We start from the raw sequence: 52,946 nt of genomic DNA, 5'->3' as shown, positions 1-52,946 counted from the left end.
ATAATTTTTGCACGTTGATGCGGGATGGAGCAGTCTGGTAGCTCGTCGGGCTCATAACCCGAAGGTCGTTGGTTCAAATCCAGCTCCCGCTACCAAGTTTCTAAAAAGAGGCTCACAATAAGGTGGGCCTTTTTGCACAGTGGGCATTGCTTTTCTGTGTAACATAGGGGCGATTTACGCCCTTTTTTATTGGTTGTTTAGCTATCGTGTAGTTGTTCGACATCAATTGGTCAAATAGTCGTGCTTCACTATACGGTTAAGATTGATTGGCTCGTATAAGAGCGACGAGAGTAAATGAAATTATCAAATAAATCTCAAGCATTGCATGATCTAATCGCCCCAGCTGTGGCTGCGTGTGGTGTAGATCTGTGGGGGATTGAATTCCTGCCACAAGGTAAACGTTCTCTATTGCGCATTTATATTGATAAGGCGATAGATGAGAATGCTGAACCTGTCTTAAATGAAGATGGTGAAGTTGAACTCGGGCGTGGTATTGGCGTTCAAGATTGTGTTCTTGTGACACAACAGGTGGGTGCAATGCTTGATGTTCATGATCCAATTTCAGGTGAATATGCTTTAGAAGTGTCTTCGCCGGGTTGGGATCGTCCATTTTTCCAATTGAATCAACTGCCTGCCTACATTGGGCATCAAGTGGCTTTACGATTAATTGCTGCTGTCGAGAACCGTCGTAAATTCCAAGCCAAGCTGGTTTCTGTAGACTTAGAGAACGAACTAATTCAGGTCGAAGTTGAAGGTAATCATGTGCTTGAAATTGATAGTAATAATATTGATAAAGCAAATTTAATCTATCAAGACTAATATTAACTTAATTTTATAAGAAATCGGTAGGTGACTTATGGGCCGCGAAATTCTTACCGTTGCAGAAACGGTTAGTAATGAAAAAGGTGTTAGTCGTGAAGCGATCTTCCAAGCGTTAGAGCAAGCACTGGTTGCGGCAACGAAGAAAAAGTTTTACGAAGGTACCCGTTCAGAAGAAGCTCAACTTCGTGTTGAGATTGATCGTAAAACAGGTGATTACCGTACGTTCCGTCAGTGGACTGTGGTTGCGGATGAAGATCATGAAATGCCGGCATGTCAAGATGCAATTTCTGATGTAGATCCATCACAATGGTCAATTGGTGATGTGCGTGAGTTGGAAGTCGAGTCGATCGAATTCGGCCGTATCGCTGCACAAATCGCAAAACAAGTGATCGTACAAAAGATCCGTGAAGCAGAGCGCGCACTTGTTGCCGATGCTTATGAATCTAAAGTGGGTGAGTTGATTTACGGTGAAGTGAAAAAGCAAACTAAAGATGGCTTTATCATTGATCTAGGCGACAACGCTGAAGCGTATTTAGCACGTGAAGAAACCATTCATAAAGAAATTTTACGCCCTAAACAGCGTATCAATGCAATCTTGTATAATGTCAACCGTGAAGGTCGTGGTGCACAATTATTATTGTCACGTGCCCGTCCTGAGATGTTAATTGCATTGATGAAAAAAGAAATTCCAGAAATTTCTGAAGAAATCATCGAAATTAAAGCAGCTGCTCGTCAACCGGGTGTTCGTGCTAAAATTGCAGTGAAAACCAATGACCATCGTATTGACCCTGTGGGTGCATGTATTGGTATGCGTGGTACACGTATCCAAGCAGTACAGCAAGAGTTGAACGGTGAGCGTATTGATGTCGTGGTGTGGTCTGATGATCCAGCACAATATATTGCAAGCGCATTAGAGCCAGCTGATGTATCAGGTATTGTGTTAGATGAAGATGCACGCAGTGCAGATATCATTTTCGCAACCAATGATCAATTAGCACGTGCGATTGGTTCGCAAGGGCAAAATGTTCGTTTAGCATCGGAATTGACGGGTTATAAACTCGACATGATGTTAGAAGAAGAGTATCGTGCTCGTCAGCAAAATGAAGCGCAACAGTATTTAGACATGTTTATTACACGTCTTGATATTGAAGAAGACTTGGCAATGGCTTTAGTCGAAATGGGCTTCACTTCGTTAGAAGAGATTGCGTATGTACCTGCTGAAACATTTGACGAAATCGAGCTTGAAGCAGATTTAGTTGAATTGCTTCAAAGTCGTGCGAAAGAAGCTGCTTTAACAGATGCATTGAAACAGCAAGAAAATATTCAAGAGCCAAGTGCAGAACTTCTCGGTATGGAAGGTATGACGACTGAGATTGCGTATGCATTGGCGGCGCGTGGTGTGGTTACTGTTGATGATTTGGCGGACCAAGCAACTGATGATATCTCTGATATCGAAGGTTTAGGTCATGACAAAGCGGGTCAGTTAATTATGAAAGCACGTGAATCATGGTTTAACTAGGAGATAATAGATGACGGACAAGTCGATTCAAGAGTTAGCGCTCAGCGTAGAACGTCCTGTAGAGAAACTCCTAGAGCAGGTTCGCGAAGCAGGTCTACCACAGCGTAAAGCAGATGACATTATTACCACTGAACAGCAAGATACTTTAGTCAATCACTTGAAAAAAGTACATGGTCAGGAAAGTGGTAACACAGGAAAGATTGCGTTGAAACGTAAAACAACGAGTACTGCTAAAGTAACAAGTACTTCAGGTAAAGCGAAAAGCATTAATGTTGAAGTTCGCAAGAAACAAGTTTTTGCTAAGCCAAATCCAGAGTTACTTGCAGCAGAAGCAAAAGCGCGTGTAGAAGCTGATGCAAAAGTCCGTGCTGAACAAAAAGTACGTGATGAAGCAGATCAAAAAGCTCGTCACAGTGCAGAACAAAAAGCCAATGCAACTTTAGAGGCGATGCGTGCTGCGCATACTTCTGATAGTTCAGGTCAAGCACCTGCAAAAGCAGCAGTTGTGGTGAAAAAACGTAATAGCGACAAGGTCATTAAAGCCCCAGTTATTCGTCCAACAGAAACACCAGAACAAAAGCGTGCACGTGAAGAGCAAACTGCTCAGTTGAAAGCGACTGAAGAAGCAGTACGTCGTAAGGCGGCTGAAGAGGCGCAGCAACGTACGCTTGAACAAATGCGTAAAATGGCATCAAAATATTCAAGTGATGATGCGACGACAACCATTCGCGTGATTGATGATTCCCCTTTAGCCGCTGGTCTTGTTGGCCAAGCGTATGAAGATTCCTTTAACAAGGAAGACCGTGAAATCAAACGTGGTGGTGCAACAGCAAACCCACGTGCTGGTAAAAAAGGCGGTCGTGGTGGTGATGCGCAAGCAGAACAAAGCTTCAGCAAAAGCCATCATAAGCGCGGTTTAAAAACCAGCCAAGCGAATAAACATGGTTTTGAAAAACCAGTTAAAAAGCAAATTTATGATGTTGAGATCGGTGAAAAAATCATCGTTGCTGATCTAGCACAAAAAATGGCAGTTAAAGTTCGTGAAGTCATCAAGACCCTCATGAAAATGGGTGAGCTTGTAACTCAGAACCAAGCCATTGATCAAGATACTGCTGTTCTTGTGGTTGAAGAATTGGGCCATAACCCTGTTTTAGTTTCAGATACGCAAGCAGAAGATAACTTATTGGTTGCTGCTGAAGAAGCACGTGGTGAGCAAACCACTCGTCCACCAGTTGTCACGATCATGGGTCATGTTGACCATGGTAAAACGTCATTACTGGATCGTATCCGTCGCTCTAAAGTGGCTGCGGGTGAAGCGGGTGGTATTACTCAGCATATCGGTGCTTACCACGTTGAAACTGAGAAAGGGATTATTACGTTCCTAGATACACCGGGACACGCAGCGTTTACTTCTATGCGTGCACGTGGTGCGAAAGCGACTGATATCGTGGTCCTAGTTGTTGCAGCTGATGATGGTGTCATGCCACAAACTGCAGAAGCAATTGACCATGCACGTGCTGCGGGTACGCCGATCATTGTTGCCATCAACAAGATGGACAAAGAGTCAGCTGACGTAGACCGTGTATTAAACGAATTGACCACCAAAGGGATCGTACCTGAAGAGTGGGGCGGTGATGTGCCAATTGCCAAAGTATCAGCACATTCTGGTGCAGGTATTGACGGTTTACTTGATTTGATCTTGATCCAAGCTGAGTTGATGGAGCTTAAAGCTTCAGCAGAAGGCGCGGCGCAAGGTGTGGTCATTGAAGCACGTGTTGACAAAGGTCGCGGTGCAGTGACCTCGATTCTGGTACAAAACGGTACCTTGAACATTGGTGACTTGGTTCTTGCTGGTTCATCTTATGGTCGTGTTCGTGCGATGTCGGATGAAAATGGTCAACGTATTACTTCTGCTGGTCCATCAATTCCAGTTGAAATCTTAGGTTTACCAGAAGCACCAATGGCGGGTGACGAAGTTCTTGTAGTGAACGATGAGAAGAAAGCGCGTGAAGTTGCTGATGCTCGTGCAGATCGCGAACGTCAAAAACGTCTTGAGCGTGCAAGCTCGATGCGTCTTGAAAACATCATGGCATCAATGGGCAAGAAAGATGTTCCTACAGTGAACGTGGTACTCAAAACTGACGTACGCGGTACTTTAGAAGCATTGCATGTTGCACTTGATGAACTTGCGACTGACGAAGTTAAAGTCCGTGTTATCGGTTCTGGTGTCGGTGCGATCACTGAGTCAGATGTGACTTTGGCTGAATCGTCAGAAGCGGTGTTGCTAGGCTTTAACGTACGTGCTGACAATAGTGCGCGTCAAAAAGCGGACCAAGATGGTATCGATATTCGTTACTACAGCATTATTTATCAATTGATTGATGATGTTAAAGCGGCAATGAGCGGTAAGCTTGCACCTGAACACCGTGAGACCATCTTGGGTGTTGCTGAAGTGCGTGAAGTGTTCCACTCAAGCAAGTTTGGTGCGGCAGCGGGCTGTATGGTTCTTGAAGGTGTATTACACCGTAACAAGCCAATTCGCGTATTACGTGATGACGTGGTTGTGTTCCAAGGCGAGCTTGAATCTCTTCGTCGCTATAAAGAAGTGGTTGAAGAAGTTCGTGCCGGCATGGAATGTGGTCTTGCAGTCAAAGGCTATAAAGACATCAAAGCACAAGATAAGATCGAAGTGTATGATGTTCAATTGATTAAACGGAGTCTTTAATGGCGGGTAGCCAACGCTTAAAGCGCATGGCGGATTCAGTACAACGTGAGTTGTCTGAGCTTATCCGTCAGGAGCTTAAAGATCCACGTCTGGGTGGTCTGGTGACCATTTCAGCCGTGAAAGTCAGTGCAGATATGGGTTATGCCGAAGTTTATGTCACGGTAATGGGGCGTGAACTCGGTGATGATCAAAGTGAAGTTGCGAATAAAGAAACTTTAGATGTATTGAATAAAGCATCTGGTTTCTTGCGCCATGAATTGAGTCGTCGCATTAAAACTCGCGTGACGCCTCGTTTACGCTTCCACTATGACAAAACCAATGCCTACGGTAATTATATGTTTGGTCTGATTGCTGAAGCTGTGAAGGATTTACCTGAACAAGAGCAAGACGAACAAAAGTAAGTACACATAAAAAAGCCACCTTCGGGTGGCTTTTTTATTGCTGGCTCTAAATTAATCTTTTTTCAACGGATTGCGACGGTAACGTTGCCAAGGTAGTGGACGATTTAAAGCTTCTGGTACATCACCACTGGTTGAGCGTAAGCGTAAGTGGATGGCTGCTTGTGCCATCAAATTTGCCGATACTGGTGCAGTGATAAAGGCAAATAAGGTAATCAGTAACTCAGCAAAACCAAAACGACCATGCATCGCTGCGAAAATCATCGCTGCGATCAGGAAGCTACCGAGGCCCAAGGTACTGGATTTGGTTGGTGCATGCAGGCGCATAAATAAGTCAGGTAGACGGATCATGCCAATCGAACCGATCAGCATAAAGAACGCACCAAACACCACAAAAAATGAAACCACAATCTCAAGAATCAGTTGCATGGCATTGCTCCTTAATCAATTACATGACCTGTAGTGAAGTAACGAGCAAGTGCGGCAGTAGAAACAAAGCCGAGCATTGCAACCAAGAGCGCACCTTCGAATAGATTGGTGCTGACCCAATAAATACCTAAGACCACGATCAGACAGGTGGCATTTAAGAATAGAGTATCGAGTGCCAAGAGTCGATCAATCACTGAAGGGCCTGCAATCAGGCGAATCAAGCACAGAAACATAGAGATGGTAATGGCAATTAAACCGATACCCAATGCATAAGGCAAAATGGTCATTTATTTGCTCCTTCTGTAATCTTGACATCAAAGATTTCGATTAAAGGCCTTTCATAGCGTTTTTTAATGTCTTGAATATCCAGTTCGGTGTTATCTGAACTGAGTGCATGCACCAGAATATCCCCACGTTCCTGATCGATTCCGGCTGAAACTGTACCAGGCGTAGTGGTGATAATCATCGCGAGTAAAGTATTCACTTGCTCGTGCTCAGTTTCCAGCGGAACCCGATACCATTTAGGGTGTAATTGATCCATTGGACCAAGCACCATTTTGGCAACACGGAAGTTGGAAATCACAATATCCCACAGCACTACAAAGACCAGTTTAATCGCAGGAAGCCAATGAATATGCGGCGTTCTGGCAATAAATGGACTGACCAGCCGTGCAATCGCAACAGCTAGAATCAATGCCATTAAAATATCGGTCAGATCCAGACTATGCGCCAGCATCAACCAGCTCAAGAAAATCAGCACCGACACAAATGGATGTGGAAACCAACGCTCAAGCAAAGAAAATTTTTGCATCAGTGATCCTCCATTGGCTTTAACTGTGTGCTATTCGGAATGGTCGGCGCTTCTAGGACTTGCTCCGCAATTTGACGCTGCTTATATTCAGAAATATGTTCGCCTTGTAGGGTTGGCTTTGAAATAATGTCTGGAATCAGCAAGGCATTCGGATCTTCAACCTCACCGCCATATTTGGTTTCAGGTAAATAGCTTGGATCATAAGGCTGTACGCTGATTGGGCGACCTTGTGCATCATGTTTCAGTATAGTCTGGTTATACAGCGCGTGATTCTGAATTTGCTGTGCTGTTGCAAGCGTATAGTTCTGAATCGGCGCTGCACAAACCACATAAAGCATTAATGCGCCAAGTAAAATATAGATCGCAGTATCATTCCGCTTCGGTGCAAGCTCAGGTAGGGCTTGATACTCAGCATAAGCCGCTTCTTTCTGATCTTCTTCAGGTGGTGTTGCACGCCAGAACAGAATAAAGCCAACGCGTGTCATGGCGATAATGCTGAGCAAGCTCACAATCAGGATTACTGCGATGATCCAGCCTTGATACGGTGTCTCAGCAGTGGCTTGTAAGATGAAAACTTTACCTAGGAAGCCGCTGAATGGTGGTAAACCTGCCATCATCAAGGCGATGGTAAAGTAAGTAAAAGCAGCCGCTTTTTCCTGTTTGATTCGTGGTGCAACTTTTAAATGATCTTTAAAAGCGCCACGTTGCGAGGTCATCCAACCACAGAATAAGTAGAAAGCTGCTGCGATCAAGGTACTGTGAACTAAATAATACAGTGCTGCGGCCCATGCCTGTGTATTGAACATGGCAATTGAAATCAGCAATGTACCAATCGATGACAACACCATGAAGCCAACAAAACGGCGTAAGCGTTCAGCGCCAATTGCACCAATCACACCGTAAAGGGAAGTCACCAAGCCAATGATCAACAAGCAATTCTTGAAAATGCTCTGTGCCATAGCATCATCAAAGACTGTACCATTGACACGTAAAATGGCATAAATCCCCACTTTGGTCATAATGGTAAAAATCGCAGCGACAGGTGTGCTTGCAACTGCATAGGTTTTCGGCAACCAGAAGCCGACAGGCAACATCGCAGCTTTAATACCAAACACCACAAACAGCAGTAGTCCACCTGCAACAGCAAGCTTGTGCTGATCGCCATCTAGACTTGATACCAGACGGCCAACATCAGCCATATTCAAGCTGCCGACGCTGCCATAAATCATGCCTAGACCAATCAGGAACAGGGCAGAGGCTAGCAAGTTAATGGTGACGTAATGCACCCCAAGTTGGAAACGTGGACGACCTTGACCGTGCAATAACAGCACATAAGAAGCCATCAGTAGGATTTCGAAGAAGACGAATAAGTTGAATAAGTCGCCTGTCAGGAATGCACCGGTGATTCCCATGAGCAGGAAATGCACCATGGTATGGAAATAGCGCCCACGGGTATCCCAGTTCTCACTGGCATACCAAATCACGGGTACTGCAAGCATATAGGTCAGGACCAACATAAAAGCGGATAAGCGATCAAGGACTAAGACAATCCCAAATGGCGCTGACCATTCACTGAGCTGATAAACCGTAATTTGGCCTGTGCTGGCAATACTCAGATAACTGATTGCCGTGATTAAGCCTAAAACTGCCGAAGCAATACTAATTCCGCGACGCCAAGGTTGACGCCAATCTTGCTTTAAAGAACCTGAACCTGGATTGCCCAATAACACCAGAATAAAACTGGTGAATGCTGGAATTAAGATACTGATAATTGGAGCGTGAGCGTGCCAGAAACTGTAAAAATCAAACATTATGGCTCATCCTCACGTGGGTCATAAGTCAAGGTGGGTTCTTCTTTCGAGTCGACATGATCTGTACCAGATTCATAACGACTACGTAAGGCAAGTTGCACGATAAAGGCTGTGGTGGCAAAGCCAATCACAATCGCCGTTAATACCAATGCTTGAGGGAGTGGATCGGTCACTTTGGTGGCCTGAGTCAACACCGCAGGTGCATTGATTTGCAGGCGGCCCATGGCAAACAGGAACAAGTTCACCGCATAGCCAATCATGGCTAAACCAAGGACCACTGGAAATGTTCTGGCACGCAGAATCAAATAAATGCCTGTTGCGGTGAGTAAGCCAATCCCTGAAGCGAGTAAAAATTCAATACTAATCATTTTGTTTATCTCCACCTGGGATTGGACCAGCCATACTAGAGTGACGAGAGTCTCCGAGTACGGAGATCAACAACATGGCAGCACCTACAACGGTAATGTAGACCCCTGTATCAAATGCGACTGCAGAGGCAAGATGCATTTTTCCAAGCAATGGTGCTTCGACATAAATATGGGCACTGGTGAGGAAGGGGCGAGCCCAGAACCATGCGATAATACCGGTGAGACCTGCAATGGTTAAACCTGTTCCAATCCATAATTCATAGAGACGACCTGATTTGGCTTTGATCATCTGTTCGGTTTGGTCTTGACCCAATACGATGTATTGAATAATCAGTGCCATTGAGGTAATCAGACCTGCAATAAAGCCGCCGCCCGGAAGATTGTGCCCACGCATGAAGATGTAGACACTGACCACCAAGGCCAGTGGCAAAATCCATGACGCCGTGATACGGAACATCAATGGTGAAGGATTAAAGCGATAGGTTAAACCTTGGGTCATGGTAGTCCCATGTGCACGCATACCATCCATCAGACAGAGCGCACCAATGGCAGCAATGCCGAGTACGGTAATTTCACCGAAGGTATCGAAACCACGGAAGTCAACCAAGATCACATTGACCACGTTTGAGCCACCACCCAACGGAATCGCCTGTTGTAAAAAGAACCATGAGATTGAATTGTGATCGCGGGTTAACAGCAACCAAGCAATCCAACCAATACCTAAACCACCTGCGATGGCAAGGCTGGCATCTCGCCAACGACGTGAACGGCTCGATTCATATGGGGTGAGCTGTGGCAGTAAAGACAAACTCATCAGTAATAAAACAGTGGTGACCACATCAACCGTAATCTGGGTCAATGCCAAGTCGGGTGCAGAGAGGGTCACAAAAACCATGGTGACCACCAAACCAACAGCACCGCTGATCAGGACGGCTTTGATACGCTCATGATGGAACCATAGCATCATCCAGCAACCTGAGAACAGGGTCAGCCAGAGTACAATCGCCACCCAAGGCGCATGGGTGAGCTCACGTGTGCCAGTGGTTAAGCCTTGGTTGAACAGTGGTAAGCCGACCATGATGATGCTAAACAACACAATCCAGAGGATATAGCTTTGCAAAGAACCGTTTTCGGTCTTCTGTTTAATCTTACGGCTGGTGAGTAATAAATTTTTCAAGAATAGATCAAACAGAATCTTGCCTTGGAATTTTCCAAGATAAGGATCTAAGTCGATTTTACGAATGCGCCCCTCTTTTGCCAATACAAAATACAAAATCGATCCGCCAATCAGTGCAATCAAACTCATGATCAGAGGGGCATTGATGCCATGCCAAATCGCGAGATAAACGCCTTCAAATTCAGGCTGTGCCAAACTTGCACGAGTGACGCTGTTGACCATTGTTCCTGCCAGTAGAGCAGGGAGGATACCGACCAAGATACATAAGGTTGCCAAAATAATGGCAGGTAAGCGCATACCGAAATGTGGTTCGTGCGCATCTTTATTCGGTACATGTTTACCAACTGGGCCGTCGAAGAACACCCCATGAACGAGGCGAATCGAATAGCTGACTGCGAAAATACCGGCTAGCGTTGCGACGATGGCTGAAATCACCATCACGGGACCCGATAAGTTAGCCAATAGCTCGGTAAAGAACATTTCTTTGGAGATAAAGCCATTGGTCAATGGTACACCCGCCATTGAGGCAGCGGTGATCATGGTGAGGGTGCCCGTAAATGGAAGCAGTTGCCAAATACCACTGAGTTTGCGTAAATCACGTGTACCCGTTTCGTGGTCAATAATCCCTGCAATCATGAACAATGCCGCTTTAAAGGTGGCATGGTTGATGATGTGGAAAATTGCGGCAGCCACCGCCAATGGCGAGCCAATACCGAGTAAACATACGATTAAACCTAAATGACTAATGGTTGAATAGGCCAAAAGTCCTTTTAGGTCTTCTTTGAAAATTGCAAAACCTGCGGCCATACATAAAGTGAACAGGCCGACAAAAGTCACGATATTGTGATACAGCGCAGCACCAATAAAAATAGGAGCTAAACGCGCCAACAAGAAAATCCCAGCTTTGACCATGGTTGCAGAATGTAGATAGGCCGACACAGGGGTTGGCGCTGCCATCGCATTCGGTAACCAAAAATGGAAGGGGAACTGGGCGCTTTTGGTGAATGCACCTAACAGGATCAGCAATAAGGCTGGAACAAAAAGCGCATGTTGCTGAATGGAATCTTTCATCAATACCAATTCATCAATCTGGTAGGTGCCGGTGATTTGTCCGATCAGCACAAAGCCACCGAGCATGGCCAAACCGCCCATGCCTGTGATGGTCAGAGCCATACGGGCGCCACGTTGCGCTGCCTCGTATTGACTCCAATAACCAACCAGCAGGAATGAGGAGATACTGGTCAGCTCCCAGAACACCAATAAGATAATCAGATTATTTGAGAGAGAAATCCCCAGCATGGCTGCCATAAACAGCATCAATAACTGGTAAAGTTTACTGAGAGAATTTTTAGGGCTGAGATAGTAATAGGCATAAATATAAATCAGGGTGCCGATACCGCTAATCAGCAGACCAAACAATAAACCTAATGCATCTAGGCGAAAACTCAGATTAATTCCAAGCTGTGGAAGCCAGTCCCAGCTTTGTTGCAGGGTATTGCCCTGAAGAACCGTTTCTGCCTGAGTTAAAAGTAAAATAAAACAACTAAGGCTGATGCCAATCGCCCCAAGTGCCGTCACGCCACGCGAAATACGCTGTAATTGTGAGACAAGGGTGGTGCCGAGTATGAGCGGTAATAAGATAATAATCGGTAGCACACTGGTATCCATGTCGATGATTTAGGTCGAAGACCTAAGGGGTGAATTTTCTTTCAAGACTTACAGGCACTCAAAGAGAATACCAAAAACTTTAAATCTTGAAGCCCAATCAAGTTAACGGAGGCAGCAAGTTGTATTGCACAACTTGAAAATAAAAAATGCGATTTATTTTACTATAAAATAGCAGCAAAAATCTGATGTTATTACATGAAACAAACAACATCATTTGATTGAAAACATTTCAATTTCTGCTTTTTGATACAGCTTTATAACGGTGTTTCTTGCGGCGTATCATCTATCTTGAGCAGGTCGAGTAAATTGTTCTTTTCTTGCTCGTTTAAGTCCTGAATTTGTTGGAACAAATCATCGACTTTGCTGGTCAATGGTTCGGCTTGCAGCAAGGTTTGGGCCTGAACGGAATGCACTGTTTCGGTCTGGGTAAGGCCATGATATAAATTTGAAAGCTGTTGTTGCGATGCTTCCAGATTAAGTTGATACACCCCTGTTGGGTCCAGTTTTAAACATTGGTAATGTAAGGCATGTTCCAGCAGGGCATCTCGATTGCCTGAGACGATGATTTGCAGGCGAGGAAAAGCCTCATGGAGACGCTCCAAAATTTCCGTACAATTATTTTGATCAAGTTGATGGTCAATTTGATCGATCAGCAAAATCCCTTCACCCTCTAAACAAGGATTAAAACAATGCTGATTCAGCAAGCAAAGACGACGACTCATGTCTCCAACTAATGCAATCCAGGTTTTAAGTGAAGCAGACAGCTGTTGAAAAGGAATCAACCGATCGTGATAACGCACCATCAATTGTAGTTTTGGTACGTACTGAATATAAATATCAGTTAATTCAGGAAAAACGGTATGCAAGCTGTTTTTCAAGGCATAAAGATTGGGTGCAGAGAGTTGCTTTGGATGATTAATCAGTTCTTGTTGTAATTCCTGTAATATTTCAGATTGATTTTGTTGATTAAAATCGTTGCCCATTAGGCGTCTAACGATATGCGCGGAATGTGCATTTTCAACATCGCTGATTTCGCGCAGCCATTCAAAAAAACGGGTAAAGGTGGTGTAGGGAACGGCAGTCAAATCATAGGCCGAGATTTCTTGTAGTGTTCCTGGGGTATTTTTGCTTTGTAAATTGATGTCTTGCACGAAGCGTTCAGCAGGATAGTAGGCGATCAAAGGCAAACCGAATAAAGGGTCTTGTAGCCCTGTTTTTTGATAGAGCGTGACCATTTGGTCAAGCTGTTGGGTCTCGACTTGGCTAATCCCAACCCCTTGACTATTAAAAGTTTTGTAGAGTTTCCATGCACAGCTTTGAGTGTCGATTTGTTGTGATGAACTACTCTCGGTAAGAGTCCCTGTGAGTTCGTTGCTCATACGAACTTGAATTTGAATCTTGGCCTGCAGGCGATTCAGCATAATATCTTGGTCGGCAATCACCACACCTGCGGTACGAATATCTTTGTAGCGTGCAGAAAACCAGGTCAGACTCTGGTAGATATTTTTTAAAATGGTGCTTTTGCCTGTGGCTTGGTCGCCAAGGATCAAGGTGATGGGGCGTTGTTCGGGATCAAATTTGAGATTTAAATCCCGAAACATGCCAATGTGTTTGAATTGAACCGATTCAAGTTGCATGAGCTGACCTCAATCAAGAGCGCTTTAACCTGCGGACTGACGAAGACTTGAGGGAGCGCACCGTTTTAATTGTTGTATTAAGTCGTATAAATGGTGAATATTTAAACTTACTTTAGCACGCGTGCAGGCCACGTAAAGTAATCTTAGCTCTTCATCTGTAATTTTATGTTCAAGCCCATTTATTTTAAATTGGTAATCGTCTTCGATATGCACGCGATTCCATTCCAGACCTTTGGCTTTATGCGCGGTTGAAATCACATAGTCTGCTTGTTCAATCGGGGTGATTTTTGCCAGTGCCTTTTTCAGAGGATCGGTACCATGATCATCGACCAGTTTGACCAAGGGTTTGATGTCACTACCATCATTGGTCTCACAATATTCATGGACATCATGCCAAGAATTAAACCAAGCCAGTTCTGGCACATCAGTAATACGTTTGCCTTGCTTGAGTAAACTCGCTGCATCAACAAAGCGGCTGAGTTTTTGGTGATCGGCTTGCAGGCTGACTTTATCGCCATTCACCAAACCTGACAACAGTAATTCCATCGCACGAGCATTGGTCCGACACAGAATCGCATCACGCATCTTGGTATGCGGTTTATTCACCACGCTGGATTTCTGGTTTGGATTACCAAGTAGGGGCACGGTTTCATTTAATGCGCCAAGCAAGCTGTTGGCGACATCTGCAATGGCATCGCCAAAACGGAAAGAGGTGGTTAAACGACTTTCAGGCAATGGCATTTGTTGCATGGCATTGATTGCTCCACGCCATGCGTAAATTTGTTGGTGTGCATCACCAACATAAATGACTTGGGTGCTTTTTTGACGCAGTAAAATACCAAGCATCAATGGATCGGCATCTTGCGCCTCATCAAACAGCACATAGTCGGCAGGGATATTCGGTTCAGATAAAGCCCATAGTTTGAGGTAAATATCATGACCGATACCTGCTTGGTGATTCGGATCAATCGATTCCAGCCAACGTCGTTCCACCGCAGGGTAGAGATGCTGTTGCAAGGCGTCGATATCGTCCAGATGTAACCAGCTCGGCGCTTGAATATGGCGAGGTGCAGGGTATTGTGAACTGGTTGAACAGAAGTAGCTGACCGCATTGGCAACCAGACTGGCCAAACGGCTCGGCATCAATACATATTTTTCATAACGCCCGCCCATGAGACGACGGAGTGTAATCGGTTCTAGTCGATATTCTTTAGCAATAAAGCTGGGGCTAAGACGCGGTAAGCGTAATTTATCGGTCACGCCACGCGGTGCACTACGAAAAGCGAGTGAATGAAAGGTACGGCAATTCACATTGCCATGAAACTTGTTCTGAGCTTCAGCAGCAATCGCTTTGTTAAATGCCAAATACATACCGCGCCGTTCAGGCATGGCATCACTGATCATCTGCAAAGTAGTAGTTTTACCTGTGCCAGCATAAGCAATCACTTTAAAGGATTGACCGAGACGAGCATTGTCTATGGCAATGGCTTGCTCATAGGTGGCTTTGGGTTTCTCTATATTTGACACAGGCTCTGCTTACGCTTCTTGACTACGGTTGGCTTTTTCAATTAAACCCGATAAACCTTGACGACGAGCGAGCTCATCCAGTACCACTTGTGGGTCTAGATCAAAATAACCCAACATCACAATACTGTGGAACCATAGATCAGCCACTTCATATATTAGGTCGTGTTTATTTTCCAGTGAAGCAAGCACGGCATAGTCTTTCGCAGCGATGATAGTTTCTACACTTTCTTCGCCGACTTTTTCTAAAATTTTATTGAGGCCTTTTTTATATAGGCTGGCAATATAAGAGCTATCCGCTTCTGCTGTTTTACGCTGTTGCATTAAACGGCCTAAATAGCTCAGCACATCCACTTGCTCAGTTTGGCCATGATCGTGTGCTTCAACTTTTGCCGATGCACCATAAATAGCGGTTGGATCTTTGAGTTGAGCATCAACAATTTCCCAACCTTGTGGAGTGAGTTTTCGGTAGAAGCAAGACTCACGACCCGTATGGCAGGCAATGCCGCCATGTTGTTCAATCTGTAGAATAATCACATCGGCATCACAATCGAGACGAATTTCGTGCACGGTTTGAAAGTGCCCTGATTCTTCGCCTTTGTGCCAGAGTTTTTGACGTGAACGCGAGTAATATACGGCCTGATTTTTTTCAGCAGTCAGTTGTAAAGCCTCACGATTCATCCACGCAACCATTAACACTCGACCAGTTTGATGATGTTGTGCAATGGCAGGAACAAGACCATTGGAATCAAATTTAACTTCATCTAACCAGTTTGACATGAGTGAAAATCCATTGAGTGGAAAGCCGTTAGTGTAGCGTTTGTGACATGGGTTGGCTATGCTTGTGGGGTAAAAAGTCAGGGATAGCGCATTAAAGGTAGTTTGAAATTTCAATCAGGTTCTGATCAGGGTCCCGTAAATAGACCGATACAATCTTCCCCATCGCACCCGTTCTTTCAATTGGACCTTCAACGATGTCAATGTTTTGTGCCTGAAGATGGGCAATGACTTCATCTAATGGGGTTTCCGCAATAAAGCACAGATCTGCTGAACCGGCAGTTGGGCGAAGTGCTTTGGGTTCAAATTCTTTACCCACTTGATGCAGATTGATTTTTTGATGACCAAATTGCAGCGCTTTACGGTTTTCAGCAAAAGTGATCACTTCAAAGTCCAGGGCTGATTGATAAAACTGACAAGTGATTTCAATATCGGCGACAGTTAACACCAAATGGTCTAAATGACGAATTTTCATATTGAGCCGCTCTTATTCATATTCAGGTAGAGATTGTGTTTTAGTATTGAAGGCCTGATCTTTCTCAGCATATTGCGCCACATGTTGATAATCAAGTTGCTGAAACAGTCCTGTTTTTAAGCCTGAAATCGTGATTGCCATTTCTTTCCGAAAATAGGGGATTTGATACATCCATGGGAAGATCAGGTCACGTAGACTACCCGCCCACCAATGGTCTGATTGATACAGTGGCGTGAGTAGACGACTTAAAAACTGATAGAACTGGGTCGAAGAACGACGCTGTTGATGATAGTGCTGCCACAGGGCTGACCAATCAATTTGCTGATTTTGTTTTGCTGCGTGTAGTGACTGTGAAAAGGCCCAAGCATCCAGCAAAGCCATATTGGCGCCTTGACCGAGTTGTGGACTCATGGCATGGGCCGCATCACCGATCACCCCGATTCTCCCTTGTCCGAATTGAGACATCACCACATCCCGATATTGCGCAGACAACCATTGTGGTTGATGTTGTTGATTCGACAACAGTTGTTTGAGCCATTCTGCCACATCAGGCCAGCGATCAGCCACTTGCTTTAACCATTGTTGTGTTGCTGACTCATTTTTTAAGAATGATTGTAGTTGCGAGCTTGGTAAACTCCAGAACACACTCGACAGTCGTTGCTGAGGTGCTGTCGGTATAGCACCCGTAGGCAACACGCCCATCATGATTTTGGAACGATCATAAAACTGATGCAAAATTTCAGGGTCGAGTGTTGGACATTCAGTCACGATACTCCATGCCGCACCCCATGGATAAGCCTGATCAACTTTCACCCACGCTTTGGGGCGGAGTTGACTGCGCGCGCCATTGGCAATCAAAACGGCATCGAAACTTGCATCAAACTTGTGTTGTTGGTCAGTACCAAAGAGGCGAATTTCATGGCTGGTTTCTTGAATTTGCTCAATGCTGTGCCCCATTTTCCAAGTCACATGACTGGCATATTCAGCCAGTTTGTGAGTCAACACATGACATAAGGTGGCTCGATGAATACCGAGACCATAGAGATTGCTGCCTGCTTGATGATAGTGACTATTCACCAAGAGTCTTTTATTGGGAAGTTGGCCTTCCAATCCTGTGACTTTGGCACCCAACTTTAAAGCATGCTCAAGCACACCGAGATGCTCAAACACGGCCAAGCCCGCAGGCTGTAATAATAAACCAGCACCGACGGGGGAAAGTTGATCCGCTTGTTCAAAAATAGTGACACGATTGCCTGTACGTGCAAGCAGGATTGCGGTTGCCAATCCTGCTGTGCCAGCACCAACAATGGCGAAATGAGGTGTTTTCATTATTTGTTCTTTTAAGGTGGTTATAAGATCAGTCAGTCATGATCTTAACTGATCTCAGTGATTTTTTTAAATAAAATCTAGCGCGCTATAAGGCCTATGATCATCTTACTGGCATGGAGTGAATCTCAGATCGGATTATTTTAACTGATCTTTGCCTGTGGTCATCTTGATCAGAGTCCGATCTTTTTTAACATAGTGATGATAAAGTGCCGCACCTGCATGCCCTAAAATCAGCATCCAAATCAGCCATTTTCCAAGAACTTGCTTATGAATAAAATCAATTGGTTTCTCGAACTGTTCAAAACTTAGACCCATACCTTGTGCCACCCAGCTTTGGAACAGAGCGGTATGTTCAAATTTCGGAATCTCAAACAAGAACAAAAACTCAGTATTGACGCCTGTGCCTAAATAGCCTGTGAGCGGGGCAATGATCATGATGGCATATAGGGCAAAATGTCCTGTATGCGCGGCAAAGTTTGCCAAGGGGCTGGCAGATTCTAAATGGGGTTGTGGATTGGTCAAACGCCAGATAATGCGCAGACTAATAATCACGGCAATGCTGATACCGACGGAAAGATGGAGCTGTAAGGCAGTCCAGTTCTCAGGCGTTCCTTTCTCGGTAAACCATTGGCGATAATAAACACTGCAATAGGCGAGTAGAAAAAGTAAGGCGGTTGTCCAATGTAGCCATTTTGCAATGGAGCCATAGTTATAGATGCTATTTTTTAACCTCACGCTTCTCTTCCTTTAAAATTTGTGCTGATGCACCTCAATATCGAGCAGATCATCGTCTATCTATGCAAGGATGAAAAGTCTTTGTGGAAGGATGGCCTTTTATGGATGTAAGTATTGCCTAAAATGTATGTTTGGCTTAGGTTGCAGAAGGTGTTAAGGGTTAAAGTTAAAGAACTTCAACTGCATAAAAGCAAAGGCCGTATCGATGGATACGGCCTTTGCATGCATAGATGCTTATTTGGCGATGCGCCACAATGCAATCAAACTACTTAGCACAATCAGAATGACTGAGATAAACCATGGCGTGATAATGGCGATGGTCAACAAAATTAACATGCTGCTACCAAACATCCAACTACGACGTTGCTGCTGTTGCATTTGCAAACGCATTTGTTGAATTTCACGCAGTTGCTTATCGTGCCAAGCCGATTGATTTTTTAAACCATTTAAGCTGTCAATCAACAGGCTTGGAATATCTTGAGCACCCAGTAATAGGTCCGGAATTTGCTGGCCCAGTTCTTTCATATTTTTGACTGGATTCATATTGGCTTTGACCCATTCGGTGAGAATCGGTTTTGCCAGTTTCCAGATGTCCAATTGCGGATAAAGATCCGTGCCAAGGCCTTCCACGTGCACCAGTGTTTTGAGTAACAACATGAGTTGCGGTGGAATTTCCAAATGGAAACGGCGGGCAATATCCATCACTTGAATCAAAATGCCTGCGAAATCAAGTTGGTCCATCGGTTTAGAAACCATTGGGCCAACAGTACGGCGCATTTCGCGTGATAATGCATCTTGATCTGTGCCAGGTGGAATCCAGCCTGCTTGATGCACAATCTGAATCAGTTGCATAAAGTTGCTGTTCATTACCGCAAGCAGCATACGTGCAACTGTCATTTGGTCATGCTTAGACAATTCACCCATGATAGCGCAGTCCAAGGCAATAAAGCGTGGATTGCTTGGATTAATGGTCTCGACAAAGACATTGCCGGGATGCATGTCAGCATGGAAGAAGTTGTCACGGAACACTTGGGTGAAGAAGATGGTTAAACCTTTTTCTGCCAGATCCGCACGATCCATGCCTAAACGATCAAAAGTGGCCGTATCTGAAATCGGGACCCCAGTGATGCGCTCAGCCACCATCACATCTTTACTGTCCATATAGACTTCTGGCACATACATCATGCTTGAACCGGTAAAGTAGTGACGCATACGACGGGTATTGTCAGCTTCCAGACTCAGATCAAGTTCATTTAAAATGATTTGGCGATAGTCCTGAATAATTTCCGTCAGGTGTAACGCACGCGCTGCTTCTAAACGATTTTCCAGCCAATCCCCCAACCATGCCAAAATTTCAAAATCTTGCAAAATTTGACTGCGAATATCGGGACGTGTGACTTTTACCACCACTTCACGGCCATCATGCAAAGCGGCGGTATGCACTTGGGCAATTGAAGCCGCTGCTAATGGTTGCTCATCAAAACGTGAGAATAAGGTCGCAACATCCGCTTTGAGTGATTCCTGAATGCGCTGTTTTGCTAGCTGAGTGTCATAGGGTTTGACGCGATCTTGCAATAACACCAGTTGTGATAATACTTCTGGCGGAATCAAATCACGACGTGTAGATAACAATTGGCCGAGCTTAATTGCTAAGGGACCCATATCCTCTAAGGCTTCTTTCAGCTTAAGCGGATTCTTTTTTTCACGACTCGACCAAGCCGCAGGATGCAGTTTAATCAGGTTTAATGCATGGCGTGCTTTTACTGGTAATTCTTCCGCAGGGAACAAGGTGTCAAGGCGATAGTGTGCTGCAATACGCCAGAGTTCGAGTAACCGTGTAACATGCGGAATCATATAAAGTCTTACCTAGTCTTGTGTGGATTGTGCTGATGGGGCGAGTTGAGTCTGTAATTGTTGAAGCTTGGCTTCCAAACGGTCAATTTCTTGGTTGAGTTGACGTGTCTCTCGATTGAGATCATCCATTTGCCAACGTGGGGCAAATAAACCACTATCTTCTTTTAAGGCATCTTCAACAAAAAATAAATGGCTTTGTAGTGAACGTTTCAAATGCTTGGGTGCAAGTTGAATTTTACCCAGCTCATGTGCCAGCTGCGGGCCAATCCAAGGCGATAAATGCGCTGCAAGATCAGGTTCAGCCTGCTGCATAATTCTTTGAATATCTTGCAATAAGTGATAGTCACCTTGCAGAGGGATATTACCAATCTGATCCATATCACTGAGCAGTAATTTAATTAGCTCAACACCATTTTCAACATGGAGTGTTGCAGTTGCATCCGTGATTTTATCTTGAGGATCAAACGGGCGTTGTTCAAAAATAGAAGAAATTTGACTCTGTCCCGTCACGGTCGGTTCTAGGCGAACTCTATTTTCATCAAAAAACACATCAACTGAGAGTTGTGGGCTGTCGATCACAACACGTAATAATTGACCCTGTAATTGATTGAGCTGAATGCGAGTAATCGCATCCAAATCAATCACATGATGAATGATACGTTCGACTGCACCGAGTGCTAAAATCGACCACATATCTTAAACCTTAAAGTTTGAATCCACGGTGAACTGCCACAATACCACCAGTTAAGTTGTGGTAATCACAGCTTTGGAAGCCAGCATTTTCCATCATACCTTTGAGGGTACGTTGGTCTGGATGCATACGAATCGATTCAGCGAGATATTTATAGCTTTCAGAATCATTGGCAACCAATTTACCCATGATTGGCAATGCCGTGAATGAATAAAGATCATATAGTTTTGAGAATGGCTCAAATACCGGCTTAGAAAACTCAAGAATCAATAAGCGGCCGCCTGGCTTAAGCACACGATACATCGCTTGAAGTGCCGCATCTTTATCCGTCACATTACGTAAACCAAAACTGATGGAGACCAAGTCAAAGCTGTTATCTGCAAATGGTTCGAGAGTTTCGGCATTGGCAAGGATGAAATCTACATTGGTACAGCCTGCATCGATCAGACGATCACGACCGACATTTAACATGGATTCGTTAATATCGGATAGAACCACATGGCCTTGAGGACCAACCTCATGGCTAAATACTTTAGCAAGGTCACCTGTACCACCTGCGATATCTAGCACATGTTGACCACGACGAACGCCTGACATATTGATTGCAAAACGTTTCCAAAGACGATGAATACCAAATGACATCAAGTCATTCATGATGTCGTATTTGCTGGCAACCGAGTGGAAAACCTCTGCAACTTTCTGTGCTTTGTCATCACTGTTGACGGTTTGATAGCCGAAGTGAGTGGTTTCACCAACATTACCAGTATTGGCACCGCGAGGAAGATTGTATTTTGGAATCGCACCTGTTGGAGCAGAAGCGTGGCCCTGTTGTAATGATTGTTGTTGACCTTGAGGTGCGCCTTGCGGGAGCGGTGAGCTAAGGAATGGGCTGACTTTGTCTGAACTTGGGTTTTGCTCAACGTCTGGGGTAGGCTGTTGGTTTTCGTTAGACATAGTTTTCTCCTAAACTTTCGCTTTAGCGGCAAGAATCAGCAAGCATGATGACAGATTTTGTATTTTTTTACAGGCTTTCGCATGCAATTGTTATGAATAATATACAGAAAGTCACTTTCTCAAAAGTATTTTTAATCGACCTAATGATTGGAAAAAACAGTTTTTCCTGAACCACTTAAAATGCAGCTCAGGAATCAGGATGTGTTTTAGCCACGAAATGGACTTGGGTGTCCTGCATGCACTCGATCGATAATTTCACGCTCTTTTTCGGTAAAGGTTTGAATAAAGGTAGCCGCAGATTTCATCGGTTTCATCGCAGCAAAACCTTCTTGGATAAACTCATACATGCCGTCAAAGTGGTATTTATGTGCCAAACCTTTACACATTTTGAAAGTCGCGTACATCATGGTGGAACGCATATATTTATCGAGTGTTAGCCCTAATTCATCTAACAGACGTAATTGTTCATAACGTGCATCCCCTTGATCAAGCTTAACCAAGGTTTGGCGCATGATTTCGTCTGTGAGTGGTGTATCTGCAGGGTAATCTGCAAGTAATTGTTTAGCAACTTGTTCATCTAATTGTGTGGCAAGAACTGCAAGGCTGACTGACTTGGTGCCTGTCTTGATGCCATTCTCGGGCACAAAGTTTTCTACTTTATGTGCAAATTTAAGTAATCGCTCAATCTGTTGTGCCAGAGCATCAAAGTCAGGTCCACCGTAAAGACGTTTGAGAAAATATTGGGCCATCAATTGATTTTCAGGGCGAGCAAAGAAATCTTGATGAGTTTGTGCAATACGCTCTTTCATCCATGTTTGAACGTCATGCAGGCGTTGTTCAAGCACAGCATCATCATGATAATTAAAAGCTTTGTATTGGAGTAATAAATCATCAAAGGCAGCAAGTTTTGACATAAATAAACTTAATTAGAATAAAACCATAAAATAATAGGCTGCATCATAACGGAGAACCATGACAGCATAAACTCTAAATGTTTAACAATTGGTCACTATAACAGTACACCTAAATGAATCTACAGAAACTGTACAAGGGTTTTTCTGGGATCAACTGAGTTTTGGCTATACTCATTTTTAATATTAATAATGAGCCGCTTAGAGCAACAGATGAGTAAACAACAGCCAGTATTTGAATTACGCAATGAAGACGAACTTTCTTTAGAATTGATTGAAGCACAATACGCCTTAAAAAATAGCCGTGATAAGAAAAATGCCAAAAGTGTATTGGTTTTAGTGAGTGGGATTGAACTGGCTGGTAAAGGAGAGGCGGTCAAACAATTAAGGGAGTGGTTAGATCCCCGCTATTTAAGAGTTAAGGCCGATGCTCCGCAACTGCTCTCCAATAATCAGGCTTTCTGGCAGTCTTATACCCGTTTTATTCCTTCGGAAGGGCAAATTGTGGTGATGTTTGGCAACTGGTATAGCGATTTGTTAACCACCGCGATGCATGTGTCCAAACCTTTGGATGAAAACCTGTTTGATGCATATGTTGAGCAGATGCGTGCATTCGAACATGATCTGCAAAATAATCATGTTCATATTGTCAAAGTCTGGTTTGATTTATCATGGAAATCGCTGCAAAAACGTTTGGATCAGATTGATGCCTCTGAACAACGTTGGCATAAGTTACATGGTTTAGATTGGCGTAATAAAAAGCAGTATGACACCTTACAAGCTTTGAGCCAGCGTTTCACTGATGATTGGTTTGTGATTGATGGTGAAGATGAAAAACATCGTGATCAATGTTTTGCGCAGTATTTATTGCAAACCTTACAAGAGCTGCCAGAGCATCAAACCAAAGTCACACAAAAATGGCAGCAAGCTGCGATACCAAAAGCGTTACTTGAACCTGAACAAGCCAGTTTAGAAAAACAAGACTATAAGGATGAGTTAAGTAAGCTCACCAAAAAAGTGGCCGATAAGTTACGTTATGATGAACGTAAGGTGGTGATTGCCTTTGAGGGGATGGATGCAGCAGGCAAAGGCGGGGCAATCAAACGGATTGTCAAAAAACTTGACCCGAGAGAATATGAAATTCATACCATTGCAGCACCTGAGCGTTATGAATTACGCCGCCCCTATTTGTGGCGCTTCTGGAGCAAATTCAATGATGGTGGCAAGATCACTATTTTTGATCGAACTTGGTATGGTCGGGTGCTGGTTGAGCGGATCGAGGGTTTTGCTTCAACGGTCGAATGGCAACGGGCGTATAGTGAAATCAATCGTTTTGAAGAAAACTTAGTCGATAGCCAAACCGTGATTGTGAAAATCTGGTTGGCAATTAGCAAGGACGAACAGGCTTTACGTTTTAAGGCAAGGGAACAAACGCCACATAAACGTTTTAAAATTACTGAGGAAGATTGGCGTAACCGCGATAAATGGGATGACTATCTTAAGGCGGCAGCAGACATGTTTGAACGGACCGATACCGACTATGCACCGTGGTATGTGATTGCAACGGATGATAAATATTCAGCAAGAATTGAAGTCTTAAAAGCGATTTTAAAACAATTGAAGGCGGATTAATCCGCCTGCACTTTTTGGTCACATGTATTAATTGTTATTTGCCAGTTGTGCGCTATAGCTACGGCGTTGGCGGAAAACAATTAAGGTGGCAATTAAGCTGGTGATCGCGGCAAACATCAGCCAGAAGGCTGGCATGCTTTTATTGCCTGATGTTTGTACCAGAAAAGTGGCAATCATTGGGGTTAGTCCGCCAAAAATAGAGGTGGCGAAACTGTATGCAACCGAGAACCCCGCAATTCGCACTGAACTGGGCATCATTTCGGCGAGCGAAACCACCAGAGCACCATTATAGAAGCTATACAGTAAAGAGAACCACAATAACACCAGCAACATATGGGACAGACTAATGGTATGTGTCAACCAGGTGAGCAGTGGATAAGCACTGATAAAAATCAGTAAAGTTGTGGTGATCAATAACGGTTTACGTCCAAATTTATCCGAGAGATGCCCACCGATAGGTAACAGGATAAAGTTGCTCAGTCCGACCATAATGGTGGCAATTAAGCTTTCAGTACGGGTTAAATTCAGAACTTCTTTACCATAGGTTGGGGTATAAACGGTAATGAAATAAAACATGGTGGTGGTGGTCGCCACCATGCACACACCTGCCAATACAATTTTCCAGTTTGCCGCTAAAGTAGTCAGAATCTGTCGTGTCGTTGGGTGTTCTTTGCGTGAGGCAAAGGCTTCTGTTTCAGCCAATGATTTGCGCAACCAGAAAATAAAGGGAATGATGGCACAGCCGACAAAAAATGGAATTCGCCATGCCCAAGCATCAACCTGAGCCTTGGTAAACACCACACTGACGATATAACCCAAAACGGCTGCAAAAATGACAGCAACTTGCTGACTGGCTGATTGCCAACTGGTAATAAAACCTCGGTTATGCGGTTCTGCAATTTCGGCTAAATAAACCGAAACACCACCCAACTCAACCCCTGCGGAAAAGCCTTGGGCCAAACGACCCACGAAAATCAGTACGGTTGCGGCAAATCCAATACTGGCATAACTCGGGGTGAAGGCAATAATTAAAGAACCGAATGCCATGATGCTCAAGGTCACCATCAGACCACGGCGGCGACCGATGCGATCAACATAAGGACCAAGCACCAAGGCACCGATTGGCCGCATCAGAAAACTGACTGCAAATACGAGGAAGGTTTTCATCAGTGCGGCATAGCTGCTGTCGGAATGGAAAAAAGTTTCACCTATGGCTTGTGCATAGAGTCCGAACAGGAAGAAGTCGTATTGTTCAAGGAAGTTCCCGCTGGTCACGTTGAAAATTGCACGGACCCGAGAAGGAGATTGGCTAGTTTGCACAACGACGCTCCATCATCTATTTATCATCGAGATGTGGAGATTAAAAATACAATCTTGACTGAAGCTTAAAAAATTAAGTGAATATTAACGTATTTGTGTGGTTTTTTTATTGATCTGTTACATCACTGTAAACATCAGCATCTTACAGTGATGTGCAGAGGTGGTCTAAATTGCATCAAGCCACAATGGTACTGCGACTTTTTTGCTGAATACGTCTGGCAAGGTTATAGCAATCTTGGACATGTGCTTCGGTAATTTTACGCATCATGAAGTATCCCAGACTAGCGGCAACAAGTTGCCCACCTAGGGGGATAAACTTGGTCACTTGCTTGGTGGCAATTTTAGTGAAAAAGCCATTAAAAGAAGCCTTCATTGCGGTACGTGCCACCACAAAACCCGAGAACTCAAAGCCGCGTTTGCGTAACTCATCCCAATGAATTTTTTTAGTTTCAGGATCATAGACACTGATATGTTCAGGGGCGAGACCAAAGCGCGTATTAATATAGGGAATCACTTGTGTCAGCATACCCAAGTCCACCACAACATCAAAAAATGGAATCGGTACAATCGCTGCACCCGCTGACCAATATGCACGCTTCTTGGCCAGTTCCAGACACTCTTCACGAATCTGTTCCAAGTTTAGACTTGGATCAATGGAATCAGGAATTTTTTCAATTTTCATAAAGTTATACCTAAAGTCTATCCCTTGATAGTACATTCAATCGTATTGAATGGTGAATTTCAAAACAAATTTTTTTATTGGATTGTGTATTTAACGTGACTTCGTGATATGAAGTTGAATGTTGTATAGTGAGCATTATGAACGTTTTCGTGCAACAAAATGATCATTTTTTGATGAGGTTATATTAATACATGGGTATTCATGTTATTCAAAGTCAACGCCTTGATGTGCTATTACAAGGTGTGATGGCATCAATTACCCAACCGAGTACGACACCCTTTCAGGTGTTTAAAACCCAGCATTTTATTGTCCCAAGTCCTGCGCAAGAACAATGGTTGACCCAAAAAATTGCCGAACAACAAGGCATGACTGCCAACTATCAATTTCATCAGCGGATTCGTGGTTTTCAGTGGTATGCCTACCAGCAAGTATTAGAGAATAAAGAACAGGTTCGGAAAGCCAATATTCCACGTTTGATTTTAAAGTGGCGTATTCATCAAGCCTTACAGCCTTTTATTCAATCCGAACAGAATAGTCTTGTACAAGAGCACCCTTTATATTCGATTGTACAACGGATTTATGCTAGTGCTGATCAGTTGCAGCAAGGCACTGAAAAACAACTTAAAAAACAAAGTATGTTGTATTGGGTGGCGGAGCAGGTTTCACAACTATTTAATAACTACATGATTTATCGTGGACATTGTCAACGTGGCTGCCAAAGCAATTGTACCTGTAGCAGTAATTGGCTCTCGACGTGGGGACAGAATAAAGCTTTAAATATCGAACAACTGATTGCGCATACGGATCAACCAACTTCAGCCTTTAGCTTACAACAAACCGAACAGTTGGAAGCGTGGCAGCGGTGGCTGTGGCAAAACTACTTTCATGATGATTTTGTTGAAATACAAAGCATTGATGCTGATTTCTGGCAACTTCTAGACAATCAACAGACACGATCCCGAGCTTTGGCACAATTGCCGAATCAGGTGATTGTATTTACGATTTTAGATTTACCACCGAGCCAACTGCAATTTTTACGTCGTTTGGGGCAGTATCTGGATGTGGTGATTCTGCACTATAACCCATCGCAGGAATATTGGGCCGACAGTGTCGATCCACTCTGGAAAAAGCGTTATGACCTCGGCGTGAAAGAGCGCTATATCGCCAAACATCCCCATGCCAGTGATGCAGATATTGCTGCATTCTTTGACAGTTTTAGTTTAGGTTTTAATGCTTTAAATCGTGAATCTCGACATCCCTTGCTCACCCGTTTAGGTAAGCAAGCGCGTGACCACTTTTCGCTGTTGTCGCAACTGGCGACAGGAGAAGAGGGTAAATGGGTGGATGCTTTTGAGGATTATTTCCCTGAAACCCTACTGGGTAAAATTCAGTCGGATATTTTCTATTTGGCAGAACCTCAGCCTCAGCAATATGAACTTGCACCTGAGGATGAATCGATTCAGATCCATGTTTGCCACTCCAGTGTGCGACAACTCGAAGTCTTAAAAGAGCAGTTGCTGCATTGGCTGTCTCAAACAGATACGACACCGCGTCGCCCAAGTGATGTGCTGGTTTTGACCCCGAATCTAGCCGAGCTTGAGCCCTTGATCCGCAGTGTCTTTCCTGCGTTGGCCCATGAGCACGAGGTGTTCTTACCTGTAAAAATTGCAGGGGTGGCGCAGCTAGATGCCTTAAATGCATGGCGTGCTGTACTTGGACGCTTACAATTGACACAGGGTCGTTTTACGCAGGATGACTTTGCTGATTGGCTCAATCTTTCCGCGACGCAACAACGTTATGGGCTGGATTATACGCAGGCACAACGGATTCTGAGTTTACTCGATGATGCTGGCTTTAAGCGTGGTTTGGATGCTGAACATTTAAAACAAACGCTCAGTGATGACGATCAAGACTATCGTTATAGTTTTAAATTTGCTCTCGATCGTTTGGCGCTTGGGATTGCCGTGCCTGCTCATGTGATGGTACAGGATATGCTCAGTTATGCCTGGGTACAGCCAAGTGATTTTGAACTGATTGGGATTCTGATTCAGATCTATCGTGATATAGCGCTTCGACGTGATTGGCTGCTGGCACATGAACAAGGCCAACGTTTGCCGGTCGAGTTTTGGTTACAGCGTATTAAACAGGATGTGCAAGAGTTTGAGCAAGCCGATGTTGTGGCTTTAAAAGCAATTCGTGAAATTATTCAGAAACAAGAGCGGATGCTGACCTTGGCCAGCTACTACGAAGATGCTGAAACACAGTTGCGCCAAATTTCTTTGCCATTGCCTTATATCATCGAAGAAATTCAACGTGCTTTAGAAAGTCAGTCCGCACAAGTTGAACCGACTGGACAAATTACCTTTAGTCAGATTGGACAGATTCGCCCGATTCCTTATCGGCTGATTGTGTTGCTAAACCTGGATACAGGTAAATTTCCAAATCGGGACAGTCATATTCCGTTTGATTTGATGGATGCACTGCGTCAGCAATTGGGTGATCGCTCTCGTTTGGAGGATGATCAGGGGGCATTTTTGGATGCCATCTTATTGGCACAAGAACAGGTTTGGCTGTTTTATAATGGTTTTGATCTCAATGATGGCGAAGTCAGAGAGCCATCCAGTGTGTTGCAGGGCTTCCGTGATCATTTGGCTTTGATTGTAAAACCGACGAGCAGCGAAGATGGCCCTCCTTTATCCGAAGCGGATTTAGCCGGATTGGATGCTTTGCAAGTCCCGGCACAGCTTTATTCGCTGTATCATTTACATCGTCTACAGCCGTTCGATCCACTCGGCTTTGTTTCGGATCGACCTGTGCGCTTCCAAGACCAATGGTTTAAGGTCGCGTCACAGATTCAGCAAGTCAAAGGAGAGCGGCAGGCGTGGGCCAATACTGTCTATCCTGTTGAACAAAATGAAATGATCATTTTGGAGAGTCAGCAATGGATTCAAGATATCAGTTTCCCTGCGCGGCTGTATTTAAAGACCCTAGGTGTGGAAAATTTAACTGCACAAACATTGCTTGATCAATCTGAACCATTATTACTCGATGGTCTCGGTAAATATGCCATTCGGCATTTTTTACAGCAGCAGGATGACCAGCTCTCTCCAAGTCTTTTGCAAGATCAGTTGCCCGTTGGCAAAGTTCAGCACAGTGCCTGGCAGCAAAGTCACTTAGAGCAGCAACGCTTGTTGGAGCGCTTGCAGCAATATGCCCCAGTGCCGACTGAAACCACGCAACGGGTTTGGCGAGTATCAAAACAATTACAAATCGCCTGTGTGACTCCGAAACAATTGACTCAAGATTGGGTCAGTTTGGAGGCGTCAAGTGCACGTGCCAAGCGCTTTGCCAAAGTCTGGCTGGAATATCTGCTTTGGTTGGCGCTAATCAAGAGTGACGCTGCTACAGAGAAGCGTCGAATTGTCGTGTTTAGCGATCAGACGGTGATTTGTGAAGGCCTAAGTTCACAACAGGCACAGCATTATTTAAAGGCATGGTTACAGCTTTGGCACGATGCACAGCAGCAACCTGTGGTCTTGCCTGCTGCCTTAGTGTTAAAGCCTTTAGAAAAGGGCAAGCAATATGAATGGATTGAGCTGGATTCAACTCAGGTGTTAACTGAAGAGAGTCAAAAACTAGTATTGAAAGACTGGAATGATACGGGTGATTTCTCGGGTTTTGATATGACCCAGAATGAAGCTTGTAAATTGCACCGCGACTGGCAGTTCATTTTGCAAGAGCAGGATGCAACCGCTTTATTGCAGTATGCCTGTGATCATTATTCCTTTGCTTTATATCAACCGATTTTTGAATTTTTACGGGTGGAGTAAGACATGAGCTCAAAATATCCCGTGTCTTATCAGCCGATTGGTGATATTCAATTTGAAGGGCTGCATTTAATCGAAGCCTCCGCAGGGACAGGGAAAACCTATACGCTATCCAGTTTGATGGTGCGAATTTTCTTAGAGAAATATCTGCCTAATCAGGTCATTGCTACCACCTTTACCCGTGCTGCAGCTGCAGAACTGAAAACGCGTATCCGTTTGCGTCTGGTCGAAATCCTTGATTTTTTAGAGCCTTTCCGTGATGTATTGGAACAAGATATTCAGGCCAAGGCATTACAAGAGTCTGATCCCTTAAAACAACAGGTCTTACAAAACTTTGCGCCACGAATTGCCTATGCCTGTGAACGGTTAAAATTGGTCATCGATCAATTGGATGAATTGTTTGTTGGAACACTGGATAGTTTTAGCCAAAAGCTATTGCGTGAGTTTGCCTTTGAAAGTGGCAAAATCGAACGCGCAGAAATCACAGAGGATGCCAAAAGCTATACCCGTCAATTAATTCATGATGTGTTGCGGGAATGGATTCAGACCCAACCACAGCAAGTAATCAATGCCTTGTATAGTGTGGGGGGGCTGAAAAGTGTCGATCATTTTGTCGGGATGGTGGAAAGCTCGCTGAATTTTAGCTCGGCACAATTTAAACTGCCTGCCATGCCTGAGATTGAGTTGGCTCAGTTGCAGCAGTGGCAACAGCAAGCACAGCAGATTGACCTGAGCAGCTTGGCTGAATACTTTCAGTTAGAGGGCGCCTATTATGCACATATCAATGGTGCTTCTTTCCGTAACAATGCCTTTCATAAACTGTTTACAGAATCCTTGCCGCCCTTATTAACTGCACTCAATAGTCCTGAGAATATACAGATCTTTGATGCCTATTTTGCCGATGCACGTGATGCGGTATTTAAGTTTTTAGACAAACTCGAAGCACAAAAAATTTTTAAGAAATGTCCTGCGGAAATTGCCGAGAGCTTCTATCAACATCCATGCGTGTTGCAACTGCAAAAGCTGTTTCACGCTGTACAGCAGACTCAGCAAGAATTTGAGCAGTTACAGGTCTATTTAAAAGCCTATTTATGTGTTGAAGTCAAAAAGCGTTTGCCTCAAGTGTTGCAGCAAAAAGGGGAGACCACCTTTGCTCAGCAAATCAAGACTTTGTCTGAAGCTTTAAAAGGCGAGCAAGGACAATCTTTTGCGGTATTTGTACAGTCACGCTATCCATTGATTCTGGTGGATGAGTTTCAGGATACCAACCAAGATCAAGATGATATGTTGGCCAGTATCTGGCGCCATCCGCAACGTTATCAAAAAGGCTGCATGATTATGGTGGGTGACCGTAAGCAGGCGATTTATGGTTTCCGTGGTGGAGATATGCTGACCTTCCTGAATGCTTATCAGGATATTATGGCCAAACAGGGGCGTGAGTATAAGTTGGTGCATAACCACCGTTCGGTGAAAGAGCTGGTGGAAGTGGTGGATCTGCTATTTCAGCGTCAGATCGATTTTGGTGAGCAGGTCAGTTATGACCCGATTCAAGCGGGTTCACGTCCGCATCCCGCCTTGGTTGAAAATGCCCAATTTAATCCGCAGCCTTTACGTTGGGTACAACTACAAGAAGGCAATGAACAGGCCACACAAGTGGCGTGGCAGATTCAGCACTTACTCAACCAAGCCTATTTAAAGCAATTGTACTTAGAGGGTGATATCCCGACTGCGATTGATGAAGATGATATTGCCATTCTTTCGCGTAGCCATCGCCAACTGGATGAAGTGCAATATGTATTGGAACGTATGGGGATTCGGGTCAACCGACCATCGAAACGCAGTGTGTTTGATTCCAGCATTGCACAGGATGTGGGGGCCCTGCTCACGGCGTTGCTTCATCCTTATGATGAAGCCAAGCTCAAACGGGCTTTGCTCAGTCGTTTATTTGGCTTTGATTTGGCTCGACTATTGGCCTTAGAACAAAGTGCAGAAGGCTTGAGTGATTATATTCAGCAGTTTGATGACATACGTGAAATGTGGCTGAATCAGGGCTTTTTATCGGCATGGCAGCGTTGCTTAAATCAGTTTGGTCTTTGGCAGCAATTGGTGGCCACACAAAGTAAAGACAATGAACGTGCCGTGGTGAATCTACGCCACCTCACTGATCTCTTGAGTCAGCACAGTGAACATGTACAAGGGATGCAAAACCTGTATCACTGGTATTTAAAACAATTAAATTCGCCAAGTGATCGCGATTGGGAGCTTGAACACAAGCTGTCCAGTGAAGCGGGTGTGCAACTGATGACCATTCATCAGTCCAAAGGCTTGGAGTTTAAAATCGTATTTTTACTGGGGGCGAATAAGGCCTTTGCTGAAGTACAGAAAACACTGAATTTTTCTACCACTGAAATCCAGTTGCCTGAGACGGGTCAAATACGGACGCAACGGGTGGTGGCAGTCGCTGATAAAAACTTTTTACAGCAGACTGAGCTGGATCAACATCAGCAACGTGCTTTGGCGGAACAAAACCGGTTGTGGTATGTGGCACTGACACGGGCCAGTCACCGTGTTTATGCCGTATTTGAACCGGAAAAAGGCGATAAAAATAAGTTGTCAGGTTTGGCTTTTTGGAAGAATCAAGGTGATCACTTTCAACATCCCTATAGTGCCGATGCTGAGCTGATCTTAGCGCGACCACAAGCCTTACAAATGCAACAAACTCAACAACAGCGCGTACTGTTGGCCCAAACACTGCCGACACAACGTTTTTATGCACGCGGAAAAACCAGTTTTAGCTATTTGGCACAACATTTAAAGCATAAAGCGACTCGGGCTGATCGCTTGGCCAATATCGATATTGATTTTGAGCAAGCTGAAGATGAGTTGAATCTTGCTGAATTGGAAAATAAAACCACAGCTCAGCCGATTGCTTGGATTAAACAGTATTTCCCGAAAGGGACCTTGGCAGGTAATTTCCTGCATGAGATTTTTGAGCAGATTGAGTTTCAGCAACCCCACATGTGGGTGGAAGAAATTCGCCGTCGTTTTAAAAATACCTATCAAAGTTTATGGTCAGAGCTACTATTACAATATCAACAGCATTTTCCTGAACAAGAAAATAGCGAGCAGCAACTGTATCAGTGGATTGCCGATTGGCTCAATGAAGTATTACACACGCCACTCAATCAGGGCTTTCAGTTAAAGCAATTAGCTGCAGGACAATACTTGTCTGAATGTCCTTTCTATCTGGCTTTATCGGATCGAGTGTTGGCGATGCAGCGTGTGCAGCAGTTGTTTGAGGAATATGGTATTGAAATGCCTGAATTACTTGAGGCTAAATCTGCCCGATATCTCAATGGCTCCATCGATTTGGTTTACTTCGATGGTCAGCGTTACCATATTGCCGATTATAAGAGTAATTATCTGGGGGCGGAGCAACTGGATTATCAGCAGCCCCAGATTGCAGAAAGTATGTCACTGTCGAGTTATTGGTTACAAGCGGCGTTATATCTGGTGGCATTACATCGTTATCTGTCGGTGAAATTGCAGGATTATGATATGCAGCAGCATTTAGGCGGCGCATCATATCTGTATTTGCGCGGCATGAATGGGCAGGCGCAGCAAGGCTGTTACTACTGGAAGCCTGAGGATGAGTTTATCTTGCGTTTGGATGCAATACTTGGATATTTTTCTGAGGATAAAGCTGGAAAAATGGTGTAGATAAAGTGCGTGATTTTAAATTAAACAAAAGCTTAGCTTGTGAATAACTCTGTTTATAACCTTGTGGACAAGCGTGTGGGTAAGTTTGAGGATAACTCTGTGGACAAACAAGTTGATGATCAGTCAGCACAAATGACATGGTTAAATATGTGGAGCGACTATCTCTCAGAAGCACCATTTTCTCAATCTACTCAATCAGTTAACGCTGCACAGGTACTACAACAACTGGTTGAAGCTAGTTTACAAGGCGACAGTTGTATTGAGGTTGAGCCAATACAGCTTGAAGCACTGGCCGATTTAGCAGTTTCTAGTGAAATTGCAGTGACGCAAGTCGCGCCGTGTGTCTATGATCAGCAGGGCTTGGCATTATACCGATATTGGCATCTAGAGCAACGCCTCGCCCAGCAGATTTGTCGATTAAAGCGACAAACGATTCAGGCTGTTGATGCTGAACCTTATCAGGATTTACTCAGTGATGAACATCAGCAGGCTGCACTAAAAATGGTGCTGCAACAAGGCCTGAGCATTATTACCGGTGGACCGGGGACAGGTAAAACCTATACCTTGGCACGTATTATTGCAGCCCTCAACCAAACCATTCCCGATATTCGTATTGCCATGGCGGCACCGACAGGTAAAGCCGCGCAACGCATGCAGGAAGCATTACAGAACTCATTCAATGATCCAAAATTATTGGAATCAGGTTTAATTACAGATGAGTTGCGTAATCAAACCACGCAGACGCTACATCGTTTACTGGGCATGGGCAATCGACAAATACCACGCTTTCATCCCAAACAGCCTTTGCCTTATGACGTGATTGTGGTCGATGAAGCCTCAATGCTGGATTTGAATTTGGCAACCCTGTTATTCGAGGCAGTCCCAGATCAATGTCGAATTATTTTGCTGGGTGATGCCAATCAATTGGCTTCGGTTGATGTCGGTTCAGTTTTGGCTGATTTACAGCAAGTACAGGCATTGACTGAAAATCGAGTCCAGCTACAGACCAGCCGCCGTTTCTCTGGTGAGGCCAAGATTGGGCAATTCGCACGATTTATTCAGGCACAGCAAGATCTAAGCGATCCCGATTTAGTCTTATCAAAACTAGAGATGGAAATTGTTCAGGCTGCACCTTTGCAAACGATTTCCTTAAATAAAGATATGCCTGACCTGATCCAGTTGGAATATCTACCCGAGCAACAGCAGGTTGATATTGAACCCTACCAACATCAGTTAATGGCTGGATTTCAAGCCTATATCGAGGCTTTAAAACATTATATACAGGCAGATGAACCTGCCGAGCACATCCAGAAGGTGATTCAAGCCTTTGATGATTATCGAATCTTAACGGCAGTTCGGCATGGGCCATTGGGAATTGAGCAACTGAATCGTTATGCCGGGCATTGGCTCAATCAGCAACTCAAACAAATTGCAGTTGGAGACTGGTATGTCGGGCGTCCTGTAATGATGACCTATAATGACTATCAGCTTGGGATTTCTAATGGTGATATTGGGATCTGTTTTAAACATCGCACCCAGTCACAGCAATTCGAAGTCTTTTTCCCGAGCTTAAATAAATGGATTGCAGCGCACCGACTGCCACGCAGTATGCAAACCGCCTTTGCTTTAACCATTCATAAATCACAAGGCTCGGAATTTACCCATACCGCGATTGTTTTGGATGCGCATGCCGAGAAGTTGTTGAGTCAGGAATTGATCTATACCGCCGTTACGCGTGCTAAAAAAGTGGTGAGTATTTTGGCTGATTCAAAGGCTTTAAAGCAGGCACTCAGCATACGTACTGTTCGACGTAGTGGTTTAGTGCAAAAGATCAATTTGAACAGATTGTGAACTTATTCTTCAGAATTCACCATTTTGTAAGTAAAAGCTTACAAGGATTCGAGATATTGTCGCTAGAGCAAGCGCAAGGTTTTTGAGATTATGTACACACAAAGAGCCTAGCACGGAAAGCTAGGTAAATCGCAAAAATATAATAATAACGTCGTATGACAGCGAACTTACAGTGAAGTAAGTGATAAAAGAGGAAACTTACAGCCGCTAAGCCTTGTAGTTTTGGGAGAGACTACAGGGCTTTTTTATTTTCATGTCAAAATTCACTATAAAATCAACTTAATCCATATGCTATTTAGGGTTTTTGAGAATAGGTGAAAATTCACGCATTAACAAATCTGCATTGGTTTTACTTTATTTATATCTTCAAATAAAAGGAAGAAATAGAAATCTTCTTGTCTGACAATTTTTTGTTATTATTAAGTTAAATGTTATACAGACTTGTACGTTTTTTCTTACACAGAGATAAGAGAAATGCTATTTCTCTCCACAATTGATTCTGACAGAATAGTCGGTATAGAGAAAGCGAATATGTGTTAAAAATAATAAAGAAAAGGATGTGTGATGAGCATTCAGAGGGTTTGAATGGTGTAAGAAAAAAGAATAAAAAACAAAAAAAAGAACAATGATAAATCTAAGCGCAAAAGCCCAAGTTTGACTTGGGCTTTTTTGTGCGCGGCATTCTAGTGGCTAATCCTTAAACCAGATCAGCTTCAGTACGATCTGTTGCAAACAGGGAACGGCGTTGATTCTTCGCAATTTTCGGACAATTTGTAGAGATCTGGTACAACGTTTTTGCCAGTGCAGGCAAGTGAGTTCCCACCACGGATTTTCCGGTAGTCAGGAGCGATACACTAATATCCCGTTCTGGATCTGCCCAGCACAGAATATTAGAAAACCCGATATGTCCAAAGGCCTGTCCGGTCATTGGGCCAAATAGTCCTACGGGATTACTGCCGAGCATTGGGCCCAGTGCATAACGCATCGGTGCCAGTAAGGTCCGATCTAAGCTAACACCAGAGGTTGGCAGGGTGGAGCGGAATACCGTTTGAGGACTCATAATTTGTTTGCCCTGATATTCTCCGCCACTGAGCAGCATTTCAAAAAAACGTCCTGCTTGTTCAGCACTGGTATAGATGTTGCCAGCGGGGCAAATGGTGTCCATGAAACGGGTATCATTGGTGACATCGACTGCAAGCTGTAGACCGCCACCGAGTACATGATTGAGATAATGATCTGTGCCTAAACTTGGATGAATCCCCGTCGCATAGTTCAAGGCAACATCGGCACGATATTCAGGTTTTAATCCATAATTGAAATAATCCAAGCCCATTGGCTTTTCAACATGTTCGGCCAGAAACTCGCGTACACTTTGCCCAGTCACCCGTTGCACGATTTCGCCCAGAATATAACCTGCGGTCACGGCATGGTAAGCAAGATGAGTTCCAGAAGGTGAAACTGGTTTGGCTGCACAGAGCAGTTTTAGTATCTCTTCTTGATTAAATAAAAGCTCTGGCGTCACCTCTGTGTCGATACGAGGAATACCGCCACGATGGGAGAGCAAATGAAAAATGGTCGCCCGACGTTTACCATTCACGCCATATTCAGGAATGTAATAGCTAATCGGATCAAGTAGATTTAAATCACCTCGTTCATCCAGCATGTGGATCAACATTGCTGTGACCATTTTAGAGGCAGAGAACAGGCAAACTGGGGTATCTGGTGTCCCAATCTTGGCATCGGTGGCTAAGCCATCTGGAGAGTTACCTTGCGCATAACCGATACTTCGATTGAGAAGAATCTGCCCCTGACGACGTAGGCATAAGCTAATAAGTGGATAATTCCCCGTTTTATATAGATTTTCAACACTGTTCCATATCTTTTGAATCTGTCTTTCGGTCATGCCGCCTAATTCAGCCGAGACTTCATCTTTGCTGCGAATCACTTGATTTAGATCATGCGGCACATAACAGGTATTGGTTGATAAAATTTTCACGATTCCCTCGCAATATTTTCGTTTTCTTTCTTCTCTGTCATAAATTGAAAACAGAATCAGGCTAGTGTGCCTATTTTGTACAGCGCTGTCAGCTGCCGAATTGCCAGCGGATATAAAACAATTTTGCAATATAGCGATAGATCACTTAAAATAAGCGCCTTGCTGTAGTGATGCACGGCAGTCGGTTGGTTTCAACTGATCATTATCATTTTATTTTTGTAAGCATCTCGGAGAAATCGAATGGCTTTAACTAACACTGATCGCGCAGAGATCATCGCTAAATTTGCTCGTGCTGAAAACGACACTGGTTCACCTGAAGTACAAGTTGCTTTATTGACTGCTCAAATCAATGATTTGCAAGGTCACTTTAAAGAACACAAACACGACCATCACAGCCGTCGTGGTTTGATCCGTATGGTTAACCAACGTCGTAAATTACTTGACTACTTAAACGGTAAAGATCACGGTCGTTATGTTGCTTTGATCGGCGCATTAGGTTTACGTCGTTAATTCGATTTTACTTTGTTTTCGGTATTTCGCATGTTGCTATGCTTTATCGCTGAAAAGAGAGTTTCACCTAATTTAGTTTAGGTGACTTTAGAAGGGGCGCTTGTTCGCTCCTTCTTTGTGTTTAAATTTATTTAAAAATTTTGATCTAGTGCGATGGCTTCTAAGCTTTGTCATTTATCTACACAGCAGTGGTAGTCTGAATGCCAAACCTTAGGGGTCTCACTAGAATAAAACTAGGAAAATATAATACATGTCAATGTTTAATATCGTTCGTAAAGAATTTCAATTTGGTCAACACCAAGTTGTTTTAGAAACGGGTCGTGTTGCACGTCAAGCAAATACAGTTTTAGTGACCATGGGTGGTGTGACTGTTCTTGTTGCTGTTGTGGCTCAGCCGAAAGCAAAAGCGGGTCAAGATTTCTTCCCGTTAACTGTTAACTATCAAGAAAAACAATATGCAGCTGGTCGTATCCCTGGTGGTTACGGTAAGCGCGAAGGCCGTGCGTCTGAAGCTGAAACTTTAATCTCACGTCTGATTGACCGTCCAATCCGTCCATTGTTCCCAGAAGGTTATTTCAACGAAATCCAAGTGACAGCAACAGTTGTTTCTTCGGATAAGACGATGGATGCCGATATTGCTGCAATGTTGGGTACTTCAGCGGCATTGTCAATTGCGGGTACACCATTCCGTGGTCCAATCGGTGGCGCACGTGTTGGTTTAATCAACGGTGAATACGTTCTTAACCCGAATTTTGAACAACTTGCTCAATCTGATCTTGACCTTGTGGTTGCGGGTACAGAGTCGGCTGTGCTTATGGTTGAATCTGAAGCGAAAGAGCTGTCAGAAGATCAAATGTTGGGTGCAGTGCTGTTCGGTCATGACGAAATGCAAATTGCAATTCAAGCGATCAAAGAATTTGCTGCAGCTGCGGGTGCGGTTGAATCGACTTGGGTTGCACCAAGCAAAAACGAAGCATTGCTTGAGCAATTAAAAGCCGCTTTCGAAGCGAAAATTTCTGAAGCATATACTATTGCAGTTAAACAAGACCGCTATGCGGCGCTTGATGCACTTTATGCAGAAGCGGTTGCTCAGTTCGTTCCTGAAAATGACGAAACAGGTATTGCGGATGAAGTGAACGAATTATTTGAAGACCTTAAATACCGTACTGTACGTGACAACATCTTGTCAGGTAAGCCACGTATTGATGGTCGTGATACTAAAACTGTACGTGGTATCGACGTACAAGTTGGCGTATTAGAGCGTGCACACGGTTCTGCATTATTCACACGTGGTGAAACTCAGGCCTTGGTTACAACGACTTTGGGTAATACGCGTGATGCGCTAATGGTTGATACCTTAGCGGGTACAAAAACTGACAACTTCATGTTGCACTATAACTTCCCAGCTTACTCTGTTGGTGAAACGGGTCGTGAATCTGGTCCTAAGCGTCGTGAAATTGGTCATGGTCGTTTGGCTCGTCGTGGTGTTCAAGCGGTTCTTCCTGCAGCTGACCGCTTCCCGTACGTGATTCGTATCGTATCTGATATTACTGAATCTAATGGTTCGTCTTCTATGGCTTCTGTATGTGGCGCTTCATTGTCACTGATGGATGCTGGTGTACCATTGAAAGCACCAGTTGCGGGTATCGCAATGGGCTTGGTTAAAGAAGGCGAGCGTTTCGCAGTTCTTTCTGACATCTTGGGTGATGAAGATCACTTGGGCGATATGGACTTTAAAGTTGCAGGTTCTGCCAACGGTATTACTGCACTTCAAATGGACATCAAGATCGAAGGGATCACTGAAGAGATCATGGAAGTTGCATTAAACCAAGCATTTGCTGGTCGTATGCACATCTTGAATGAAATGAACAAAGTCATTTCACGTGCACGTTCAGAAATCAATGCACATGCGCCGACCTTCGAAGTGATCAACATCAACCCTGACAAGATCCGTGACGTGATTGGTAAAGGTGGTGCGACCATCCGTGCGATTACTGAAGAAACTAAAGCGGCGATTGATATCGAAGATAACGGTACGGTACGCGTGTTTGGTGAAACTAAAGCGGCTGCGAAAGCTGCGATTGCGAAAATCCAAGCGCTTACTGCAGAAGTTGAGCCAGGTACAATCTATGCGGGTAAAGTGATTCGTATCGTTGAATTTGGTGCATTCGTTAATATCATGCCAGGTACTGACGGTTTGCTTCACATTTCACAAATCTCGAATGAGCGTATTGCGAATGTGACTGACGTATTAAAAGAAGGTCAGGACGTTAAAGTACAAGTTGCAGATGTCGACAACCGTGGTCGTATCAAGTTGACAATGAAAGACATTGAACAAGCTTAATGCTAGCAAGCATTTTGCTTAAAAAAAGCGCATTGTTTTAACAATGCGCTTTTTTATTAAGTGAATGATTGTTAACAACATAAAAAACTGAAACTATAAACATAAAATTTCTTGATATTAGACATTAGTCTAATACTTTAATTGTATACCTCACAATTAACGTAGAATTCCCCAAATTTCCGTGCCTGCCTGCGTTTATGTGGTTTTAGATAGACAGTCGGAAGTCTATTTGTTCATCTCAATATGAAGGAATATCGCACATGCTTGTCGATCATGTCGCCACAGGTCAAGATGACCAACAGCCTCCCAAGAAACCAAAGTTTTATCAGATTCTCTATGTGCAAGTGATCTTCGCGATTGTTGCGGGGATATTGTTAGGTCATTTCTTCCCAGAATTGGGTGAAAGCTTGAAGCCACTCGGCGAAGCCTTCATTAAATTAGTTAAAATGATTATTGCTCCTGTGATTTTCCTGACCGTTGTGACGGGGATCGCGGGCATGAAAAATCTCGGCAGCGTAGGTCGGGTGACCGCGAAGGCCATGATCTATTTCTTGACCTTCTCCACTTTAGCTTTGATCGTGGGTTTGATTGTAGGAAATGTGATTGAGCCAGGTCACGGTTTGAATATTGATCCAAGCAGCTTGCACAGCACCAAAGTTGATGAATATGCAGCCAAAGCGCATGAGTCGACCATTACCGGCTTCTTGATGAATATCATTCCAGATACCTTGGTCAGTCCGTTCGTATCAGGTCAAATTCTTCAAGTCCTCTTTGTCGCGGTGTTGTTTGGTTTGGCTTTGGCAAAATCAGGTGATTTAGGTCGTCCAGTCACTGATTTCTTACAGCAGCTCACTACGCCAGTATTTACTTTAGTCGGTATGTTGATGAAGTTTGCGCCGATTGGTGCATTCGGTGCCATGGCCTTTACCATTGGTGCTTATGGGATCAGTTCAATCGGTAACTTGATGTTATTGATTGCGACCTTCTATATTACTGCTTTACTGTTCGTCATTATTATTTTGGGTGCAGTCGCACGCTATAACGGCTTCTCGATTATTGATTTGATTCGTTATATTAAAGACGAACTTTGGTTGGTACTCGGAACAAGCTCATCCGAAGCAGCACTACCATCATTGATGGCGAAGATGGAAAAAGCAGGCTGCGAAAAGTCGGTGGTGGGCTTGGTGATTCCAACAGGTTATTCATTTAACTTGGATGGTACCAACATTTACATGACTTTGGCGGCACTGTTTATTGCTCAGGCCTGTAATATTGAATTAACCCTTACACAACAAATCACGATTCTATTGGTCGCGATGCTGAGCTCTAAAGGTGCAGCAGGCATCACAGGTGCGGGCTTTATTACCTTGGCTGCAACACTGTCAGTTGTTCCTGCAATTCCAGTGGCGGGTATGGCATTGATTCTTGGTATTGACCGTTTTATGTCAGAATGCCGTGCATTGACCAATTTAGTCGGCAATGCTTGTGCAACCATTGTGGTTGCAAAGTGGGATAATGCACTGGATAAAGAACAACTCGACCAAGCCTTAAAATACGGCGTGGTGGATAAAAAAGAAGTGTAATTTTTCAGATATTAGAAAAGCCTCCATGTTGTACATGTGAGGCTTTTTTATTGGATGTGGTTTCTGTCTCTATAATAGCCGTAGCTTTTTATCTGGCTTCGTGGCAGCATTTCTCTAGCCCTTTTAATTGCTATTATCCTATGCAGCTTTATTATTTTTATCGCCATAACAGTGAAAACACGATTTTTATCAGTGCGGAACAACAAGCAGAGCATACGCTCGAATTTTTATGGGTGGATAGTCTTAGACAAGATTTAGTGAATCATACCGAGTCTTGGCAGAAAAATATTTATGCACAGACAGGGCTGGTGCTGAATGAATTCCATCTGCGCGATTTACTCAATATCGAACATCCGTGTGCGTTTGATACAGTGGAGGAATATGACCTATTGGTATTCCGTAAACTGATCAGTCCAGATGACCAGATTTTAGAAAGTGAAGGCCTTTCAGAATCGCATGAAAGTGTTTTTGGTTTAGCGACCACACCGATGAGTTTTATCTTAACACCTACCGTTTTGGTCAGTGTGAGAGAGCAAGGCAATCAGGCGGTAGAGAGCTATATTCAACGCATTCAGACCATTATGGGGCGACCAATTGCCGAGCAGAATAAACCGCGTAAGTTAGCCAGTACCCCCGCGGATTTATGCCTACGCTTGCTGAATAGCATGATTGATGGTTATCTAAACTTACGCACGCCGTTAACGCGTCGGGTTGAATATTGGCAACAGCAACTGTTACAGGGCAATCGTCGTTTTAAGCAGTGGCATCAATTGTTCCATGAGGATATGGCCTTTCAGCAAATCGAAAATCTCTGTGAGGAGCAGATCGAAACCTTGCAGGAGTTTAGAGATGAGTTGGTTGATAACTATCACCATGTGGTCGGTGAACATAAGCATAAAGCGCAAGATATTCTGTTGGTGCGTTTGAACGATTTGATGAGTCATGTGGAACGGGTACAAAAACATACGCTGCGTTTAAGAAATGCGATTCAATCGGCCATCGATTTACACTTCTCCGCCATTGCCAATCAAACCAATGAGAACATGCGCATCTTGGCAATCATTACCGCTATCTTTGCACCACTGACCTTGTTGACTGGCGTTTATGGGATGAACTTTGAGTTTATTCCAGGATTGAAATCACCTGTTGGCTTTTGGATCATGCTCGGGGTGATGCTGATGAGTACCATATTCTTGCTGTATTATTTTTATCGTCAACATTTGGTGGGACGTGGTGAGCGTAGCGTTATTGATTTACTGGCGCAGCAGCATCGGCAGCGTAATTTTAATCTGTTGTGGTTTTTGGACTATGAACCGATTAAGCAAACGCTGAAAGAAGTGGAGAAAATGACCAAGCTGAAATAGTTTGGGCTTGGTCATGCAAAGGATGGTTTAATGAAAATGTTTGAGCTGTTTACGCAGCTGTTGCACTTCATCGATTAAATCCAACATCACCGCTACAGCTGATAAGCTTGCATCGAAGTCACGTTGTAAACGGTAAGCACGTCTGGCCCGACTCACATCTTCACCAATAAACTGATAGCTTTGCGGATCAACCGTGATTTGCAAAATGTCATAATCAATCAGTTTTAACACCCAGTCGGTACTTTGCCCACATGCCTCTGCAAAGTGCTCAAGATCAAGTGCCAATTGTTCATCAATGATTTCAACTTGGCAGTGACCGTCATATTGAATTTCTTTGTATTGAATAGTTGTCATGATCTTACTCCTTATGAGGCACGCGGTTTAAAAGCAGTAAAGGCATCGGCAAATTGTTGGTAGGCCTGTTGCTCTTGCTCACTGTGCGCTGGCGGTAAAACAATATTAATGATCAGATATAAATGTCCTGCTGTTTTGTTTGGAATGCCTTTGTCTTTTAAGCGTAACTGTTGCCCATTCTTGGCATTTTTCGGTAAGTTGACTTTGAGCTGTCCAGCAGGGGTATTCAGCTCAATACTTTGGCCCAAACCTGCTTCCCAAGGGCTGACATCAATGGTTTGGTATACATCGGCACCTTCGACACGAATTCGATCCGTGTCTTTGTATTGGATTTCAATATAAAGATCACCATTTTCTCCGCCGTTAACACCACTTTGACCTTGACCATTGAGGCGGATTTGTTGGCCTTCCTTCATGCCTTTTGGAATCTTAACCTCTAGGGTTTTCCGTTGCACTTCAGGTTCACCATACACATTGTAGGTCGGGATTTGCAAGGTGATCTGTTGAGTAGCACCATGATAGGCAATATCTACATCGATCTGAATACTGGCGTGCTGGTCTTCACCACGATAGCTGCGTTGCTGGCGTTGTGAACGTTGTTGCCCGCCGCCAAAACCTGAACCAAAACGGCCAAATAAGTCTTCAAAGCCACTAAAGTCAGCCCCATCCCCTGAACTTTGACGATAAAACTGTGAGCCATCAAAGCCACTTTGATTGCCTTGCCCGAAATTAGAGAACCCTTGTGGATGATCCAGTATTTGATCATATTCGGCTTTTTTAGTACTGTCACTCAAAGTGTCATAGGCGACATTGATGGCCTGCATTTTGGCTTCAGCATCGGCTTCTTTACTAATGTCAGGATGGTATTTACGCGCCAATTTTCGATAGGCTTTTTTGATTTCATCTGCTGAGGCGTCTCTTGAAACACCGAGCTCTTCATAATAATTTTTTGCCATGATTTTAATAAAGATAATAATGTGTTTGTTTCATTATGAAACGAATCCAAGAGATTTCAATGGATTCGATTGTATAAGACTTGTTCTGTTTGGCTAAAAATGTACACCGCTATGGCTTTTAATGTGGACTTGAGGTCGATTTTAGATAAAGGTATCCACGAGTCCATAGAGCGCAATCAAGACCAATAAAACACCACATAGACCAAGAATCTTAGGATAGATACTGCTTTGAGACAGACTGCGGAAGAACAGATACACCAAAGACAACGTGAGAAAATCCAAAATAATCCAGGTCATTGTCAGTAGGCTTAAACTGAAATTGATATTCGGTGAGATGTGAATAAACTGCGGGAAAAAAGCCGAGAAGAAAATGATGTCTTTCGGATTGGAAATCCCCACCAAAAAGCCTTTTTTAAAGCCGCCACTTTGTGCAGATACGGTTTGGCTGGCGGTTGGATGCGGTGCCTGAAGCACTTCTTTAATAATGCTATAGCCCAGATAAGCGATATACAGGCAGCCCAATACCCGAATGGCTTTGAGGTAATTCTCATCAATGCTAAGAAAACCTTTGAGAATGAGTACGGAAATAAAAATCAGGATTAAAGAAGCGAAGTTAGTGCCAAAAATCGTCTCCAATGCTTTTTTATAGCCACCTTTAAGGCCAGCACTGGCGACTAGAATCATCACAGGGCCAGGGGTGGCAATCAGCACAACCACACTGATGATAAACAGTAAATATTCGAAGTAATTCATAAGGCAAGTTAAGGTCTATGTTATTGGAAGATTTGCACATTGTTTTATCGGATAGACCTTAATACAAAATAAAAAAAGACGGAAGCCCGTCTCTTTTTATTTTTTAACATTTGGTTAATTAACTTAAATGTTCACCGAACAAACCTAAAGCTTCTTCTGCACTAAACTCATATCGCGTATTACAGAACTGGCAATCCATCTGGATGGGGTTTTGCGCTTCTAAAGTTTCATGCACTGCATCTACACCAATCTGAATCAGGGCATTGGCACAGCGCTCCTTAGAACAGGTACAACCAAACTTTAATTGCTCAACTTCAGGCAAACGTACTTCTTCTTCGTTATACAAACGATAGAGGATTTCATTGGCTGAAAGATCTGTCAGTTCTTCCGGTTTTAAGGTTTCAGTCAACATGGTTAAACGCGGCCACAAATCTTCGTCCACCAGTTTTTGCTCTTCTTCATCGTTACGAGGAAGGAGCTGAATCAATAAACCACCTGAACGTTGCTGATTGGTTGCCAATACAATATGCGTCGGAATCTGTGCAGACAAATCGTAGTATTGGGTCAAGCAACCTGCCAAAGTGGGTTGATCAAGTGGTACGATCCCTTGATAGCGTTCGCCGTGTTCAGGTTCAATATTGATGAACAATACTGGATTGCTAAGTGCAGCAAGCACAGTACGGCTGTCTTTGCCTTCGACAAAACGAGGATCTTCTTCATAATCTGCCAAGGCACGTACTTCGCCTAAATGGTTGCATTCGGCCATCGCCCATTTGAATGTGCCTGTGGCCTGAATTTGTAAGCTAATACGACCATGAATCTTTAAGGTGCTAGCAAGCAAGGCCGTTGCACTGAGCATTTCACCCAAGAGGCTTTGTACCGCAGGCATATATTCACGTTGCGCCAAAATGGTTTGAAGCGCTTCTTCCAAATGCACCACTTCACCGCGAACAGGACAGTCTTCGATAAAAAAGCGTTGGCGTAAATCAGACATATTTTTCTCCAGTACCCCTGAAGGGGAAACAAAGCAATCAACTGCTTTGAAAAGCACTTTGGGCTTTATAAAAAGGTGCATGTATGCAGTCAATAATGGTGTCAGTTTGCTAAAACTCAAGATGTTTCATTGGGTGAATTTGCATCACTTTGTGTGTTTTGATCATTGCTCACACGATCGACAGGCAAAGTTTTTGTATTTGCAAATAAATACTCAAGTTCTGCCATGGCGTTAGGATAACTTTCGAGTATTTCTTGCTGATCATGAGCCCAATGTTGCTGTGTTAGCAATCGTTGGTCTTCCTGTTTGAATTGCGCTATCTGCATTTCTGCTTCATCGCTAGAAAGCCCCATTTCAATCAAGGCTTGCTGTGCCATATTTAACGATGAGGCATAAGTTTCACGCCAAATCTGTGAGATACCCAAGCCATGCAGTAAATGGGCATGATGACGGTCACGAGCGCGGACGAAAAGCATTAAATCTGGGTAGTTTAAACGTAGGTGTCGCGCCAGATTCATACTATCTTCAACATCATCAATCGCAACAATCAATAACTTGCAATATTCGATGCCTGCAGCACGCAGGTTTTCGACTTGAGTAACATCAGCATCAATAAAACGATGTCCGTATTGTTCAATAAAATCAGCATCAGGTTGGTTGCTATCGATCACACTAAAGGGTTTGCCTTGCGCATGTAAAGCACGTGCGATGACTTGTCCAAAACGTCCAAATCCAATAATGAGAATTGGATGTTGTGGAACATCGGCATCAACCACCGCGATTTTACTCTTTTGTAGCATAGGCAAGATTTTTCGATCGAACAGTGTATAGAGCAGCGGGGTGAGCAGCATCGAGCCCAATATAATCAGGAAGGTCGATTCTAATAACGCCGTGCTAAGTAAATTTTCACTTTCTGCCAGCTTGAGCAGAATAAAACTGAACTCACCACTTTGCGCCAAAATGATTGCAAACAGGGTGCTGAGTTTGGCATGGCGTTGTTGGTAATAGCAGATCGCGCCAATCACAGCGGCCTTGATCAAAATCAAGCCAAAAATTGAAGCGAAGATCAGCAGTGGTGTTTGAGTTAAGGGGGTCAATGAAAGGCCTAAGCCAATCGCCAGAAAAAATAAGCCTGTCGCTGCATCTTTAAAGGGTTCGAGAATACGCTCAACTTCAGTTTTAAATTCGGTTTCTGCGAGGAGCAATCCTGCTAAAAATGCAGCAATCAATACATGAATATTGAGAATATCCATGATGAGCATCACAGCAAGCAGCACCAATAAGCTGAGAACAGGGATGAGGTGAATACTGTGTTTACGGGCTAAAAAACAAAATGCAGGTCGAACTAAATAACGGCTGGCGAGGAACAAACCTGAAATGGTGGCAATGATTGCAGCAAAGTAAGCAATACCGTGACGTGTCGAGGCTGTGTCTTCCAATAAGGGAAAGAGTGCAATCAGAATGACGGCAATAAACGCCTGAAACTGTAAAGTCGCAAGTGTTGCTTGCCCTAATTTATGATTGAGCTGTTGTTTTTGTTGTAGCAATTGTTGTGGGAGGATCACCGCAGAGAGTGCTAAAGCAGATCCGATAATCAGACTGAGCAGTACTTGATGAAACAGTAACAAACATGCTCCAACCAGAAAGATGGTGGTGATGAAGTATTGTAAGCCACTGTTTTTTAAGATGCCTCTGCGTTCTGCCCAGAGTTGTAGCGGGCGAAAAGCAAACCCGATAAAGAACATCACCGCAATTGTACCAAAATGCAGCAGTTGGCTGATCAGTTGAGGGTCTTCAATCAAACCAGAAACACTGGAACCAAGCAAAAGCCCTGCAATCAGATAACCCAAAACAGTGGTCGAGGCATAACGTTTTGTCAATGGAACAAAAATTAAAGTCGCAGCCAGTAAAAAAATAATCGGTAGTAGGAAAGACATTGAATGCCTCAATTTTTCTATTTTGTCTAGACTAACTCAAATGAGGTGTCTGTAAAAATATGATCTGCAAAGATGATAGCTGGAAACGTCCTTGGTCATTTGAATCAGCGGACGTTTAGCTTTTAACTAAACTCTTGTGGATCAACATCAATTGAGAGTCTCAGTAGGTGCTGACGCGGTAAATGTACCACTTGTTGCCACCATTGACGTAAATAAAAATGCAGTTTGGCGCGATCAGTCGACAAAATCACCATATGCGCACGATAACGTCCTGCCTTGCGTTCCATCGGTGCGGGAATGGGGCCCCAAATATCCACGGTATCACCCGCCATCGCTCTCAATTGCTGGGCAATATCCGCTAAAAACTGTTGGCTATAGTCACGATCTTTAGATTCAACCCTCACCAATACTGCATAACGATAGGGTGGCAGCTGGGCAACTTTGCGATCAGCCAGCATTTGTTTGGCAACGGTACGATAATCATGCTCAATTAGGGTGGTCAACATCGGGTGATCTGGACGCAGGCTTTGTAAATAGACACTGCCTTTATGCTCGCCACGACCAGAACGGCCGGCGACCTGTACAATCAACTGCGCGGTTCGCTCAGGTGCACGTGGGTCGACACTGAGTAACCCAGCATCAATATCTAAAATCGCAACGAGCGTTACATGCGGGAAATGATGGCCTTTGGCCAGCATTTGTGTACCCAATAAAATACTGGGCTTATTTTGCTGAATCCGATCATAGATCTTTTGCCAACTGCCGACTCGACTGGTACTGTCACGATCGACTCGAATGACTTCATTGTGAGGGAAGAGTTCTTGTAAGTGTTCTTCAAGCTTTGCCGTGCCTGCACCAATGGTTTTTAAGCTTTGTTTTTGGCAGGCAGGACAATGATCAGGCAAGCGATTGATGGTGCCGCAATGATGGCAATGCAAATAATGGTAGGGCTGTGAATGCAAAGTAAAATGCGCATCACAATGTGGGCAGTTGGCTTGCCAACCACAGCTTTCACACATCAGGATCGGCGCATAACCGCGTCGATTTAAAAAGATCAGCACTTGTTCTTTGCGCTCTAAAGTATGTTTGATCTGTTCGATCAGGGTTTGACTCAGACCGTGCTTCTTTTTTGCGACTTTTAAATCCACCACATACATTTTCGGCAGTACCGCCACGCCTGCACGTTGATTGAGTTCAAGTAAATGTAACTTGCCAGACTCCACTAAATGATAACTGTCGATACTCGGTGTTGCAGAGCCAAGGATGACAGGACAGTTCTGCAAATGACCTCGATACAAGGCCACATCACGGGTATGGTAACGGAAACCTTCTTGTTGCTTAAAGGAGAGGTCATGTTCCTCATCCAAGATGATTAAACCCAGCTGCGGCAGTGGGGTATAAATTGCGGAACGTGTACCAATAATAATCGACGCTTTACCGGTTTGCGCATGTTGCCATGCCTGTAAGCGTTTCGAGTCATTTAAGCCTGAGTGCAGTAAGGCCACATCACAATGAAAACGTGATTTAAACCGTGAAACGGTTTGCGGGGTTAAGCCAATCTCAGGCACCAGTACCAGCACTTGTTTGCCTTGTTTTAATACCTCATGCATGACGTGCAGATAGACTTCAGTTTTACCGCTGCCAGTCAAACCATCGAGTAAAAATCCCTGATAGTGATGCTGTGCTTTGAGGATCTGTTGAATCGCTTTTTTCTGATCGTCATTGGGGGTTAATGGTACTTGCGCCAGTTGTACGGGCGTTGGGGTAAAATCATGCGGTTCAAGGCAGCATTCAACCAAGCCCTTTTTCTCCAAGGCTTTTAGGGTTGAGGTTTCTACACCACTTAGATTGAGCACATTTTCAGTGGTGCCATTGGGATGCAGTTTGAGAACCTGATAAGCATCATATTGTTTTTGTGAACGTTTTAATAAGGTATTGGGATCATCATGGGGAATGATCTTCCATAAATGAAACAGAATATCCAAGGCACGCCCTTGTCTTAATAAGGTAGGTAGAGCGCTTTGCATCACTTCACCAATCGGGAATTGGTAATATTGTGCTGACCATGTCAACAAAGTTAAAACTTGTTGGTCTAGAATCGTTTCCTGATCGAGTAATTCTGTGATGGCCTTAAGTTTGAATTGTCCTGTAAATACTTCGTTAGGATCTACTTTTTCAGTAATGATTCCCACGAGATTTTGCCGCCCAAAAGAAATGGCAACGCGTGCACCGATTTGTGCCTGTGCATATTGCTCAGCACTGACTGTATAATCAAAGGTGTCATACACATAGACGGGTATCGCGACTCGAATACGGTAAAGAATAGCGTTAGAATTTTGGCTAGGCATATAGGCTTCATTCATGGGTAAAATGGCATGACTGCATGTCATGGAATTATGCTAAAGTGCGAAGTGTTATGTCGATGAATTTCTTGCGAAACGCTCAGGTTTCACTTCAAACACGGATGCAACGGTAACAACAACTATTTTGGGACAATTAGAACAGAACCATGCCTGCTTATCAATTTACTGCGCTTGATGCCTCTGGAAAGCAACATAAAGGTGTGCTGGAAGGGGATTCTGCACGCCAAATTCGTCAACAGTTACGCGATAAAGCATGGACACCCATTGCGGTCGATGCGGTTGAGCAAAAAGACAAACAACAACAGCGTTCATGGTTTAAAAAAAGCTTTAGTGCCTATGATCTGGCTTTGATGACCCGTCAGCTTTCAGTTTTGGTCGCTGCGGGAATTCCACTTGAAGAAGCACTGCGTGCAGTGAGTAAACAAAGTGAAAAATCACATGTCCAAAACTTATTAATCGCGGTACGGTCCAAGGTTTTGGAGGGGCATTCACTGGCAAAAAGTATGCAGCAATCGGGGCGATTTCCTGAACTGTATATTGCAACAGTAGCAGCAGGCGAGCGCTCAGGCCATCTTGATCTGATTCTAGATCAACTGTCCGACTACACCGAGAACCGTTTTGCTATGCAGAAGAAAGTGCAGGGCGCGATGATCTATCCGATTGTACTGATGTTGATGTCTTTCGGGATTGTGATGGGCTTGATGACCTATGTCGTGCCTGAAATTGTCAAAACCTTTGAACAAAGTAAAGAAGCCTTGCCTTGGATCACGGTTGCCTTGATGAAAGCCAGTGCCTTTATTCGGCATACTTGGATTGGCATGTTAATCCTTGCATTAATTGCCATTATTGTATTTACCCGTTTTTTAAGAACCAATGCGGGACATTATGCATTTGACCGATTAACACTCAGATTGCCACTATTTGGTAAACTTTCGCGTGGTATAAATGCGGCACGTTTTGCCAGTACCTTATCGATTCTGACCCGTTCAGGTGTGCCTTTGGTTGAAGCCTTACGCATTGGGGCGGAAGTCAGTAATAACTGGGTAATTCGTGATGCGATTGAAGTGGCGATGGAGCGTGTAACAGAAGGTGGTAATTTGGCAACACAGTTGGAGCGTTGCGGTTATTTCCCCCCAATGATGGTACAAATGATTCGAAGTGGTGAAGCGTCTGGTGAACTGGACCGGATGTTAGATCGGGCATCGACCATGCAAGATCGTGAGGTGACCACCTTTATTTCCACGTTACTGGCGTTACTCGAACCCTTGATGCTGATTTTTATGGCAGCAATTGTCTTGGTAATTGTGATTGCGGTAATGTTGCCAATTATTAATATGAACAATATGATCTAATGAGTGACATGTAAGAGATGAATATGAATAAACACAATGTTGAACAAAGCTTGAATCCTGCCACTCGAAGCATGGCTTCTCGTCTTGCGACCCGACCGAGCGTTGCTCGCTTTAATCGGGTCTCAGGATTTACGCTCATTGAAGTGATGGTTGTTATTGTAATTCTTGGTGTTTTGGCAGCACTGATCGTTCCGAACGTGATGGGCCGTGGTGAAAAGGCCAAAGTCGATACCACCAGTATTACTTTAAAAGGTGTTGCGGGTGCTTTGGATCAATATAAGCTAGACAATGGTCGTTACCCATCAATGCAAGATGGTGGTCTAGATGCGTTGGTGAATCAACCTGCTTCTGCAAAGAACTGGTTACCGGGTGGTTATGTCAAAGGCGGCTATCCAAAAGACAGTTGGGAAAATGATTTACAGTATGTAATCCCAGGTCGTGAAGGTCGTGCATTTGATTTATATTCGTTTGGCGCGGATGGTAAAGAAGGTGGCGAAGGCAATGATGCGGATATTTATTATCAGCCATAATGCTTGAATAAAATATCACTTCACTTTTGAATTAAATAAATCTAGAGTGAAGTGATAATGTTTCTTAATTAGAAATAATAAACTAAAATTTTGAAAAATATAAAATAAATAAAATATTGAATATGTGAGAGTTATAATAAGAATTATTCCCATATTTAATAGTTACAAGAAAAAGAGATTATGCAGAAAAATAGACTATTTCTTTAGATCAAAGATTTGCATAATAAATTTAAGCCATTGAAAAATAAGATGTGGAGAAATCA

Annotated in this window: 39 protein-coding genes and 1 tRNA gene; 15 read left to right on the top strand and 25 right to left on the bottom strand. The window is 43.8% G+C overall.

The window, feature by feature from the left end; all coding sequences use genetic code 11:
• Positions 1 to 18 precede the first annotated feature (18 nt).
• The 5 genes from F993_RS04720 (at position 19) to F993_RS04740 (ending at position 5,467) form a co-directional block, all read left to right on the top strand.
• Positions 19 to 95, top strand: a tRNA-Met gene (locus F993_RS04720).
• Positions 96 to 294: 199 nt separating this feature from the next.
• Entirely contained in the window at positions 295 to 819 is a 525-nt protein-coding gene (gene rimP, locus F993_RS04725; RefSeq protein WP_004656212.1) for a ribosome maturation factor RimP, read from the top strand.
• 37 nt (positions 820 to 856) lie between these two features.
• The gene (gene nusA / locus F993_RS04730; protein WP_004656210.1) at positions 857 to 2,341 is read left to right on the top strand and encodes a transcription termination factor NusA; all 1,485 of its coding nucleotides are present in this window, start codon (positions 857 to 859) and stop codon (positions 2,339 to 2,341) included.
• A 10-nt stretch (positions 2,342 to 2,351) separates the two neighbouring features.
• Entirely contained in the window at positions 2,352 to 5,066 is a 2,715-nt protein-coding gene (gene infB / locus F993_RS04735; RefSeq protein ID WP_004656208.1) for a translation initiation factor IF-2, read from the top strand.
• Positions 5,066 to 5,467, top strand: coding sequence for a ribosome-binding factor A (locus F993_RS04740; protein ID WP_004656205.1), 402 nt, complete (start codon positions 5,066 to 5,068; stop codon positions 5,465 to 5,467). The genes infB and F993_RS04740 overlap by 1 nt, the downstream gene beginning before the upstream one ends.
• Before the next feature lie 51 nt (positions 5,468 to 5,518).
• Here F993_RS04740 and F993_RS04745 read toward each other — a convergent pair whose 3' ends face one another.
• The 16 genes from F993_RS04745 to F993_RS04820 all read right to left on the bottom strand — a co-directional run bounded on the left by F993_RS04745 (position 5,519) and on the right by F993_RS04820 (position 22,618).
• Positions 5,519 to 5,893: a Na+/H+ antiporter subunit G gene (locus F993_RS04745; protein WP_004656204.1), complete on the bottom strand. Its 375-nt coding sequence runs from the start codon at positions 5,891 to 5,893 to the stop codon at positions 5,519 to 5,521.
• A gap of 11 nt (positions 5,894 to 5,904) precedes the next feature.
• Positions 5,905 to 6,180, bottom strand: a complete 276-nt coding sequence (locus F993_RS04750; protein WP_004656203.1) for a monovalent cation/H+ antiporter subunit F — start codon at positions 6,178 to 6,180, stop codon at positions 5,905 to 5,907.
• A complete protein-coding gene (locus F993_RS04755) occupies positions 6,177 to 6,704 on the bottom strand; it encodes a Na+/H+ antiporter subunit E (protein WP_004656202.1) in 528 nt (175 codons plus the stop codon). Before F993_RS04755 ends, F993_RS04750 begins: the two co-directional genes overlap by 4 nt.
• Positions 6,704 to 8,515 carry a monovalent cation/H+ antiporter subunit D gene (locus F993_RS04760; RefSeq protein ID WP_004656201.1) on the bottom strand — a complete coding sequence of 604 codons (1,812 nt, stop codon included), beginning with the start codon at positions 8,513 to 8,515 and terminating at the stop codon, positions 6,704 to 6,706. Before F993_RS04760 ends, F993_RS04755 begins: the two co-directional genes overlap by 1 nt.
• The gene (locus F993_RS04765; protein ID WP_004656199.1) at positions 8,515 to 8,883 is read right to left on the bottom strand and encodes a Na+/H+ antiporter subunit C; all 369 of its coding nucleotides are present in this window, start codon (positions 8,881 to 8,883) and stop codon (positions 8,515 to 8,517) included. The genes F993_RS04760 and F993_RS04765 overlap by 1 nt, the downstream gene beginning before the upstream one ends.
• The gene (locus F993_RS04770) at positions 8,876 to 11,728 is read right to left on the bottom strand and encodes a monovalent cation/H+ antiporter subunit A (protein WP_004656198.1); all 2,853 of its coding nucleotides are present in this window, start codon (positions 11,726 to 11,728) and stop codon (positions 8,876 to 8,878) included. Before F993_RS04770 ends, F993_RS04765 begins: the two co-directional genes overlap by 8 nt.
• Before the next feature lie 254 nt (positions 11,729 to 11,982).
• Complete coding sequence (locus F993_RS04775; RefSeq protein ID WP_004656196.1) at positions 11,983 to 13,365, bottom strand: ATP-binding protein; 1,383 nt, start codon at positions 13,363 to 13,365, stop codon at positions 11,983 to 11,985.
• Positions 13,366 to 13,389: 24 nt separating this feature from the next.
• Positions 13,390 to 14,892, bottom strand: a complete 1,503-nt coding sequence (locus tag F993_RS04780; RefSeq protein WP_004656194.1) for a UvrD-helicase domain-containing protein — start codon at positions 14,890 to 14,892, stop codon at positions 13,390 to 13,392.
• 9 nt (positions 14,893 to 14,901) lie between these two features.
• Positions 14,902 to 15,669 (bottom strand): bifunctional phosphoribosyl-AMP cyclohydrolase/phosphoribosyl-ATP diphosphatase HisIE, encoded by a 768-nt coding sequence (gene hisIE, locus F993_RS04785; protein ID WP_004656193.1) that lies wholly within the window; start codon positions 15,667 to 15,669, stop codon positions 14,902 to 14,904.
• 91 nt (positions 15,670 to 15,760) lie between these two features.
• Complete coding sequence (locus tag F993_RS04790; protein WP_004656191.1) at positions 15,761 to 16,141, bottom strand: VOC family protein; 381 nt, start codon at positions 16,139 to 16,141, stop codon at positions 15,761 to 15,763.
• Positions 16,142 to 16,153: 12 nt separating this feature from the next.
• On the bottom strand, positions 16,154 to 17,470 hold the full coding sequence (locus F993_RS04795; protein ID WP_004656189.1) for an FAD-dependent oxidoreductase: 1,317 nt from the start codon (positions 17,468 to 17,470) through the stop codon (positions 16,154 to 16,156).
• 135 nt (positions 17,471 to 17,605) lie between these two features.
• Positions 17,606 to 18,205: a cytochrome b gene (locus tag F993_RS04800; RefSeq protein ID WP_004656186.1), complete on the bottom strand. Its 600-nt coding sequence runs from the start codon at positions 18,203 to 18,205 to the stop codon at positions 17,606 to 17,608.
• A gap of 234 nt (positions 18,206 to 18,439) precedes the next feature.
• On the bottom strand, positions 18,440 to 20,059 hold the full coding sequence (locus F993_RS04805; protein WP_004656184.1) for an ABC1 kinase family protein: 1,620 nt from the start codon (positions 20,057 to 20,059) through the stop codon (positions 18,440 to 18,442).
• A gap of 12 nt (positions 20,060 to 20,071) precedes the next feature.
• Positions 20,072 to 20,752 (bottom strand): ubiquinone biosynthesis accessory factor UbiJ, encoded by a 681-nt coding sequence (locus F993_RS04810; protein WP_004656181.1) that lies wholly within the window; start codon positions 20,750 to 20,752, stop codon positions 20,072 to 20,074.
• 10 nt (positions 20,753 to 20,762) lie between these two features.
• Positions 20,763 to 21,704, bottom strand: coding sequence for a bifunctional demethylmenaquinone methyltransferase/2-methoxy-6-polyprenyl-1,4-benzoquinol methylase UbiE (gene ubiE / locus F993_RS04815; protein WP_004656179.1), 942 nt, complete (start codon positions 21,702 to 21,704; stop codon positions 20,763 to 20,765).
• 206 nt (positions 21,705 to 21,910) lie between these two features.
• Entirely contained in the window at positions 21,911 to 22,618 is a 708-nt protein-coding gene (locus tag F993_RS04820; RefSeq protein WP_004656178.1) for a DUF8198 family protein, read from the bottom strand.
• A gap of 210 nt (positions 22,619 to 22,828) precedes the next feature.
• Here F993_RS04820 and pap point away from each other — a divergent pair, with 210 nt between their 5' ends.
• Positions 22,829 to 24,247 carry a polyphosphate:AMP phosphotransferase gene (gene pap, locus F993_RS04825; protein ID WP_004656176.1) on the top strand — a complete coding sequence of 473 codons (1,419 nt, stop codon included), beginning with the start codon at positions 22,829 to 22,831 and terminating at the stop codon, positions 24,245 to 24,247.
• A gap of 27 nt (positions 24,248 to 24,274) precedes the next feature.
• On the opposite strand, the gene tcuC is transcribed toward pap, so the two are convergent.
• Positions 24,275 to 25,567, bottom strand: coding sequence for an MFS transporter (tcuC, locus tag F993_RS04830; RefSeq protein ID WP_004656174.1), 1,293 nt, complete (start codon positions 25,565 to 25,567; stop codon positions 24,275 to 24,277).
• Positions 25,568 to 25,742: 175 nt separating this feature from the next.
• The gene (locus tag F993_RS04835; RefSeq protein ID WP_004656172.1) at positions 25,743 to 26,249 is read right to left on the bottom strand and encodes a hypothetical protein; all 507 of its coding nucleotides are present in this window, start codon (positions 26,247 to 26,249) and stop codon (positions 25,743 to 25,745) included.
• Positions 26,250 to 26,440: 191 nt separating this feature from the next.
• Between F993_RS04835 and F993_RS04840 the strand changes: the two genes are divergently transcribed.
• From F993_RS04840 to recD, 3 genes are all read left to right on the top strand, one after another.
• Positions 26,441 to 30,079, top strand: coding sequence for an exodeoxyribonuclease V subunit gamma (locus F993_RS04840; RefSeq protein ID WP_004656169.1), 3,639 nt, complete (start codon positions 26,441 to 26,443; stop codon positions 30,077 to 30,079).
• Positions 30,080 to 30,082: 3 nt separating this feature from the next.
• The gene (locus F993_RS04845; protein WP_004656168.1) at positions 30,083 to 33,796 is read left to right on the top strand and encodes a UvrD-helicase domain-containing protein; all 3,714 of its coding nucleotides are present in this window, start codon (positions 30,083 to 30,085) and stop codon (positions 33,794 to 33,796) included.
• A gap of 99 nt (positions 33,797 to 33,895) precedes the next feature.
• Complete coding sequence (gene recD / locus F993_RS04850; RefSeq protein ID WP_212749787.1) at positions 33,896 to 35,647, top strand: exodeoxyribonuclease V subunit alpha; 1,752 nt, start codon at positions 33,896 to 33,898, stop codon at positions 35,645 to 35,647.
• A 697-nt stretch (positions 35,648 to 36,344) separates the two neighbouring features.
• On the opposite strand, the gene F993_RS04855 is transcribed toward recD, so the two are convergent.
• On the bottom strand, positions 36,345 to 37,643 hold the full coding sequence (locus F993_RS04855; RefSeq protein ID WP_004656164.1) for a serine hydrolase domain-containing protein: 1,299 nt from the start codon (positions 37,641 to 37,643) through the stop codon (positions 36,345 to 36,347).
• Positions 37,644 to 37,883: 240 nt separating this feature from the next.
• Between F993_RS04855 and rpsO the strand changes: the two genes are divergently transcribed.
• The 4 genes from rpsO (at position 37,884) to F993_RS04875 (ending at position 43,444) form a co-directional block, all read left to right on the top strand.
• Positions 37,884 to 38,153: a 30S ribosomal protein S15 gene (rpsO, locus tag F993_RS04860; protein ID WP_004656162.1), complete on the top strand. Its 270-nt coding sequence runs from the start codon at positions 37,884 to 37,886 to the stop codon at positions 38,151 to 38,153.
• Between the two features lie 256 nt (positions 38,154 to 38,409).
• Positions 38,410 to 40,497: a polyribonucleotide nucleotidyltransferase gene (gene pnp / locus F993_RS04865; protein ID WP_171066080.1), complete on the top strand. Its 2,088-nt coding sequence runs from the start codon at positions 38,410 to 38,412 to the stop codon at positions 40,495 to 40,497.
• 260 nt (positions 40,498 to 40,757) lie between these two features.
• Positions 40,758 to 42,080, top strand: a complete 1,323-nt coding sequence (locus tag F993_RS04870) for a dicarboxylate/amino acid:cation symporter (protein WP_004656158.1) — start codon at positions 40,758 to 40,760, stop codon at positions 42,078 to 42,080.
• A 140-nt stretch (positions 42,081 to 42,220) separates the two neighbouring features.
• Positions 42,221 to 43,444 carry a magnesium transporter CorA family protein gene (locus tag F993_RS04875; RefSeq protein ID WP_032812541.1) on the top strand — a complete coding sequence of 408 codons (1,224 nt, stop codon included), beginning with the start codon at positions 42,221 to 42,223 and terminating at the stop codon, positions 43,442 to 43,444.
• Positions 43,445 to 43,471: 27 nt separating this feature from the next.
• Here the strand turns inward: F993_RS04875 and F993_RS04880 are convergent, their stop codons facing one another.
• From F993_RS04880 to F993_RS04905, 6 genes are all read right to left on the bottom strand, one after another.
• Positions 43,472 to 43,798 (bottom strand): chaperone modulator CbpM, encoded by a 327-nt coding sequence (locus tag F993_RS04880; RefSeq protein WP_004656154.1) that lies wholly within the window; start codon positions 43,796 to 43,798, stop codon positions 43,472 to 43,474.
• A gap of 11 nt (positions 43,799 to 43,809) precedes the next feature.
• Positions 43,810 to 44,754: a DnaJ C-terminal domain-containing protein gene (locus F993_RS04885; RefSeq protein WP_004656152.1), complete on the bottom strand. Its 945-nt coding sequence runs from the start codon at positions 44,752 to 44,754 to the stop codon at positions 43,810 to 43,812.
• Between the two features lie 141 nt (positions 44,755 to 44,895).
• Positions 44,896 to 45,507, bottom strand: coding sequence for a LysE family translocator (locus F993_RS04890; RefSeq protein WP_004656150.1), 612 nt, complete (start codon positions 45,505 to 45,507; stop codon positions 44,896 to 44,898).
• 118 nt (positions 45,508 to 45,625) lie between these two features.
• Entirely contained in the window at positions 45,626 to 46,501 is an 876-nt protein-coding gene (hslO, locus tag F993_RS04895) for an Hsp33 family molecular chaperone HslO (protein ID WP_004656148.1), read from the bottom strand.
• Positions 46,502 to 46,617: 116 nt separating this feature from the next.
• Positions 46,618 to 48,438 carry a cation:proton antiporter domain-containing protein gene (locus F993_RS04900; RefSeq protein ID WP_004656145.1) on the bottom strand — a complete coding sequence of 607 codons (1,821 nt, stop codon included), beginning with the start codon at positions 48,436 to 48,438 and terminating at the stop codon, positions 46,618 to 46,620.
• Positions 48,439 to 48,560: 122 nt separating this feature from the next.
• The gene (locus F993_RS04905; RefSeq protein WP_407637369.1) at positions 48,561 to 50,786 is read right to left on the bottom strand and encodes a primosomal protein N'; all 2,226 of its coding nucleotides are present in this window, start codon (positions 50,784 to 50,786) and stop codon (positions 48,561 to 48,563) included.
• 161 nt (positions 50,787 to 50,947) lie between these two features.
• Here F993_RS04905 and gspF point away from each other — a divergent pair, with 161 nt between their 5' ends.
• Complete coding sequence (gspF, locus tag F993_RS04910; protein ID WP_004656141.1) at positions 50,948 to 52,153, top strand: type II secretion system inner membrane protein GspF; 1,206 nt, start codon at positions 50,948 to 50,950, stop codon at positions 52,151 to 52,153.
• Between the two features lie 17 nt (positions 52,154 to 52,170).
• A complete protein-coding gene (gene gspG, locus F993_RS04915; RefSeq protein ID WP_032812538.1) occupies positions 52,171 to 52,683 on the top strand; it encodes a type II secretion system major pseudopilin GspG in 513 nt (170 codons plus the stop codon).
• Positions 52,684 to 52,946: the final 263 nt, after the last annotated feature.

Source organism: Acinetobacter proteolyticus (assembly GCF_000367945.1).
GTDB lineage: Bacteria > Pseudomonadota > Gammaproteobacteria > Pseudomonadales > Moraxellaceae > Acinetobacter > Acinetobacter proteolyticus.
This window is presented reverse-complemented; position numbering and strand designations above follow the sequence as displayed.

What these genes read in the sequence shown, in the direction of transcription:
- rimP (WP_004656212.1), top strand. Translation starts at nt 295, where the DNA reads ATGAAATTATCAAATAAATCTCAAGCATTGCATGATCTAATCGCCCCA.
- nusA (WP_004656210.1), top strand. Translation starts at nt 857, where the DNA reads ATGGGCCGCGAAATTCTTACCGTTGCAGAAACGGTTAGTAATGAAAAA.
- infB (WP_004656208.1), top strand. Translation starts at nt 2,352, where the DNA reads ATGACGGACAAGTCGATTCAAGAGTTAGCGCTCAGCGTAGAACGTCCT.
- F993_RS04740 (WP_004656205.1), top strand. Translation starts at nt 5,066, where the DNA reads ATGGCGGGTAGCCAACGCTTAAAGCGCATGGCGGATTCAGTACAACGT.
- F993_RS04745 (WP_004656204.1), bottom strand. Translation starts at nt 5,893, where the DNA reads ATGCAACTGATTCTTGAGATTGTGGTTTCATTTTTTGTGGTGTTTGGT.
- F993_RS04750 (WP_004656203.1), bottom strand. Translation starts at nt 6,180, where the DNA reads ATGACCATTTTGCCTTATGCATTGGGTATCGGTTTAATTGCCATTACC.
- F993_RS04755 (WP_004656202.1), bottom strand. Translation starts at nt 6,704, where the DNA reads ATGCAAAAATTTTCTTTGCTTGAGCGTTGGTTTCCACATCCATTTGTG.
- F993_RS04760 (WP_004656201.1), bottom strand. Translation starts at nt 8,515, where the DNA reads ATGTTTGATTTTTACAGTTTCTGGCACGCTCACGCTCCAATTATCAGT.
- F993_RS04765 (WP_004656199.1), bottom strand. Translation starts at nt 8,883, where the DNA reads ATGATTAGTATTGAATTTTTACTCGCTTCAGGGATTGGCTTACTCACC.
- F993_RS04770 (WP_004656198.1), bottom strand. Translation starts at nt 11,728, where the DNA reads ATGGATACCAGTGTGCTACCGATTATTATCTTATTACCGCTCATACTC.
- F993_RS04775 (WP_004656196.1), bottom strand. Translation starts at nt 13,365, where the DNA reads ATGCAACTTGAATCGGTTCAATTCAAACACATTGGCATGTTTCGGGAT.
- hisIE (WP_004656193.1), bottom strand. Translation starts at nt 15,669, where the DNA reads ATGTCAAACTGGTTAGATGAAGTTAAATTTGATTCCAATGGTCTTGTT.
- F993_RS04790 (WP_004656191.1), bottom strand. Translation starts at nt 16,141, where the DNA reads ATGAAAATTCGTCATTTAGACCATTTGGTGTTAACTGTCGCCGATATT.
- F993_RS04795 (WP_004656189.1), bottom strand. Translation starts at nt 17,470, where the DNA reads ATGAAAACACCTCATTTCGCCATTGTTGGTGCTGGCACAGCAGGATTG.
- F993_RS04805 (WP_004656184.1), bottom strand. Translation starts at nt 20,059, where the DNA reads ATGATTCCGCATGTTACACGGTTACTCGAACTCTGGCGTATTGCAGCA.
- F993_RS04810 (WP_004656181.1), bottom strand. Translation starts at nt 20,752, where the DNA reads ATGTGGTCGATTTTAGCACTCGGTGCAGTCGAACGTATCATTCATCAT.
- ubiE (WP_004656179.1), bottom strand. Translation starts at nt 21,704, where the DNA reads ATGTCTAACGAAAACCAACAGCCTACCCCAGACGTTGAGCAAAACCCA.
- F993_RS04820 (WP_004656178.1), bottom strand. Translation starts at nt 22,618, where the DNA reads ATGTCAAAACTTGCTGCCTTTGATGATTTATTACTCCAATACAAAGCT.
- pap (WP_004656176.1), top strand. Translation starts at nt 22,829, where the DNA reads ATGAGTAAACAACAGCCAGTATTTGAATTACGCAATGAAGACGAACTT.
- F993_RS04835 (WP_004656172.1), bottom strand. Translation starts at nt 26,249, where the DNA reads ATGAAAATTGAAAAAATTCCTGATTCCATTGATCCAAGTCTAAACTTG.
- F993_RS04840 (WP_004656169.1), top strand. Translation starts at nt 26,441, where the DNA reads ATGGGTATTCATGTTATTCAAAGTCAACGCCTTGATGTGCTATTACAA.
- F993_RS04845 (WP_004656168.1), top strand. Translation starts at nt 30,083, where the DNA reads ATGAGCTCAAAATATCCCGTGTCTTATCAGCCGATTGGTGATATTCAA.
- rpsO (WP_004656162.1), top strand. Translation starts at nt 37,884, where the DNA reads ATGGCTTTAACTAACACTGATCGCGCAGAGATCATCGCTAAATTTGCT.
- pnp (WP_171066080.1), top strand. Translation starts at nt 38,410, where the DNA reads ATGTTTAATATCGTTCGTAAAGAATTTCAATTTGGTCAACACCAAGTT.
- F993_RS04870 (WP_004656158.1), top strand. Translation starts at nt 40,758, where the DNA reads ATGCTTGTCGATCATGTCGCCACAGGTCAAGATGACCAACAGCCTCCC.
- F993_RS04875 (WP_032812541.1), top strand. Translation starts at nt 42,221, where the DNA reads ATGCAGCTTTATTATTTTTATCGCCATAACAGTGAAAACACGATTTTT.
- F993_RS04880 (WP_004656154.1), bottom strand. Translation starts at nt 43,798, where the DNA reads ATGACAACTATTCAATACAAAGAAATTCAATATGACGGTCACTGCCAA.
- F993_RS04885 (WP_004656152.1), bottom strand. Translation starts at nt 44,754, where the DNA reads ATGGCAAAAAATTATTATGAAGAGCTCGGTGTTTCAAGAGACGCCTCA.
- F993_RS04890 (WP_004656150.1), bottom strand. Translation starts at nt 45,507, where the DNA reads ATGAATTACTTCGAATATTTACTGTTTATCATCAGTGTGGTTGTGCTG.
- hslO (WP_004656148.1), bottom strand. Translation starts at nt 46,501, where the DNA reads ATGTCTGATTTACGCCAACGCTTTTTTATCGAAGACTGTCCTGTTCGC.
- F993_RS04900 (WP_004656145.1), bottom strand. Translation starts at nt 48,438, where the DNA reads ATGTCTTTCCTACTACCGATTATTTTTTTACTGGCTGCGACTTTAATT.
- F993_RS04905 (WP_407637369.1), bottom strand. Translation starts at nt 50,786, where the DNA reads ATGCCTAGCCAAAATTCTAACGCTATTCTTTACCGTATTCGAGTCGCG.
- gspF (WP_004656141.1), top strand. Translation starts at nt 50,948, where the DNA reads ATGCCTGCTTATCAATTTACTGCGCTTGATGCCTCTGGAAAGCAACAT.
- gspG (WP_032812538.1), top strand. Translation starts at nt 52,171, where the DNA reads ATGAATATGAATAAACACAATGTTGAACAAAGCTTGAATCCTGCCACT.